The 56,992-nt window shown below is 73.5% G+C and carries 51 protein-coding genes and 1 pseudogene (1 of these 52 cut by a window edge); 21 read left to right on the top strand and 31 right to left on the bottom strand.

Features of this window, described 5'->3' with window-relative positions:
• The 4 genes from ilvD to WDV06_RS16210 all read right to left on the bottom strand — a co-directional run.
• Positions 1-466 carry the 5' portion of a dihydroxy-acid dehydratase gene (gene ilvD / locus WDV06_RS16225; protein WP_395510456.1) on the bottom strand. 1,385 nt of this gene lie to the left of the window's left edge, so only the first 466 of its 1,851 coding nucleotides appear in the window; the start codon lies at positions 464-466; its stop codon lies beyond the left edge, outside the window.
• 161 nt (positions 467-627) lie between these two features.
• Positions 628-1,245 (bottom strand): TetR/AcrR family transcriptional regulator, encoded by a 618-nt coding sequence (locus tag WDV06_RS16220; RefSeq protein ID WP_395510455.1) that lies wholly within the window; start codon positions 1,243-1,245, stop codon positions 628-630.
• Positions 1,242-2,060 (bottom strand): sugar phosphate isomerase/epimerase family protein, encoded by an 819-nt coding sequence (locus WDV06_RS16215; protein ID WP_395510454.1) that lies wholly within the window; start codon positions 2,058-2,060, stop codon positions 1,242-1,244. The genes WDV06_RS16220 and WDV06_RS16215 overlap by 4 nt, the downstream gene beginning before the upstream one ends.
• A 115-nt stretch (positions 2,061-2,175) precedes the next feature.
• Complete coding sequence (locus tag WDV06_RS16210; protein WP_395510453.1) at positions 2,176-3,102, bottom strand: Ppx/GppA family phosphatase; 927 nt, start codon at positions 3,100-3,102, stop codon at positions 2,176-2,178.
• A 62-nt stretch (positions 3,103-3,164) separates the two neighbouring features.
• Between WDV06_RS16210 and WDV06_RS16205 the strand changes: the two genes are divergently transcribed.
• Positions 3,165-3,965 carry a hypothetical protein gene (locus WDV06_RS16205; RefSeq protein WP_395510452.1) on the top strand — a complete coding sequence of 267 codons (801 nt, stop codon included), beginning with the start codon at positions 3,165-3,167 and terminating at the stop codon, positions 3,963-3,965.
• Positions 3,966-3,991: 26 nt separating this feature from the next.
• Here WDV06_RS16205 and WDV06_RS16200 read toward each other — a convergent pair whose 3' ends face one another.
• On the bottom strand, positions 3,992-5,800 hold the full coding sequence (locus WDV06_RS16200) for a BACON domain-containing protein (RefSeq protein WP_395510451.1): 1,809 nt from the start codon (positions 5,798-5,800) through the stop codon (positions 3,992-3,994).
• A gap of 168 nt (positions 5,801-5,968) precedes the next feature.
• Between WDV06_RS16200 and radA the strand changes: the two genes are divergently transcribed.
• Together radA and disA are read left to right on the top strand one after the other, a co-directional pair.
• Positions 5,969-7,393 carry a DNA repair protein RadA gene (radA, locus tag WDV06_RS16195; protein ID WP_395510450.1) on the top strand — a complete coding sequence of 475 codons (1,425 nt, stop codon included), beginning with the start codon at positions 5,969-5,971 and terminating at the stop codon, positions 7,391-7,393.
• Positions 7,394-7,589: 196 nt separating this feature from the next.
• A complete protein-coding gene (gene disA / locus WDV06_RS16190) occupies positions 7,590-8,714 on the top strand; it encodes a DNA integrity scanning diadenylate cyclase DisA (protein WP_395510449.1) in 1,125 nt (374 codons plus the stop codon).
• Between the two features lie 98 nt (positions 8,715-8,812).
• Here disA and WDV06_RS16185 read toward each other — a convergent pair whose 3' ends face one another.
• Positions 8,813-9,526: a hypothetical protein gene (locus WDV06_RS16185; protein WP_395510448.1), complete on the bottom strand. Its 714-nt coding sequence runs from the start codon at positions 9,524-9,526 to the stop codon at positions 8,813-8,815.
• 234 nt (positions 9,527-9,760) lie between these two features.
• Between WDV06_RS16185 and WDV06_RS16180 the strand changes: the two genes are divergently transcribed.
• The 7 genes from WDV06_RS16180 to WDV06_RS16150 all read left to right on the top strand — a co-directional run bounded on the left by WDV06_RS16180 (position 9,761) and on the right by WDV06_RS16150 (position 16,073).
• On the top strand, positions 9,761-10,375 hold the full coding sequence (locus WDV06_RS16180) for a phosphatase PAP2 family protein (RefSeq protein ID WP_395510447.1): 615 nt from the start codon (positions 9,761-9,763) through the stop codon (positions 10,373-10,375).
• A 22-nt stretch (positions 10,376-10,397) separates the two neighbouring features.
• On the top strand, positions 10,398-11,351 hold the full coding sequence (locus WDV06_RS16175; RefSeq protein WP_395510446.1) for an HhH-GPD family protein: 954 nt from the start codon (positions 10,398-10,400) through the stop codon (positions 11,349-11,351).
• Positions 11,352-11,570: 219 nt separating this feature from the next.
• Positions 11,571-12,131 carry a SigE family RNA polymerase sigma factor gene (locus WDV06_RS16170; RefSeq protein ID WP_389614532.1) on the top strand — a complete coding sequence of 187 codons (561 nt, stop codon included), beginning with the start codon at positions 11,571-11,573 and terminating at the stop codon, positions 12,129-12,131.
• Complete coding sequence (locus WDV06_RS16165) at positions 12,119-12,832, top strand: hypothetical protein (RefSeq protein ID WP_395510445.1); 714 nt, start codon at positions 12,119-12,121, stop codon at positions 12,830-12,832. The genes WDV06_RS16170 and WDV06_RS16165 overlap by 13 nt, the downstream gene beginning before the upstream one ends.
• A gap of 39 nt (positions 12,833-12,871) precedes the next feature.
• The gene (gene cseB, locus WDV06_RS16160; protein ID WP_395510444.1) at positions 12,872-13,585 is read left to right on the top strand and encodes a two-component system response regulator CseB; all 714 of its coding nucleotides are present in this window, start codon (positions 12,872-12,874) and stop codon (positions 13,583-13,585) included.
• A 10-nt stretch (positions 13,586-13,595) separates the two neighbouring features.
• Positions 13,596-14,909: a two-component system sensor histidine kinase CseC gene (gene cseC / locus WDV06_RS16155; RefSeq protein ID WP_395510443.1), complete on the top strand. Its 1,314-nt coding sequence runs from the start codon at positions 13,596-13,598 to the stop codon at positions 14,907-14,909.
• A 66-nt stretch (positions 14,910-14,975) separates the two neighbouring features.
• Positions 14,976-16,073: a LamG-like jellyroll fold domain-containing protein gene (locus WDV06_RS16150; protein ID WP_395510442.1), complete on the top strand. Its 1,098-nt coding sequence runs from the start codon at positions 14,976-14,978 to the stop codon at positions 16,071-16,073.
• 10 nt (positions 16,074-16,083) lie between these two features.
• Here WDV06_RS16150 and WDV06_RS16145 read toward each other — a convergent pair whose 3' ends face one another.
• Both WDV06_RS16145 and WDV06_RS16140 read right to left on the bottom strand, forming a co-directional pair.
• The gene (locus WDV06_RS16145; protein ID WP_395510441.1) at positions 16,084-16,701 is read right to left on the bottom strand and encodes a M23 family metallopeptidase; all 618 of its coding nucleotides are present in this window, start codon (positions 16,699-16,701) and stop codon (positions 16,084-16,086) included.
• Positions 16,702-17,090: 389 nt separating this feature from the next.
• Entirely contained in the window at positions 17,091-19,616 is a 2,526-nt protein-coding gene (locus WDV06_RS16140; RefSeq protein ID WP_045949250.1) for an ATP-dependent Clp protease ATP-binding subunit, read from the bottom strand.
• 580 nt (positions 19,617-20,196) lie between these two features.
• Between WDV06_RS16140 and WDV06_RS16135 the strand changes: the two genes are divergently transcribed.
• Entirely contained in the window at positions 20,197-20,682 is a 486-nt protein-coding gene (locus WDV06_RS16135) for an SCO3374 family protein (RefSeq protein ID WP_395510440.1), read from the top strand.
• Here WDV06_RS16135 and WDV06_RS16130 read toward each other — a convergent pair.
• From WDV06_RS16130 to WDV06_RS16075, 12 genes are all read right to left on the bottom strand, one after another.
• Complete coding sequence (locus tag WDV06_RS16130) at positions 20,661-20,999, bottom strand: histone-like nucleoid-structuring protein Lsr2 (protein ID WP_395510439.1); 339 nt, start codon at positions 20,997-20,999, stop codon at positions 20,661-20,663. The two genes, WDV06_RS16135 and WDV06_RS16130, sit on opposite strands and share 22 nt — an antisense overlap.
• Positions 21,000-21,163: 164 nt before the next feature.
• Positions 21,164-21,694 (bottom strand): amino-acid N-acetyltransferase, encoded by a 531-nt coding sequence (locus WDV06_RS16125; RefSeq protein ID WP_395510438.1) that lies wholly within the window; start codon positions 21,692-21,694, stop codon positions 21,164-21,166.
• A 10-nt stretch (positions 21,695-21,704) separates the two neighbouring features.
• On the bottom strand, positions 21,705-22,205 hold the full coding sequence (locus tag WDV06_RS16120) for a BlaI/MecI/CopY family transcriptional regulator (RefSeq protein ID WP_395510437.1): 501 nt from the start codon (positions 22,203-22,205) through the stop codon (positions 21,705-21,707).
• Between the two features lie 79 nt (positions 22,206-22,284).
• The gene (locus tag WDV06_RS16115; protein ID WP_167747589.1) at positions 22,285-22,449 is read right to left on the bottom strand and encodes a hypothetical protein; all 165 of its coding nucleotides are present in this window, start codon (positions 22,447-22,449) and stop codon (positions 22,285-22,287) included.
• A gap of 14 nt (positions 22,450-22,463) precedes the next feature.
• Entirely contained in the window at positions 22,464-23,108 is a 645-nt protein-coding gene (locus WDV06_RS16110; protein ID WP_395510436.1) for a hypothetical protein, read from the bottom strand.
• Between the two features lie 87 nt (positions 23,109-23,195).
• Positions 23,196-23,384: a DUF397 domain-containing protein gene (locus tag WDV06_RS16105; RefSeq protein ID WP_388943344.1), complete on the bottom strand. Its 189-nt coding sequence runs from the start codon at positions 23,382-23,384 to the stop codon at positions 23,196-23,198.
• Positions 23,385-23,513: 129 nt separating this feature from the next.
• Positions 23,514-24,266 (bottom strand): GntR family transcriptional regulator, encoded by a 753-nt coding sequence (locus tag WDV06_RS16100; protein ID WP_395510435.1) that lies wholly within the window; start codon positions 24,264-24,266, stop codon positions 23,514-23,516.
• A 202-nt stretch (positions 24,267-24,468) separates the two neighbouring features.
• Positions 24,469-25,278: a type III pantothenate kinase gene (locus WDV06_RS16095; protein WP_395510434.1), complete on the bottom strand. Its 810-nt coding sequence runs from the start codon at positions 25,276-25,278 to the stop codon at positions 24,469-24,471.
• A 3-nt stretch (positions 25,279-25,281) separates the two neighbouring features.
• Positions 25,282-26,250, bottom strand: a complete 969-nt coding sequence (gene nadC, locus WDV06_RS16090; RefSeq protein WP_395510433.1) for a carboxylating nicotinate-nucleotide diphosphorylase — start codon at positions 26,248-26,250, stop codon at positions 25,282-25,284.
• 36 nt (positions 26,251-26,286) lie between these two features.
• On the bottom strand, positions 26,287-28,032 hold the full coding sequence (locus WDV06_RS16085) for an L-aspartate oxidase (protein ID WP_395510432.1): 1,746 nt from the start codon (positions 28,030-28,032) through the stop codon (positions 26,287-26,289).
• Positions 28,029-29,036 (bottom strand): pantoate--beta-alanine ligase, encoded by a 1,008-nt coding sequence (panC, locus tag WDV06_RS16080; protein WP_395510431.1) that lies wholly within the window; start codon positions 29,034-29,036, stop codon positions 28,029-28,031. Before panC ends, WDV06_RS16085 begins: the two co-directional genes overlap by 4 nt.
• On the bottom strand, positions 29,033-29,953 hold the full coding sequence (locus tag WDV06_RS16075) for a Rossmann-like and DUF2520 domain-containing protein (protein WP_395510430.1): 921 nt from the start codon (positions 29,951-29,953) through the stop codon (positions 29,033-29,035). The genes panC and WDV06_RS16075 overlap by 4 nt, the downstream gene beginning before the upstream one ends.
• A gap of 154 nt (positions 29,954-30,107) precedes the next feature.
• On the opposite strand from WDV06_RS16075, the gene WDV06_RS16070 reads away from it, so the two are divergent.
• Positions 30,108-31,313 (top strand): threonine aldolase family protein, encoded by a 1,206-nt coding sequence (locus WDV06_RS16070; RefSeq protein WP_395510429.1) that lies wholly within the window; start codon positions 30,108-30,110, stop codon positions 31,311-31,313.
• A 44-nt stretch (positions 31,314-31,357) separates the two neighbouring features.
• Here the strand turns inward: WDV06_RS16070 and WDV06_RS16065 are convergent, their stop codons facing one another.
• Entirely contained in the window at positions 31,358-31,567 is a 210-nt protein-coding gene (locus tag WDV06_RS16065) for a hypothetical protein (RefSeq protein WP_395510428.1), read from the bottom strand.
• Positions 31,568-31,744: 177 nt separating this feature from the next.
• Between WDV06_RS16065 and WDV06_RS16060 the strand changes: the two genes are divergently transcribed.
• Together WDV06_RS16060 and WDV06_RS16055 are read left to right on the top strand one after the other, a co-directional pair.
• Entirely contained in the window at positions 31,745-32,869 is a 1,125-nt protein-coding gene (locus WDV06_RS16060) for a DUF5937 family protein (RefSeq protein ID WP_395510427.1), read from the top strand.
• Positions 32,870-33,085: 216 nt separating this feature from the next.
• Complete coding sequence (locus tag WDV06_RS16055; protein ID WP_395510426.1) at positions 33,086-34,636, top strand: M28 family metallopeptidase; 1,551 nt, start codon at positions 33,086-33,088, stop codon at positions 34,634-34,636.
• A gap of 91 nt (positions 34,637-34,727) precedes the next feature.
• Here WDV06_RS16055 and WDV06_RS16050 read toward each other — a convergent pair whose 3' ends face one another.
• Positions 34,728-35,630: a hypothetical protein gene (locus tag WDV06_RS16050; protein WP_395510425.1), complete on the bottom strand. Its 903-nt coding sequence runs from the start codon at positions 35,628-35,630 to the stop codon at positions 34,728-34,730.
• A 182-nt stretch (positions 35,631-35,812) separates the two neighbouring features.
• Between WDV06_RS16050 and WDV06_RS16045 the strand changes: the two genes are divergently transcribed.
• The 5 genes from WDV06_RS16045 (at position 35,813) to WDV06_RS16025 (ending at position 42,809) form a co-directional block, all read left to right on the top strand.
• Positions 35,813-37,069 (top strand): CapA family protein, encoded by a 1,257-nt coding sequence (locus WDV06_RS16045; protein WP_395510424.1) that lies wholly within the window; start codon positions 35,813-35,815, stop codon positions 37,067-37,069.
• Between the two features lie 147 nt (positions 37,070-37,216).
• Complete coding sequence (locus WDV06_RS16040) at positions 37,217-39,505, top strand: HAMP domain-containing protein (RefSeq protein WP_395510465.1); 2,289 nt, start codon at positions 37,217-37,219, stop codon at positions 39,503-39,505.
• Positions 39,506-39,511: 6 nt separating this feature from the next.
• A complete protein-coding gene (pgsB, locus tag WDV06_RS16035) occupies positions 39,512-41,212 on the top strand; it encodes a poly-gamma-glutamate synthase PgsB (RefSeq protein ID WP_395510423.1) in 1,701 nt (566 codons plus the stop codon).
• The gene (locus WDV06_RS16030) at positions 41,209-41,691 is read left to right on the top strand and encodes a poly-gamma-glutamate biosynthesis protein PgsC/CapC (RefSeq protein ID WP_045949225.1); all 483 of its coding nucleotides are present in this window, start codon (positions 41,209-41,211) and stop codon (positions 41,689-41,691) included. Before pgsB ends, WDV06_RS16030 begins: the two co-directional genes overlap by 4 nt.
• A gap of 32 nt (positions 41,692-41,723) precedes the next feature.
• Positions 41,724-42,809 carry an NlpC/P60 family protein gene (locus tag WDV06_RS16025; protein WP_395510422.1) on the top strand — a complete coding sequence of 362 codons (1,086 nt, stop codon included), beginning with the start codon at positions 41,724-41,726 and terminating at the stop codon, positions 42,807-42,809.
• Here WDV06_RS16025 and WDV06_RS16020 read toward each other — a convergent pair.
• Positions 42,806-43,816, bottom strand: coding sequence for an SAM-dependent methyltransferase (locus WDV06_RS16020; RefSeq protein WP_395510421.1), 1,011 nt, complete (start codon positions 43,814-43,816; stop codon positions 42,806-42,808). The genes WDV06_RS16025 and WDV06_RS16020 overlap by 4 nt on opposite strands.
• 107 nt (positions 43,817-43,923) lie before the next feature.
• Here WDV06_RS16020 and WDV06_RS16015 point away from each other — a divergent pair, with 107 nt between their 5' ends.
• Both WDV06_RS16015 and WDV06_RS16010 read left to right on the top strand, forming a co-directional pair.
• Positions 43,924-45,132 (top strand): sensor histidine kinase, encoded by a 1,209-nt coding sequence (locus WDV06_RS16015; protein ID WP_395510420.1) that lies wholly within the window; start codon positions 43,924-43,926, stop codon positions 45,130-45,132.
• Positions 45,132-45,809 (top strand): response regulator transcription factor, encoded by a 678-nt coding sequence (locus tag WDV06_RS16010; RefSeq protein ID WP_395510419.1) that lies wholly within the window; start codon positions 45,132-45,134, stop codon positions 45,807-45,809. Before WDV06_RS16015 ends, WDV06_RS16010 begins: the two co-directional genes overlap by 1 nt.
• A gap of 20 nt (positions 45,810-45,829) precedes the next feature.
• On the opposite strand, the gene WDV06_RS16005 is transcribed toward WDV06_RS16010, so the two are convergent.
• The 8 genes and pseudogenes from WDV06_RS16005 to WDV06_RS15970 form a co-directional block, all read right to left on the bottom strand.
• Complete coding sequence (locus WDV06_RS16005) at positions 45,830-46,444, bottom strand: hypothetical protein (RefSeq protein ID WP_395510418.1); 615 nt, start codon at positions 46,442-46,444, stop codon at positions 45,830-45,832.
• Between the two features lie 111 nt (positions 46,445-46,555).
• Positions 46,556-47,971 carry a DUF6177 family protein gene (locus tag WDV06_RS16000; protein ID WP_395510417.1) on the bottom strand — a complete coding sequence of 472 codons (1,416 nt, stop codon included), beginning with the start codon at positions 47,969-47,971 and terminating at the stop codon, positions 46,556-46,558.
• A gap of 4 nt (positions 47,972-47,975) precedes the next feature.
• A complete protein-coding gene (gene eccCb, locus WDV06_RS15995) occupies positions 47,976-52,028 on the bottom strand; it encodes a type VII secretion protein EccCb (protein WP_395510416.1) in 4,053 nt (1,350 codons plus the stop codon).
• Positions 52,025-53,335 carry a MinD/ParA family ATP-binding protein gene (locus tag WDV06_RS15990; protein WP_395510415.1) on the bottom strand — a complete coding sequence of 437 codons (1,311 nt, stop codon included), beginning with the start codon at positions 53,333-53,335 and terminating at the stop codon, positions 52,025-52,027. The genes eccCb and WDV06_RS15990 overlap by 4 nt, the downstream gene beginning before the upstream one ends.
• Positions 53,336-53,351: 16 nt before the next feature.
• Entirely contained in the window at positions 53,352-54,692 is a 1,341-nt protein-coding gene (eccD, locus tag WDV06_RS15985) for a type VII secretion integral membrane protein EccD (protein ID WP_395510464.1), read from the bottom strand.
• 22 nt (positions 54,693-54,714) lie between these two features.
• Positions 54,715-54,957 carry a hypothetical protein gene (locus WDV06_RS15980; RefSeq protein ID WP_395510414.1) on the bottom strand — a complete coding sequence of 81 codons (243 nt, stop codon included), beginning with the start codon at positions 54,955-54,957 and terminating at the stop codon, positions 54,715-54,717.
• On the bottom strand, positions 54,957-55,817 hold the full coding sequence (locus WDV06_RS15975; protein WP_395510413.1) for an immunity 49 family protein: 861 nt from the start codon (positions 55,815-55,817) through the stop codon (positions 54,957-54,959). The genes WDV06_RS15980 and WDV06_RS15975 overlap by 1 nt, the downstream gene beginning before the upstream one ends.
• A gap of 11 nt (positions 55,818-55,828) precedes the next feature.
• Positions 55,829-56,992: pseudogene (locus WDV06_RS15970) on the bottom strand (hypothetical protein); the annotation flags it as partial.

Below are 56,992 nucleotides of genomic sequence, written 5' to 3'. Positions count from 1 at the left end.
CGAGGGTGGCCTGGCCGGCCTCCATCGGGCCGCCGGAGACGAACACGACGGGGATGTTGAGGCGCATCGCGGCCATCAGCATGCCCGGGGTGATCTTGTCGCAGTTGGAGATGCAGATCAGCGCGTCGGCGCAGTGCGCCTCGACCATGTACTCGACGCTGTCCGCGATCAGGTCGCGGGAGGGCAGGGAGTACAGCATGCCCGCGTGGCCCATGGCGATGCCGTCGTCGACGGCGATCGTGTTGAACTCGCGCGGGATCGCGCCCGCGGCGCGGATCGCGTCGGAGACGATGCGGCCGACCGGGGCCAGGTGGGTGTGGCCGGGGACGAACTCGGTGAAGGAGTTGGCGACCGCGATGATCGGCTTGCCGATGTCCTCGCTCGCTACGCCCGACGCGCGCATCAGCGCACGAGCGCCTGCCATGTTGCGGCCGTGGGTGACGGTGCGGGACCTCAGCTCGGGCATGCGGTTTCACTCCCCATGAGTGCGGCTGCACGCGGTCAGCCGCGACTGCGGATATGGCTCGGTTACGAGGCTACGCCCAACGCCCGCGATCCGGACAGCCGGTCCGGATGCCGGGACGGAGGGGTCGCTCCTCGGTCACGGCCTCCGCGCCGCCCGGGGGCTCACGCCTCGGTGAGGTAGCGCTGGAGGGTCGGCGCGACCAGCGCCACGATCTCCTCCGGGTCCGCCGACGCGAGGGGCTCGATCCGCACCACGTACCGCACGAAGGCGATCCCGATCAGGTGCGAGGCCGCCAGCTCGGCCCGGAAGGTCGGCTCCGGGACGTCGAGGTCGGCGGCGACCCGCTCCAGGACCCGGCGCAGGATCAGCCCCCGGAGCACCTTCGCGGCCGCCTCGTGGGTGAGTGCGGAGCGGATCACGGCCAGCAGCGGGGCGCGCGTGGCCGGGTTCTCCCACACCCCCAGGAAGGAGCGGACCAACCGCTCCCCGATGCCGTCCGGGCCCTCGCCGACGACGGCCGGGACCACCAGGGCGGGCTCCATGGTGACCTCGATGGCGGCGGCGAACAGGTCGTCCTTGCTGCCGAAGTAGTGGTGCACCAGCGCCGGGTCCACCCCGGCCACCTTCGCGACGCCGCGCACGGACGTCTTGTCGTACCCGCGCTCCGCGAACACCTCGCGGGCGGCGAGGCGGATCCGCTCCTGGGTGCCGGGCCCCTCCTCCGCCTCGTCCTGCCGGGGCCGCCCGGGACCGCGCCGCCGCCGGACGGGCTCGGTCACGGCCGGCCCCCGGCCGGCGCGGCGAGGTGGCGGCGGGTGAAGGCCAGGGCCTCGGCGAGATCGGCCTCGCGCTCGGCGGAGGACATGGCGCGCCGCGTGTTGACCTCGATGACGATGTGCCCGTCGAAGCCGCTGCCGGCCAGCCCGGCCAGCAGCTCGGCGCAGGGCTGCGTACCGCGCCCGGGGACGAGGTGCTCGTCCTTCGCGCTTCCGTTGCCGTCGGCGAGGTGGACGTGGGCCAGCCGCTCGCCCATTCGGTCGATCATGGCGGAGGCGTCGGTGCGGGCGGTGGCGGTGTGCGACAGGTCGACGGTGAAGTGCCGGTAGTCGTCCTTGGTCACGTCCCACTCGGGCGCGTAGGCGAGCATCTCGCGGTCGCGGTAGCGCCAGGGGTACATGTTCTCGACGGCGAACCGGACGTCGGTCTCGTCCGCCATCCGCCAGATCCCGCTGACGAAGTCGCGCGCGTACTGGCGCTGCCAGCGGAACGGGGGGTGCACGACGACGGTGGACGCCCCGAGCTTCTCGGCGGCGGCCTGGGCCCGCTGGAGCTTGGTCCAGGGGTCGGTGGACCACACCCGCTGGGTGATCAGCAGGCACGGCGCGTGCACGGCGAGGACCGGTACCCGGTGGTGGTCCGACAGCCGCCGCAGGGCCTCGATGTCCTGGCTGACCGGGTCCGTCCAGACCATGACCTCGACACCGTCGTATCCGAGGCGGGCGGCGATCTCGAAGGCCGTCGCCGTGGACTCCGGGTAGACGGAGGCGGTGGACAGGGCGACTTTCGGGGCGCTGCTGCTCGGATTACGGACCACGGAGCCAGATTAAGGGCCCCCCGCCGTCGTCCCGGCACACAAACCGGGTCCCGTCATACTTTTCACATCGGCGCCGAGGAGGCCGTGTCCGCCGGGACGAGGGGGGCCGTACCCGCTACGGCAGGTGGTCCAGGCGGCGGAGGATGACGCCCTCGCGGAGGGCCCAGGGGCAGATCTCCAGCGTGTCCACGCCGAAGAGGTCCATCGCCGCCTCCGCCACCAGCGCACCCGCCAGCAGCTGGGAGGCCCGGCCGTCCGAGACGCCCGGGAGGGTGGAACGTTCCGCCGTCGTCATCGTCGCCAGACGCGGGACCCACTCCTCCAGGGACTTCCGCGTGAGGTCGCGCTGGACGTACAGGCCGTCCGCCTCGCGGGCCGCGCCGGCGATGCGGGCCAGCTGCTTGAAGGTCTTCGACGTGGCCACCACGTGGTCCGGGGCCCCGAAGCGGCTGAACTCGCCGACCGTGCGGGCGATCTGCGCCCGTACGTGCCGCCGCAGCGCCTTCACGTCCGCCGGGTCCGGCGGGTCGCCCGGCAGCCACGCCGAGGTGAGGCGGCCCGCGCCCAGGGGCAGGGAGACGGCGGCGTCGGGGTCCTCGTCGATGCCGTACGCGATCTCCAGCGAGCCCCCGCCGATGTCGAGGACCAGCAGCTTGCCGGCCGACCAGCCGAACCAGCGCCGGACGGCGAGGAAGGTCAGCCGGGCCTCGTCCTCGCCGCTGAGCACCGGCAGCTCGACGCCGGTCTCGGCCTTGACGCGGGCCAGGACCTCGTCGGCGTTGGGGGCCTCGCGCACGGCGCTGGTGGCGAAGGGCAGCACGTCCTCGCAGCCCTTGTCCTCGGCGGCCTGCACGGCCTCGCCGATGACCGAGACCAGGCGCTCGACGCCCTCCGGGGTGATCGCGCCGCGCTCGTCGAGCAGCTCGGCGAGCCGCAGCTGCTCCTTGTGGGAGTGCGCGGGCAGCGGGCGCGCGCCGGGGTGCGCGTCCACCACCAGCAGGTGGACCGTGTTCGAACCCACATCCAGGACACCGAGTCTCATACGGGAAACGCTACTGGGCGGGACACGGGCCGGTGGAGTAAGGGGCGCTTAGGCTGGTGGTTGTGCCAAATACGAAGAAGCCCGGCAAGAACCAGTCGAAGAAGAGCAGGGGCCGAGTGGCGGACGAGAAGGGGCTCGACTTCCCCCGGGCCTGGGTGGAGTTCCCCGATCCCGCCGACGACGAGCAGGTCTTCCGCTGCGACCTGACCTGGCTGACCTCCCGCTGGACGTGCATTTTCGGCAGCGGCTGCCAGGGCATCCAGGCGGGCCGGGCCTCGGACGGCTGCTGCACGCTGGGCGCGCACTTCTCCGACGAGGACGACGAGCAGCGGGTCGCCGAGCACGTGGCGCGGCTGACGCCGGAGCTGTGGCAGTTCCACGACGTGGGCAGCGAGAGCGGCTGGACGCAGTTCGACGACGACGGGGAGAAGCAGACCCGCCGCTGGGACGGGGCGTGCATCTTCCTGAACCGGCCCGGTTTCCCGGCCGGGGCGGGCTGCTCGCTGCACATCCTGGCGCTGAGGAGCGGGCAGGAGCCGCTGGAGACGAAGCCGGACGTGTGCTGGCAGCTGCCGATCCGGCGTACGTACGACTGGATCGACCGGCCGGACGACACGCGGGTGCTCCAGGTGTCGATCGGGGAGTACGACCGGCGCGGCTGGGGGCCGGGCGGGCACGACCTGCACTGGTGGTGCACGTCGGCGACGTCCGCGCACGGGGCCGGTGAGCCGGTGTACGTGTCGTACCGGGCGGAGCTGACGGAGCTGATGGGGGCCGAGGCGTACGCGGAGCTGGTGAAGCTGTGCGAGGCGCGGCTGGCATCGCTGCTTCCGATGGCGCCGCACCCCGCCGATCCGGCGTAGTCCGTCGCTGGTCCGGCGCCCCCGCCTTACGGCGCGGGGGGCGCCGGGTCGGGGGAAACCGTTCCTCCTGGGTCGGCCGGTGACGGCGCAGGGTCCGTGGGCCGCGTCGGGGTCGGGGTGGGCGTGGGCGTGGGGTCCGGGGTGGGCGTCGGACTCGGAGTCGGGGTCGGCGTGGGGGTCGGAGTCGGAGTCGGGGTCGGGGTGGGGTCCGGGCCGGGCGGGGTCGGGTCGGTGGCGGGCGCGGGGCGGCCGCGGCCCTGGATGGAGACGACCGCTCCGCCGGGGTCGATGCCGACGCGGGCCGACCAGGCGCCGACGGGCTGGGCCTCGGTGTCGACGGTGATCCGCAGGGTGACCGATTCTCCCGGGGCGAGGGTGCCCGCCGTCTGGCCGGCGCGCAGCCAGGGCGCGTCGGACCAGAGCCGCCAGTCGACGGGGCCGCCGCCGGAGGCGTGGAGGGTGAGCAGGGTGGTGCCGCCGCGGGTGGAGGCGGAGACGGTGAGCCGGCCGGGGGCTCCGGGGCCGGCGGCGTCGGGGGCGGCGCCGCTGCTGATGACCTCGACGGAGACGTCGGGGGCGGCGCTGCCGGAGGCGAAGCCGGGCTCGCCCGTGGTGCGGGCGGTGTTGCCGGTGTTCTCGTACGCGGTGAGCGGGCGGCCCCCGGCGAGCGGGGGCGGGATCTTCGACTCGCCGGCGGAGATGCGGGTGCCGTCGCCGACGGGCTCGCCGATGGTGGGGGCGCCGCGGTAGGCGGCCCACAGGGCGATGACGGGGGCGGCGACGACGGTGGCGACGACGGTGGTGGTCACGGCCCGGGCACGGAGCCGGTCGCGGCGGGCGGCGCGGTCCTTGGGGTCCATGGGGAAGCCGGTGCGGTGGAAGCGCGGGCCGGGGCGGCCGCCGCGGCGGCGGCCGGACCGCAGCATGGCCGCGCGGACGGCGCCGCGGGGGGCGGGGACGAGCGGGAGCGCGGCGTGCAGGCCGCCGGAGCCGGGCCAGGGCGCGGCGGCGCCGACGCGTTCGGCGACGCGGCGGCAGCGGGGGCAGTCGTCGACGTGGCGGACGAGTTCGGCGCGCAGGGTGCTGGAGAGCAGGACGTCGCGGTCGCCGTCCTCGCCGGTGAGGCGGGAGACGGCCGGGCAGTGGCCGGTCTCGACGACGGCGAGCGCTGCGCGGGTGCGTTCGACCTCGCAGGCGGCGGCGGACAGCAGCTCGCGGGCGGCGGCGGGGGCGGTGCCGAGGACGGAGGCGAGTTCGGTGAGGCCGAGGCGGTGGCGGACGGCGAGTTCGAGGGCCTCGCGCTGTTCGGGGGTGGTGCCGGCGGCCTCGGGCCAGGCGAGTCGGGCGAGTTCGGTGCGGCGGTAGGCGGTCACGTCGAGGGCGCGGTGGGGGCGGTGCTCCTGGGGCGCACGGTCGGGATCGGTGTGCTCCGGCGTGCGCCGGGCGGAATGCGCCCCCTGGCGGGCGCGCCGCTGCTCGGCCAGCCGGCGCAGGCAGGCCCAGCGGGCGAGGGCGTACAGCCAGGCCCGCCGGATGCCCTCGTCGGGGCACCGGCCGGGTTGGCGTTCCGCGACCGCGAGGACGTCGCCGAGCACGTCGGTGGCGGCGTCGTGGTCGCACAGGACGGAGAGGCAGTAGGTGAACAGTCCGTCGAGGTAGGGCTCGTACGGGGAAGGGGGCGGCTCGGTCCCGCCGGGCGCAGGGGCCGTCGCGTCCTCCCCGGGTGCGCACGGGGCGCCCGCCGTGTCCTCCGGCGCCGCCGGTCGGGGTGTGCGCCGGTGCGCCCGGTGTGCGCTGGTGCGTGATGCGGGGTCTCCCTGGTCGCTGCTGTTCACCTGGCGAAGGTAGGCGGCACGCCGCTGACGCTCCGGAAGCCTTCCCCACTTTTAGCCCTTACGGGTGAACAGATCGCCGTCCCGCTGACCGCGCCCCTGACGCCCGGCGAGCCGGGGGAGGCACCGCACCGCACCGCGTTGTCGGCGGCGCCGGTTACCGTGGGCGCCATGGCTGCCCGTACCTCTCGCTCATCCGCCAAGGACCGTCCGTCCTTCCGCTGCTCCGAGTGCGGCTGGACGACCGTCAAGTGGCTCGGCCGCTGCCCGGAATGCCAGGCGTGGGGGACGGTGGAGGAGATGGGCGCGCCCGCCGTGCGCACCACCGCGGCCGGCCGCGTCACCGCCGCCGCGCTGCCCATCGCGCAGGTCGACGGCAAGACGGCGACCGCCCGCAGCACCGGTGTGGACGAGCTGGACCGCGTCCTCGGCGGCGGTCTCGTCCCCGGCGCGGTGGTGCTCCTCGCGGGCGAGCCGGGCGTCGGCAAGTCCACGCTGCTGCTCGACGTCGCGGCGAAGGCGGCCACCGGCGACCACCGCACCCTCTACGTCACGGGCGAGGAGTCGGCGAGCCAGGTGCGGCTGCGGGCCGACCGGATCAACGCCCTGAACGACCACCTCTACCTCGCCGCCGAGACCGACCTCTCCGCCGTCCTCGGGCACCTCGACGCCGTGCGGCCCTCGCTGCTGGTGCTGGACTCCGTCCAGACCATCGCCTCCCCCGAGATCGACGGCGCACCGGGCGGCATGGCCCAGGTCCGGGAGGTCGCGGGGGCGCTGATCCGCGCCTCGAAGGAGCGGGGCATGGCCACCCTCCTCGTCGGCCACGTCACGAAGGACGGCGCCATCGCCGGCCCCCGCCTGCTGGAGCACCTGGTGGACGTGGTGCTGAGCTTCGAGGGCGACCGGCACGCCCGGCTGCGCCTGGTGCGCGGCGTGAAGAACCGGTACGGGGCGACGGACGAGGTGGGCTGCTTCGAACTGCACGACGAGGGCATCACCGGGCTCACCGACCCCAGCGGCCTGTTCCTGACCCGGCGCGCGGAGGCGGTGCCGGGGACGTGCCTGACCGTGACGCTGGAGGGCAAGCGCCCGCTGGTCGCGGAGGTGCAGGCGCTGACGGTGGACTCGCAGATCCCCTCCCCGCGCCGCACCACCTCCGGCCTGGAGACCTCGCGCGTCTCGATGATGCTGGCAGTGCTGGAGCAGCGCGGGCGGATCACCGCGCTCGGGAAGCGGGACATCTACAGTGCGACGGTGGGCGGGGTGAAGCTGACGGAGCCGGCCGCCGACCTGGCCATCGCGCTGGCGCTGGCCTCGGCCGCGAGCGACGTGCCGCTGCCGAAGAACCTGGTCGCCATCGGTGAGGTCGGGCTGGCCGGCGAGGTGCGGCGGGTGACCGGGGTGCAGCGGCGCCTCGCGGAGGCGCACCGGCTCGGGTTCACGCACGCGCTGGTGCCGGTGGACCCGGGGAAGGTCCCGCCGGGCATGAAGGTGACCGAGGTCGCGGACGTGGGCGACGCGCTACGGGTCCTGCCGCGCGGGCGCTCCCGTACGCCGGCCAGGGAGCGGGCCGGAGCCGGCTCGGCGGAATGAGCCGGGCCACCGCGGCGGAATAAGAGGCTCCGCCGGATGGGCCGAGGACGGGCCGGGGCGCGGGCCGACGGGGCCGTACGGGCTGCCGCCGGGGCGGTGCGGGCCAAGGCCCGGCGGGGGCGCAGGCGGCGCCGGTAGACTTTGTGCTGGTCCGCCCGGCCCTACAGGCGGCGCAACCCGCGACCGGAGGAGTGCAGTGGCAGCCAAGGACGGGGCAGCAGCATCCGGCAAGTCGGGCGCGAGCTCCAAGCACGAGGCGCTGATGCGCGCCTCCCTGAGCGCGGTCGCCCCCGGTCAGCCGCTGCGTGACGGTCTGGAGCGGATCGTCCGCGGCAACACGGGCGGGCTGATCGTCCTGGGCATGGACAAGACGGTCGAGGCCATGTGCACCGGCGGCTTCGTCCTGGACGTGGAGTTCACCGCGACCCGGCTGCGGGAGCTGTGCAAGCTCGACGGCGCGCTCATCCTGGACAAGGACCTGACAAAGATTCTGCGGGCCGGCGTCCAGCTGGTGCCGGACGCGTCGATCCCGACCGAGGAGACCGGCACGCGGCACCGCACGGCGGACCGGGTGTCGAAGCAGTGCGGGTTCCCGGTGGTGTCGGTGTCGCAGTCGATGCGGCTGATCGCCCTGTACGTGGACGGGGAGCGGCGCGTCCTGGAGGAGTCCGGGGCCATCCTGTCCCGCGCGAACCAGGCCCTCGCGACGCTGGAGCGCTACAAGCTGCGGCTGGACGAGGTCGCGGGGACGCTGTCGGCGCTGGAGATCGAGGACCTGGTCACCGTGCGCGACGTCACGGCGGTCGCCCAGCGGCTGGAAATGGTCCGCCGGATCGCCACCGAGATCGCCGAGTACGTGGTCGAACTGGGCACGGACGGGCGACTGCTGTCGCTCCAGCTGGACGAGCTGACGGTCGGCATCGAGCAGGAGCGGGAGCTGGTGATCCGGGACTACGTTCCGGAACCCACGGCGAAGCGTTCCCGCACGGTGGAGGAGGCGCTGCCCGCGCTCGACGCGCTGACGCATCCGGAACTGCTGGAGCTGGCGATCGTCGCGAAGGCGCTGGGGTACACGGGCTCGCCGGAGACCCTGGACTCGGCGGTGTCGCCCCGCGGCTACCGGCTGCTGGCGAAGGTGCCGCGGCTGCCGGGGGCCATCATCGAACGGCTGGTGGAGCATTTCGGGGGGCTGCAGAAGCTGCTCGCCGCCAGCGTGGACGACCTCCAGACCGTCGACGGTGTGGGCGAGGCCCGTGCGCGGAGCGTGCGCGAGGGGCTCTCGCGGCTCGCGGAGTCCTCGATCCTGGAGCGCTACGTCTAGCCGGCGCGTCACGTCCGGGGGAGTTGCGCGCAGCCGCCCCCGGCCCGCCCTCCCCCGGAGGACCGGGGCGAGCCCCTGAACCGCGCGGGCCCGATCCCTCAGTCCTGCTTCAGGACGAAGGACGTGCGGGCCACCGGGAGGCCCGGGCTGCGGACTTCGACCACGTAGGTGTCGGGGGCCGGGGTGCCCGCCGGAGGCGACTGGCACTGGTCCGCCGCGCTCGGCCTGCGGTCCCATTCCAGCGACTGCTTCGCCTCGCCCTGGGCCGGCAGGCGGAAGTAGGCGCTGCCCGGGCCGGTGGGGCAGTCGGCCGAGGACCAGACCTGCTTGGCGCCGGTGGTCTGATAGATGGTCACCACGGCCTGCTTCGGGCCGAGTCCGAACTTGCAGGTGCTGCCGGAGATGTTGCGGACGAGCAGTTCGAGGCGCGGCTTCTCGTTCGTCTCGTACTCGTTCTTCACGCTCTTGACCTCCCACTGCAGCGCGCTCGCCGCACAGGTGGGCAGGGGGGAGTCGGCCGGGAGGGCAGCCGGGGCGCCCGCGCCGCCGGACGCGGAGCCGGTGCCCGTGCCGCCGCCCTGGTCGGGGTTCTTGGCGGTGCCGGAGTCCGACCCGGGGGCGGAGCCCGTGCCGCTGCCCGACTCCGCGCGTCCGCCCGGCGCCTGACTGATCGCCGGGCCGGAGCCGGAGGGCCCCGGGGTGATCGTGCGGACCGGGCCGGAGCCGTTGCCGCCGCCCTTTCCGTTCGTACTCGTCCCGCTCCCGCCGGAACTGACGAACCATACGGCGAGCAGCGCGGCGAGCGCTGCCACGGACGCCAGAACAGCCCTCCGCCGCCAGTAAATGGAGGAGGGAAGCGGCCCGACCGGATTGCGCAGAGATCCCACGTACCGAACCTTACGAGAACTCGCGCCGCGATCAGTGCCCCACATGCCGCGCATACGGCGGGTTTTGCCGATGATCATCTTGCGGGAGGGCATCGGAACGATCAGTTCAGGCCAGGGCCTGACATGACCGTGACCAGGCGTTGAGTACGGTCGGTCACCATGGACACCTCCGCCCTCTACCGCGACATCACCGACTTCGCCCACGGCACGCCCCCCTGGGTGCAGTCCGCCTTCGAGGTCTGGACCGAATACGGGCTCCTGATCTTCGGACTGCTCTACATAACCGTCTGGTGGCGTGCGCGCGGTCAGGGCGACCCGTCGGCCGTGGCACGGGCCGTGCTCGCGCCGCTGGTCACCGCGCTCGTGTACGTCGCCTCCGAGCTGGTGAAGTCGACCATCGACGAGGAGCGGCCCTGCCGGGCGGTGGCCGGGGCGGCCGCCTCCCTGGTGCCGTGCCCCCCGTACGGGGACTGGTCCTTCCCCAGCAACCACTCCGCCATCGCGGGGGCGGCCGCCGTCGCGCTGGCGCTGGCGGTGCCGCGCCTGGCGCTGCTGACGCTGCCGATGGCCGTGCTCATGGCCTTCTCACGGGTGTTCGTGGGGGTGCACTACCCGCACGACGTGGGCATGGGCCTGCTGCTCGGCGCCTCGCTGGGCACGCTGGCCGTGGCGCTGCTGACCGGGCCGATGACCCGGGTGATCGCCGCCGTACAGGGGAGCGGGATCCGCGCGGCCGTCTGGTTCACCGGTCCGGGCCCCGCACGCCACCCGTAGAACGTGCCAGGATGCCCCTGACATGACTGCATCCGCCGAATCCACCGCATCCGCCGCGCCTTCCGCGTCCGCGGCCCCGTCCGCGTCCGCGGCAGCGCTGCACGAGTCCGTCATCGCCTGGTTCGACGAGCACGCCCGCGACCTGCCCTGGCGACGCCCCGAGGCCGGCCCGTGGGGGGTGATGGTCAGCGAGTTCATGCTCCAGCAGACCCCGGTCAGCCGGGTGCTGCCGGTGTACGAGCAGTGGCTCGCGCGCTGGCCCCGTCCCGCCGACCTGGCCGCCGAGGCACCGGGCGAGGCCGTACGGGCCTGGGGGCGGCTCGGCTACCCCCGGCGGGCCCTGCGCCTGCACGGTGCGGCCGCGGCGATAACCGAACGCCACGGCGGCGACGTACCGCGCGACCACGCGCAGCTGCTCGCGCTGCCCGGGATCGGCGAGTACACGGCCGCCGCGGTGGCCTCCTTCGCCTACGGGCAGCGGCACGCGGTGCTGGACACCAACGTCCGCCGGGTCCTCGCCCGCACCTCGACCGGCGTGGAGTACCCCCCGAACGCGACCACCGCCGCCGAGCGGCGCCTGGCCAGGGACCTGCTGCCCGAGGACGAGGCCACGGCGGCCCGCTGGGCGGCGGCCTCCATGGAGCTGGGGGCTCTGGTCTGCACCGCCAAGAGCCCGGACTGCGTCCGCTGCCCGGTGGCGGGGCTGTGCGCGTGGCGGCTGGCCGGGAAGCCCGCGCACGACGGGCCGCCGCGGCGCGGGCAGACGTACGCCGGAACGGACCGGCAGGTGCGCGGCCGGCTGCTGGCCGTGCTGCGCGAGGCGTCGGGGCCGGTGTCCCAGGCGCGGCTCGACGCGGTGTGGGACGAGCCGGTGCAGCGGGCCAGGGCGCTGGACGGGCTGGTGTCCGACGGGCTGGTGGAGCCGCTCGCACGGGGGATGTACGGGCTGCCGCAGGGCCGGCCCCGCAATCCGTAGCGGCCGGCCCGCGGAATCCGCACCCCGCCCAGGAGGTGCCCCGGCGGCCCGAAGCATTCCGCTCCGGGCCGGGAAAACCCGGCCCACCGGGGCTGTTACACAACCTACGGGTGTCCGTGCGCCCACCGCAGGCTGACCCGCACAGTGCCGTGACAACCCCTCCGTACCTTCGGATCCGTAAGGCAGCGGGTGACGGGGACGGCAGCGGAGGCGGTCTTGATGGCGCACGGAGATGTACTCGAATTCGAGGAGTACGTACGCACGCGGCAGGACGCCCTGCTGCGCAGCGCCCGGCGCCTGGTCCCGGACCCCACCGACGCGCAGGACCTCCTCCAGACCGCCCTCGTGCGCACCTACGGCCGCTGGGAGGGCATCGCCGACAAGTCACTGGCCGACGCCTACCTGCGCCGCGTCATGATCAATACGCGGACGGAGTGGTGGCGGGCCCGCAAGCTCGACGAGGTCCCGACCGAGCAGCTCCCGGACGCCTCCGTCGAGGACGGCTCCGACCAGCGCGCCGACCGCGCCCTGCTCATGGACATCCTCAAGGTGCTCGCGCCCAAGCAGCGCAGTGTCGTGGTGCTGCGACACTGGGAGCAGATGAGCACCGAGGAGACGGCCGCGGCGCTCGGAATGTCGGCGGGAACCGTGAAGAGCACACTGCACCGCGCACTGGCCCGGCTCCGCCAGGAGCTGGAGAGCCGGGACCTGGACATGCGTGCGCTCGAACGCGGTGACCACACCACGCGTGACGAGGGGCGGGAGCGGTGCGCGGCCTGAACGGCCAAAGCCTGGGCGGTAGAAGCTCGCTGGTACTGACGTCGGCGGGGACGGTCGTCCTCGTCGGCACAGTGCTGTTCGCCGCCGGCTGCTCCACCGGCGGCACGGGCCTGCGCGACGGCGGCCCCGCCCGTACGGAGTCGGTGGCCCGCAACACCCAGCCGAACCAGCCCACCGCCGCGCCCAGCGGGCCGGCGGCCATGGGCCACTCCCCCGCCGCGGGTACGGGCACCCCCCTCAAGAAGGTCGACCCGGTGGCCCTGCTGAAGGCGGACCCCAAGGTCAGCGCCGAGATCAAGCGGGACCTCAAGCCCTGCACGGGCAAGGAGTACCCGGTCGACGTCAGCTACGGGAAGATCACCGGCAGCGCCGTCGTCGACATCGTCGTCAACGTCCTGTCCTGCGCCGACGCCCTCGGCCGCGGCTCGTACGTGTACCGGGCGGAGGGCGGCACGTACGAGAATGTCTTCGCCGACGAGCAGCCGCCCGTCTACGCCGAGATCGACCGGGGCGACCTGGTCGTCAGCAAGCCGGTCTACGGCAAGAGCGACGCGCTCTCCTACCCCTCCGGCGAAGACGTGATCACCTACCGCTGGAACGGGGAGAAGTTCGCCGAGCAGGACCGGGTCCACTCGGAGTACAGCAACGTCGGCGACGGCGGGGCCCAGCCGGCTCCGGCCGTCACGCCCCCGAAGAACTGACCGAACAAGCAGACGGAAAAGACCGGAGTGAGGCTGGGCATGGCCGAGACCCACGTGCTGTTCGTGGAGGACGACGACGTCATCCGCGAGGCCACGACCCTGGCGCTGGAACGCGACGGGTTCATGGTCACCGCCATGCCCGACGGCCTGTCCGGCCTGGAGTCCTTCCGGGCGAACCGGCCGGACATCGCCCTGCTGGACGTGATGGTCCCCGGCATGGACGGCGTGAGCCTGTGCCGGCGCATCCGCGACGAGTCCACGGTCCCCGTCATCATGCTCTCGGCCCGCGCCGACTCCATCGACGTGGTCCTGGGCCTGGAGGCGGGGGCGGACGACTACGTCACCAAGCCCTTCGACGGCTCCGTCCTCGTCGCCCGCATCCGCGCGGTCCTGCGCCGCTTCGGCCACGCCGGCGGCGCCCACAACGGCGGCAACGGCGCGGCCGACGGGGACGGCTCCGACGAACGCGGCGTGCTGTCCTTCGGCGACCTGGAGGTCGACACCGAGGGCATGGAGGTCCGCCGGGCCGGTGCCCCCGTCGCCCTGACCCCCACCGAGATGCGGCTGCTGCTGGAGTTCTCCTCCGCGCCCGGCACCGTCCTGTCCCGCGACCGGCTCCTGGAGCGGGTGTGGGACTACGACTGGGGCGGCGACACCCGCGTCGTCGACGTCCACGTGCAGCGGCTGCGCACCAAGATCGGTCAGGACCGGATCGAGACGGTCCGCGGCTTCGGATACAAGCTCAAGCCATGAGAACCACAGCATGAGGCGTTTCACCCTGCGCACGGGGATCCGCTGGAAGATCACGCTCGCCATCGCCGCCGTCGGCGCCCTCACCGCGCTCGCCCTGAGCCTGGTGGTGCACAGCGCCGCCCGCGTGTCGATGCTGGAGAGCGCCCGCGACTCGGAACTGGAACGGGTCCAGTACATCGCCCGCACCCCCGACGCCGGCCGCAAGCCGATCTGGGGCGCCAAGGTCAACGACCCCGAGCTCCCCGCCGAACTGCGCGAGAAGGCCCGCTCGGGCCGGCGCGGCACCTACATCCAGGAGACCCCCAAGCGGGCCCCGGAGGTGTGGGCGGCCGTACCGCTCGGCAACGGGCAGGTGCTGTCCATGCACCACCAGTTCCGCGAGAGCGCCAACATGGTGCGCGACCTGGACCGGGCCCTGGTCATCGGCTCCCTCGCCGTCGTCATCGGCGGCTCGGCACTCGGCGTGCTCATCGGCGGGCAGATCTCCAGCCGGCTGCGCAAGGCCGCGGCCGCCGCCCAGCGGGTCGCGCACGGGGACCCCGAGGTCCGCGTACGGGACGCCGTGGGCGGCGTCGTACGCGACGAGACGGACGACCTCGCGCGGGCGGTCGACGCCATGGCCGACGCCCTCCAGCAGCGCCTGGAGGCCGAGCGGCGGGTCACCGCGGACATCGCGCACGAGCTGCGGACCCCGGTGACGGGCCTGCTCACCGCCGCGGAACTGCTGCCGCCGGGCCGGCCCACGGAGCTGGTGCGCGACCGTGCGCAGGCGATGCGGGCCCTGGTCGAGGACGTCCTGGAGGTGGCCCGGCTGGACGGCGCGTCCGAGCGGGCCGAACTCCAGGAGGTGGCGCTGGGCGAGTTCGTGACCCGCAGGGTGACGGCGCTGATGCCGGAGGCCTCCGTGCGGGTCGTCGCGGACGAGATCGTCAGCACCGACCCGCGCCGGCTGGAGCGGATCCTCGGCAACCTCCTGGCCAACGCCGCCCGGTACGGGCAGCCGCCGATCCAGGTGGACATCGAGGGCCGGGTCGTCCGCGTGCGGGACCACGGGCCGGGCTTCCCCGAAGCCCTGCTGAGGGAGGGCCCGAGCCGGTTCCGCACCGGCTCCACGGACCGGGCGGGCGTCGGGCACGGTCTCGGCCTGACCATCGCGGAGGGCCAGGCCCGCGTCCTGGGCGCCCGCCTCACCTTCCGCAACGTCGCGGCGCCGGGCGGCGCGGAGAACGAGGGCGCGGCGGCGGGAGCGGTGGCGGTCCTCTGGCTCCCGGAACACGCCCCGACGACGACGGGCAGCTTCCCCGTCATCCAGCTGCCGGGCTGACCCGTTCCGCCCGGCGCCGGGGCCGGGGGGCTCACGGCTCCGCGGTGATGTTCTAGCATCCGTGCCATGACTGACGGTACGGATCGCCCGAACAGCCCCCAGCCCGGCCCCGCCTCCGGCGGGTACGGCTATCCCCAGCCTGGGCAGTCCAACCCCTACCAGCCGGAGCCGGCCGCCGGGCAGCAGGGGCAGGGCTTCGGACCGCCGCCCGTGGCGGACGAAACGTTCCCGCCGCCGATACCCGACACGTTCAGCGCCACCCCCACACCGGACTGGCAGGCGATGGCCGACGCCTCCGAGGCCCAGCGGCGCAAGCGCCGGTTCCTGGCCATCGGGGGCGGGGCGCTGGCGGTGGTCCTGGTGGCGGCCGGCGCCACGTTCTTCCTGATGGGCGGCGACGACGACGGCAGCCCGGACGACAAGCCGACCACGGCCGCCTCGGGCTCCCCCAGCCCCTCGGGTTCCTCCCAGTCCCCGGACAAGAAGTCCGAGGACGACTCCCCCACCGTCCCCGGCGAGCCGAACCTCCTGCGCGACCGCAACGGCAAGATGGGCATCGCCCTGAGCCCGGGCGCCTCGCTCGGCGAGCTGGCGAACCGGACCGAGATCCGGTTCAAGGGCGCGGCGGACTCCTACGCGCAGGGCGCCGAGGCGGCCGTGGACGTGACGAAGAGCTTCACCGTCTCCACCCGCGCCTACAACGTCTCCGAGACCGGCCCGCGCATGGCCGTCAGCCAGGGCGACGGGGTCTCGTACTCCTTCGAGCTGGGCTTCGAGGTCGTCAACGGGAAGAAGGCCTGGGTGTTCCGGGTGCAGACCGGGGACAAGGGCCAGGCGGCGACGGCCCAGCAGGTGGTCGTGGACAACGTCGACACCACCCGTCAGTGGACGCTGCTCACCGGCACCTACGACGCGGAGAAGAAGACGATCGCCCTCTGGGTGGACGACAAGCAGGCCGGCCAGGCGCAGGTCTCCGGGATCTGGGCCGGCCCGGGACCGCTCCAGCTGGGGCGCGCCCGCCACCACGGGATCTGGAGCGCCTCGTGGATGGGCCCGCTGGACCACATCCGGATCTTCGACCAGGTGCTGGGCCAGGAGCAGATCACGGGTCTGAAGAACAACAAGCTCGGCAAGACCAGGCCGACCCACTCCTGGCTCGTGTGAGCCGCGGAGGTCAGACGGTGACGCCGACGCTGCGCAGGAAGACCACCGGGTTGATCGCGGAGCCGTAGTTCGGGGTGGTCCGGATCTCGAAGTGCAGGTGCGGACCGCTGGAGTTCCCCGTGTTGCCGGAGAGCGCGATCTTCTCGTCCACGGCGACCTTCTGGCCGACCTTGACGAGGATCTTCGACAGGTGGGCGTACTGGGAGTACGTGTTGTTCGCGTGCTTGACGACGATGGCGTTGCCGTAGGCCGGGCCGTCACCGCCGCCGTTGGGGCCGGCCTTGACGACGGTGCCGGCGGAGGCCGCGTGCACGGGGGTGCCGACGGGGACGGCGAAGTCCTGGCCGGAGTGCTTGTGGGCCCACATGGTGCCGCCCTTGCCGAAGGTCGCGGAGAGCGTGTAGCTCGCGACGGGCTTGTCCCACAGGGGGGCCTTCGCGGCGGCCTGGGCGGCCTGGGCCTTCGCCTGCGCCTGGAGGGCGGCCGTCTCGGCGGCGGCGGGCAGGGCTCCGGGGGCCTCGTCGGCGAAGGCGGCGGTCGTCCCGGCCCCGAGGGCCAGCGTCGCACCGAGGGCGGTGGCGGCGAGGGCGGTACGGGTACGACGGCTGGTGACGCGCTTCGCGGACATGCGGGGACCTCCGGGGCCGGGGACGGGGTACGGGCAAGAAAGATCCCGGCACCGCGGCCTTCCGCCGCCACTGCCGGGCTTGCCCCACCTTGGTAACCCGCGCCCCTGCTCTTCCCCAAACGCCCGTTTTACTACCCGGGCTCGTAGCGGCCCCGAGTCGCCCGGCCCCATTGACGGCACCCGTCCAGCCCCAATGTGGGGACAAAACGGACACGTAGTCCTACGGCGCCGCCTAGTAGGTCCGTTTTGTTCTGTGCGGCTTGTCACCGCCCCCGGGACCTCCGCCCCGCCCACGGCCCCTCGCGGGGAAGGCGACGGCCCGCGCAAAGGGGCGGCCCCCGGAACCCGCAGGTCCCAGGGGCCGCCCCTCCACAGCTACGCGTTCCGCGTCACGCGCCCTTCGACAGGTCCGGACCGGAGCCCGTGGCCTCGATCGGGGGAAGGTCCGGCAGGGCCGACTTCTCCTCGCCGCGGAAGGTGAACTTGGCTTCGTCGCCCTCACCCTCGACGCCCACCACCACGATGTGACCGGGGCGCAGCTCGCCGAAGAGGATCTTCTCCGACAGCAGGTCCTCGATCTCGCGCTGGATGGTCCGGCGCAGCGGGCGGGCACCCATGATCGGGTCGTAGCCACGCTTGGCGAGGAGCAGCTTCGCGTCACCGCTGAGCTCGATGCCCATGTCGCGGTCCTTGAGGCGCTCGTCCACCTTGGCGATCATCAGGTCGACGATCTGGATGATGTCTTCCTGGCTGAGCTGGTGGAAGACGACCGTGTCGTCGACGCGGTTGAGGAACTCGGGCCGGAAGTGCTGCTTGAGCTCTTCGTTGACCTTCGCCTTCATCCGGTCGTAACCGGTCTTGACGTCACCCTGCGCCGCGAAGCCCAGGTTGAAGCCCTTGGAGATGTCCCGCGTACCCAGGTTGGTCGTCATGATGATGACCGTGTTCTTGAAGTCGACCACTCGCCCCTGGGAGTCGGTCAGGCGACCGTCCTCCAGGATCTGGAGCAGCGAATTGAAGATATCCGGGTGCGCCTTCTCGACCTCGTCGAAGAGGACGACGGAGAACGGCTTCCGGCGGACCTTCTCGGTCAGCTGGCCGCCCTCTTCGTAGCCCACGTAGCCGGGGGGCGAACCGAAGAGACGCGAAACCGTGTGCTTCTCGCTGAACTCCGACATGTCGAGGGAGATCAGCGCGTCCTCGTCACCGAAGAGGAATTCGGCGAGGGTCTTCGACAGCTCGGTCTTACCGACACCGGACGGGCCGGCGAAGATGAACGAGCCACCGGGGCGCTTCGGGTCCTTCAGGCCGGCCCGCGTACGGCGGATCGCCTGCGAAAGCGCCTTGATGGCGTCCTTCTGCCCGATGACGCGCTTGTGGAGCTCGTCCTCCATGCGGAGCAGTCGCGAGGACTCCTCCTCGGTCAGCTTGAAGACGGGAATGCCGGTCGCGGTCGCGAGGACCTCGGCGATGAGCTCGCCGTCGACCTCGGCGACGACGTCCATGTCGCCGGCCTTCCATTCCTTCTCGCGCTTGGACTTCGCGGCGAGCAGCTGCTTCTCCGAATCACGGAGCGAAGCGGCCTTCTCGAAGTCCTGGGAGTCGATCGCCGACTCCTTGTCCCGGCGCACGGCCGCGATCTTCTCGTCGAACTCGCGGAGGTCCGGCGGCGCGGTCATCCGGCGGATGCGCATCCGGGAGCCGGCCTCGTCGATCAGGTCGATCGCCTTGTCCGGGAGGAAGCGGTCCGAGATGTACCGGTCGGCCAGGGTGGCGGCCTGCACCAGGGCCTCGTCCGTGATGGAGACGCGGTGGTGGGCCTCGTACCGGTCACGGAGGCCCTTGAGGATCTCGATGGTGTGCGGCAGCGAGGGCTCGGCCACCTGGATCGGCTGGAAGCGGCGCTCCAGCGCGGCGTCCTTCTCCAGGTGCTTGCGGTACTCGTCGAGCGTCGTGGCGCCGATGGTCTGGAGCTCACCACGGGCCAGCATGGGCTTCAGGATCGAAGCGGCGTCGATCGCGCCCTCCGCGGCACCCGCACCGACCAGCGTGTGGAGCTCGTCGATGAACAGGATGATGTCGCCGCGGGTGCGGATCTCCTTGAGGACCTTCTTCAGGCGCTCCTCGAAGTCACCGCGGTAACGGGAACCGGCGACCAGCGCACCCAGGTCCAGGGTGTACAGGTGCTTGTCCTTGAGGGTCTCGGGCACCTCGCCCTTGACGATGGCCTGGGCCAGCCCCTCGACGACGGCGGTCTTGCCGACGCCGGGCTCGCCGATGAGGACCGGGTTGTTCTTGGTCCGGCGGGACAGCACCTGCATGACCCGCTCGATCTCCTTCTCGCGCCCGATGACCGGGTCGAGCTTGGATTCGCGGGCAGCCTGGGTGAGGTTGCGGCCGAACTGGTCGAGGACCAGCGAGGTCGAGGGGGTGCCCTCGGCCGGACCGCCTGCGGTGGCCGACTCCTTGCCGCCCCCGGTGTAGCCGGAGAGCAGCTGGATGACCTGCTGCCGGACCCTGTTCAGATCGGCGCCCAGCTTCACGAGGACCTGGGCGGCGACGCCCTCGCCCTCGCGGATCAGGCCGAGCAGGATGTGCTCGGTGCCGATGTAGTTGTGGCCGAGCTGGAGGGCCTCTCGGAGCGAAAGCTCCAGGACCTTCTTCGCCCGCGGCGTGAAGGGGATGTGGCCGGACGGGGCCTGCTGGCCCTGACCGATGATCTCCTCAACCTGCTGGCGAACAGCCTCGAGCGAAATCCCGAGGCTCTCCAGGGCCTTAGCGGCGACACCCTCACCCTCGTGGATCAAGCCCAGGAGGATGTGCTCGGTGCCGATGTAGTTGTGGTTGAGCATCCGGGCTTCTTCCTGAGCCAGGACGACAACCCGCCGCGCGCGGTCGGTGAACCTCTCGAACATCGTTTATCGCTCCTCAGAGCGGTCGGGCAGTTCGGGGTCGGTCCCCGCCCTGTCCTTCCGCATGCTAGTCCCGCGGGACGGGACAGCTCATTCCAACTGCCGACATCCGTCCACGGCTCACCCCCACGTCGGTGAGGAAAACCGGCTGTAAGAGCCGACTACTGCTCCAACCCGATGGTGCGAGACGATGTTCCCGCAGGCCAGGCAGATACCCGTCACACGTGTACGCCGATGGCGAACGGAAGCCGCTCAAATCAGCGTGTCGCCCCGATCCACTAGGAATGTCTTACCCGTAAGGACTGACACTCCATGCCGGTCAGCACGGTTCCCTCCGCTACGGGCGAACACGCTTGTGTCCCGAATGTGGGACTCCGCTCCGCGGATGTTTACGTTCCGCATTGAACCGGCTGCACAGCGTAACCCGGCGGCGCCACTCGGAGTTCATCCGTTCATGGCCGTCGTCAACGTCGTGAACGCCGTTTCCCCGCCCCGTGTTCCGCCCTCTGTTCCGCCCCGTGTTCCGCCCTCTGTTCCGCCCCGTGTCCCCTCCGGGCCGGACACCCGTGCCTGGTACGAGCGGGTGCTCGGCTGGGCCGTGGCGGACGGGCCGCCCCTGCGGCTGGTGACCGGGGTCCGGTTCGACGTGCTGGAGCTTCCCGCGGACGCCGGGGCCGGCCTGCTGCGCCGTCCCGGCCTCCCCACCGGTCCGGTGGCGCTGGAGGGGCGCGGGATGTGCTTCCTGGTCGCCCCGGGGGCCGCCGACGAGCTGGAGGGGCTGCTCGACTGGCTGGAGTGGGGCGGGGTGGGGCTGGAGCTCGCCGCCCGGGGTGCGGGGGGCGGGATCACCGCCCCCGAGCCGCCCGGGCGCGTGCGGGCTGGAAACCCTCAGGGGGCCGCCGTCTGGCTGCGGCCCCCCGAGCCGGGGTGCGAGGCCTCGCTGCCTGCCCTGCCCGGTCCGGGGCGGGGCCGCGGGCCCGATCTCGTACGCCTGGTGGCCGCGGCGGCGACGGAGTGCCACCGCGCCCGCCTGTGGCGGCGTACGGGTCAGCCCTTGGCGTTCTCGTAGGCCTCGCGGATCTCGGCCGGGACACGGCCCCGGTCGTTGACGCTGAGCCCCTGGGCCTTGGCCCAGGCTCGGATCTCGGCGGTGTCCGGGCTGCCGGTGGAAGCCGCGGCGCGGCCCTTGGCGCGGCCGGCCGAGGCGCGTCCACCGGTACGGCGGCCGCTCTTGGTGTACGGGTCGAGCAGCCCGCGGAGCTTTTCAGCGTTGGCGGTGGTGAGGTCGATCTCGTAGGTCTTGCCATCCAGAGCGAACGTCACGGTCTCGTCCGCCTCGCCACCGTCGAGGTCGTCGACAAGAAGGACCTGAACCTTCTGTGCCACCGGATTTCCTTTCATCGAAAATGCAGTACGCGGAAAGGAAACCGCTTTTGCCTGGAAAACACAAACCCCCGGGGAGAGGTTCAGGCACTCTACAAGGCGGGAAACGTACGCGATTCGGACATAGGCCACAGGCGGTTGCGGCCTGGAATAGCCCTCGTGTCCGATCAGAGGTGCAGCAGCATCCGGCTGTTGCCCAAGGTGTTCGGCTTCACTCGTTCGAGACCGAGGAACTCGGCGACTCCCTCGTCATAGGAACGCAGGAGCTCGATGTAGACATCGGTCTCCACCGGGGTCTCGCCGATCTCGACGAACCCGTGCTTCGCGAAGAAGTCGACTTCGAAGGTCAGGCAGAATACCCGGCTCACCCCGAGCCGGCGGGCCGTCTCCAACAACTTGGCGAGCACCAGGTGCCCCACTCCTGCGCCCTTCAGGTCCCGGTCGACCGCGAGCGTGCGCACTTCCGCGAGGTCTTCCCACATGACGTGGAGAGCCCCGCAGCCCACCACCTGGCCGTCGGACTCGCGTTCCGCGACCCAGAACTCCTGGATGTCCTCGTAAAGGACGACCGGTGCTTTGTCGAGGAGGATCCGCTGCTGCACGTACTGGTCCAGCAGGCGGCGCAGGGCCGGAACATCTCCGGTGCGCGCGCGGCGGATGGTCACTGTTTTCGCGTCTGTGGTGGAAAGCTCTCCCATAGGCCGGACGCTATCGCCCCGGCTCGCTCCGGTGCGCGCCGGAGCCCCCTTCTTCCCCGGGCGCGGAGTCGGGTGCGCCCTGGCCGGCGGCCGGGGGCCCGGATGCGGGGGGCTCTGCCGCGGGGGCGGCGGGGGCCGGGGGCTCGGGCTCGTCGTGCTGGACGATCCGTACGGCGTCGCGCAGGGCCTCGCGCTGTTCCGGGGACATCATGCCGAAGAAGGCGACGAGGGCGGCCGCGGGGCTGTCACTCGTCGACCAGGCTTCGTTCATCAGTGCGGCCGAGTAGGCGGCGCGGGTGGAGACCGCCGTATATCGATAGGCGCGGCCTTCCGCTTCCCGGCGGACCCAGCCCTTCTGATGGAGATTGTCCATAACGGTCATGACCGTGGTGTACGCGATGGACCGTTCCTGCTGGAGGTCTTCCAGGACTTCGCGAACGGTGACCGGGCGGTTCCACTGCCACACCCGCGTCATGACCGCGTCTTCGAGTTCTCCCAAGGGGCGAGGCACAGCAGCACGATAGTGCGGAATGGGCGGAATTGCCCGACTATTCGTGGTGCAACGCGCGGCCTATACCCGGGCGGCGGGGCTACTTCTGCGGCTGGCCGGCTTCGGCGCGGGCGAGCACGGCGTCGACGGCAGCGTCTTCCTTGGCCTTGTTGGCGCCGCCCTGGCTCTTCACGATCGTCCTCACGAGGAAGATGAAGAACGTGGCCATCACGATGGGGGGCACGAGCGCGGAAACGTAGTCCATGCCCCCCAGCGTAGCTATACCGCCGCCAGGCCCGCGGCCGGGGGCGGGGCGGGCTTGCGCCGCGGCGGGAAGACCTCGCCGGGCGTGGGGACGGGCCGTCCGGGGCGCGGGGCCTGGGGGCGCGGGGGCTCCTTCGGGGCCGTCTCGGGGCCGGGCCGCCCGGGGCCCGGTTCCTCCGGGGCGCGGGCGGCGCCACGCGGTTCCCCGCGGCCGCCGGCCAGGGCCAGCAGGCGGGTCCGGGGCGCGGGTGCGGAGGCCGCGAGCCGTCGGCGCACGGAGCGCTCCGCGACGCCCTGGGCCCGTTCCAGCACGGCGGCGGCGACCGGGGTGGCCCGCAGGGCGCGCAGGGCCGCGAGGTCGTCCGGGTCCGGCTCGTACCCGGCGGCCAGCGCGTCCTGGAGCAGCTCCAGGTAGCCGGAGAGGCTCCCGGGGAGGGCTCCGCGGTAGCGCGCGAGGTCGTCGAGCAGGAAGGCTCTGAGCCGGCCCGCCTCCCGGACCGCTTCGTCCACCGACGCCGCGAGGCGCAGGCAGTCCTGGACCTCGGCGGCCGTCAGGGGGGCCGTGGAGGACTGGAGGGCGTGGGCGAGGCTACGCCTGAGCACGTGCAGCTCGGCGGCGCTGAAGGCCATGCCGCCGCGGGATCCGTAGGGCGTGGGCATGGCCCGAAGATACGCGCTAATCGGACAAAATCCCCCGATGCCGGGGAGGTGCGGCGCGGCGTGCGCGCGCCGCGGGCCCCGCCGGGATCAGCCGGTCTCCTTCACGGCCTCGACGAAGTCGGCCCAGGCGGCGTGGGTGGTGGCCATCACGAGGTGGGCCGGGTCGGCCCGGTCCGCCACCCGTACGAGGGTGCCGGGCGCGGCGGCCACGTAGACGCAGGCCTCTCCTTCGCCGCAGTACGACGATTTGCGCCACTCGGTCGGGGCGTTCGTCATGGTGTCTCCTCCATCGTGGACGAGGCCACGTTGCCTCTCCAGCGGGACGCTACCCCCGTCTGAGTCACACTCCGGCCACTTCCCGTAAAAAACGCGGCCGATAAATGTCACTCCGCCGTCACGCCGGCGTCACTCGACCGGAAACGCGTAGGCGATCTCGTAGCGGGAATCGGGGACGACGAGGTCCGCGGTCTCCACCGGGCGGCCGTCGACGTCCATGTAGGTCCGCTCGATCCGGGTGATCATCGAGCCGAGGCTGATCCCGAGCAGGTTGGCCTGGTCCTGGTTGGCGCGGGCGGGGCGCGGGACCTCCACCACGGAGGCGACGGTGATGCCGATGGAACGCATCCGCGCCACGACGCCCGCACCGCGCATCTCGCCGACCTCGGGCAGGACGATCGGGGTCCCGGAGGTGATGGCGAGGGGCTCCCAGGACTCGGAGAGCTCGGCGGGGCTGCCGTCCGCCATGAACTCGTAGCGGGTCATCACGCAGGGGGCGCCGGGTTCGATGGCCAGCCGGGCGGCGATCCGCTCGGGGGCGGGGACCTGGGGGTGGGTCCGCGAGTCCCAGGAGGCGGCGATGCCGTGCGCGGCGGCCTCGGAGCGGAAGGTGTTGCCGGACCCGGGGACGCGGCGGCGGGTGCGGAGCATCCGCATGCGGCGGCGCGGGGTGCGCACGTACGTGCCGGAGCCGGCGCGGCCCTCCAGGAAGCCCTCGATGATCAGCTGCTCCATCGCCCGCTGGGTGACGCCCTGGCCGACCTCGTACTCCTCGGCGAATCGGGCGCGGGAGGGGAGGCGGTCCCCGACCTTCCACTCACCCGCCTCGATCCGGGCCCGGAGGGACTCGACCACCTGCAAGTACGGTGATTTACGGGGCATTCGGGCCGTCCTCTACCGTCTCGACCGTGCCGCTCGGGAGCGCGTGCGTCCGACGCCGACAAGCTAACCGATCAGCTTGAAGCTGAGCATTCGGGGTGACGGTGGGTACGGGCGATTCCCTTGCGTGGAAGGGGTGTTGGGCCCAACGGAGCGCTCCGCCCGCCGCGTCCCGGGCGGGCGGGGCGGGCGGAGTGCCGTGTGCTCAGTCGAAGTTGGGCGCGTTGCGCTCGTACACCAGCCGCAGGCCGATCAGGGTCAGCCAGGGCTCGTGCTCGTCGACCACCGACGTCTCGCCGAGGACGATCGGGGCCAGTCCGCCGGTGGCGATGACGCGGACGTCGTCCGGGTCGCCGTCCGGGCCGACCAGGTCCCGGGCCATGCGGTGGACGATCCCGTCGACCTGCCCCGCGAACCCGTAGACCACGCCCGACTGCATGGCCTCGACCGTGGACTTGCCGATCACGTTGCGCGGCCGGGCGAGCTCGATCTTGCGCAGCTGGGCGCCGCGCATCCCGAGCGCCTCCATCGAGATCTCGATGCCGGGGGAGATCACCCCGCCCACGTACTCGCCGCGCGCGGAGATCGCGTCGAAGGTGGTCGCCGTCCCCATGTCGACGACGATCGCCGGACCCCCGTACAGCTCGACGGCGGCGACCGCGTTGACGATGCGGTCCGCGCCGACCTCCTTGGGGTTGTCCATCAGGATCGGCACGCCCGTCTTGACGCCGGGCTCCACCAGCACCGCCGGCACGTCGCCGTAGTAGCGGCGGGTGACCTCGCGCAGCTCGTGCAGGACGGACGGGACCGTCGCGCAGATCGCGATGCCGTGGATCCCGTCGCCCAGCTCGCTGCCGAGCATCGGGTGCATCCCCATCAGGCCCTGGAGCAGGACGGCCATCTCGTCGGCCGTACGGCGCGGGTCGGTCGAGACCCGCCAGTGCTCGACGATCTCCTCGCCGTCGAACAGGCCCATGACGGTGTGGGTGTTGCCCACGTCGATGGTGAGCAGCACGGACTACACCGCCTCGCGCAGGTCGAGCCCGATGTCCAGGATCGGCGAGGAGTGGGTGAGGGCGCCCACCGCCAGGTAGTCCACACCGGTCTCGGCGTAGGCGCGGGCGGTCTCCAGGGTGAGGCGGCCCGAGGACTCCAGGACGGCGCGGCCGGCCACGATGGTGACGGCCTCCTCGGTCTCCGGGACGGTGAAGTTGTCCAGCAGGATCAGGTCCGCGCCCGCGTCCACGACCTCGCGGACCTGGTGCATCGTGTCGACCTCGACCTCCACGGGGACGTCCGGGAAAGCCTCGCGGACGGCCTTGAAGGCCTGGGCGACGCCGCCGGCCGCGACCACGTGGTTGTCCTTGACCAGTGCCGCGTCCGACAGGGACATGCGGTGGTTGACGCCGCCGCCGCAGCGGACCGCGTACTTCTCCAGCGAGCGCAGGCCGGGGGTGGTCTTGCGGGTGTCGCGGACCTTGGCCTTGGTGCCCTCCAGGACGTCCGCCCAGCGGCGGGTGGCCGTGGCGATGCCGGAGAGGCGGCACAGGATGTTCAGGGCGCTGCGCTCGGCCGTCAGCAGGTCGCGGGTGCGGGAGCGGACGGACAGCAGCAGCTGGCCGGCCTCCACGCGGTCGCCGTCCTCGGCGTGCCGCTCGACCTCGAAGGCCTCCGTGCACACCACGGAGAACACCGCCTCGGCGATGCGCAGGCCGGCCACGACGCCGGCCTCGCGGGCCACGAAGTCGGCGACGGCCTCGGCGTCTTCGGGGACGGTGGCGGTGGTGGTGACGTCGACCCCGCCGTCGAGGTCCTCGGACAGCGCCATGTGCGCGATGTCCTCGACCTCGATCGGGTCGAGGCCCGCGTCCACGAGCAGCTGGGCGAGCGCCGGGTCGAGGCCGCTCTCCTCGCCGTCGCCGCAGCCGCAGTCGTCGCCGCAGCCGCCTTCGTTCTGCTCGATCAGGGGGAGTTCGGGGGTGCTCACGGTCAGTGCTCCTGGCTTGAGGGGTGTGGGGAACGTCTACGGGCGGGGGGCGCCCGAGGGGGCGTCCGCGTCCACGGGCGGGAAGTCCGCCGAGTCGGTGGGAGTGACGACCAGGGCGCGGCGCTCGGTCGCCGAGAGCCGCACCACCAGGTGGCGGCGCCAGGCGTCGTCGCGGTCGGGGTGGTCCTCGCGCCAGTGGCAGCCGCGGGTCTCGGCGCGCCGCTGGGCGGCGGCGACCAGGACGCGGGCCACGCACAGCAGGTTGGTCGCCTCCCAGGTGTCCACGCCCGGTTCGGCGGTCTTGCCGTGGGCCTCCAGCTCCCCCAGGGCCGTCGTGTACAGGGTCTCCAGGGCCTCGGCGGCCGTGCTCAGGGACTCGGCGGAGCGCAGCACGCCCGCGCCCAGGGTCATGATCCGCTGGATCTCGTAGCGGGCCGTGGCCGGCTGGAGCGGTCCGGTGGCCGGGACGGGTATGCCCGGGCCGCTGCCCCGGGGGGCGCGGGAGACGATGTCCTCGGCGATCCGCTCGGCGAAGACCAGGCCCTCCAGCAGGGAGTTGGAGGCCAGCCGGTTCGCGCCGTGCACGCCGGTGCAGGCGACCTCGCCGCAGGCGTACAGGCCCGGCACCGTGGTGCGGCCGTACAGGTCGGTGCGGACGCCGCCGGAGGCGTAGTGCGCGGCGGGCGCGACCGGGATGGGCTCGGTCACCGGGTCGATGCCGTGGGAGCGGCAGGCGGCGAGGATCGTGGGGAAGCGGTTCTCCCACATCTCGGCGCCGAAGTGCCGCGCGTCCAGGTACATGTGCAGGGCGCCCTGTTCCTGCATGCGGCGCGTGATGCCCTTGGCGACGATGTCGCGGGGGGCGAGCTCGGCGAGCTCGTGCTGCCCCACCATGAAGCGGACCCCGTCGGCGTCGACGAGGTGGGCGCCCTCGCCCCGTACGGCCTCCGAGACCAGGGGCTGCTGGCCCTCCGCGTCCGGGCCGAGGAACAGCACGGTCGGGTGGAACTGGACGAACTCCAGGTCGGAGACCTCGGCGCCGGCGCGCAGCGCCAGGGCGACGCCGTCGCCGGTGGAGACGGACGGGTTGGTCGTCGCGGAGAAGACCTGGCCCATCCCTCCGGTCGCGAGGATCACGGCGGGCGCGTGGACGGCGCCCACGCCGTCGTGCTGGCCCTCGCCCATCACGTGCAGGGTGACGCCGGCCGTGCGGCCCTCCGCGTCCTGGAGCAGGTCCAGGACCAGCGCGTTCTCGACCGTCTCGATGCCGGCGGCCTGGACGGCCTCGACGAGCGCGCGGGAGATCTCGGCGCCGGTGGCGTCGCCGCCCGCGTGCGCGATCCGGCGGCGGTGGTGGCCGCCCTCGCGGGTCAGCTCTATCTCGCCCGTCTCGGCGGAGGTGTCGAAGACGGCGCCGGTCGCGATGAGCCGCCGGACCGCGTCCGGGCCCTCCGTGACCAGGAGCCGTACGGCGTTCTCGTCGCACAGCCCGGCCCCGGCGACCAGGGTGTCGTCCAGGTGCTGCTCGGGGGTGTCGCCCTCACCGAGCGCGGCCGCGATGCCGCCCTGGGCCCAGCGCGTCGAGCCGTCGTCGAGCCGCGCCTTGGTGACCACGACCGTGCGGCGGCCCGCGGCGGCGCAGCGCAGCGCGGCGGTCAGGCCCGCGACGCCGGATCCGACGACCACGACGTCCGCGTCGACGGCCCAGCCGGGGGCGGGGGCGTGCAGCCGTATGCCGGTGCCGGCGGCGCCCGGGGTGCCTGGGTTGCCTGTGGTGCTCACGCGTGTGCTCCGAACTCCAATGGGATGTTGTCGATCAGCCGGGTCGTGCCGACCTTCGCCGCGACGGCCAGGACGGCCTGTCCGGTGAAGTCGGGGCCGACGTCGGTGAAGTCCTGCGGGTCGACCAGCGCCAGGTAGTCCAGGACCAGCGGCGGCTCCTGCCGGGCCGCCTCCTCCAGGACGTGCCGGGCCGCGGCCCGTACGGCGTCCGGCAGGCCGGCGGCGCCGGTGGCGGCCGCCGACACGGCGTGGGCGTCGGCGGAGGCGCGGATCTCGCCGAGCCGGGCCAGGGCGGTGGCCCGCTCGTCGCTGGCGGGCGAGGCCTCCGCGCGGGCGCGCAGCGCGGCCTGCGCGGCGAGCCGGTCGCGGCCGGCGAACAGGGCGTGGGAGAGGGCGAGGGCGGTGTGCCGCTCGGCCGGGGAGAGGTAGCGGTTGCGCGACGACAGGGCGAGCCCGTCGTCTTCGCGGACGGTGGGCACGCCGGCCACCTCGACCGGGAAGTTGAGGTCGGTCACCATGCGCCGGATCAGCGCCAGCTGCTGGGCGTCCTTCTGGCCGAAGAGGGCCAGGTCGGGGCGGGTGAGGTGGAGCAGTTTGGCGACCACGGTGAGCATGCCGTCGAAGTGGCCGGGGCGGGTGGCGCCCTCCAGCCGCTCGCCCATCGGCCCGGCGGTGATCCGCACCTGCGGGTCGCCGCCCGGGTACACCTCGTCGACGGAGGGCGCGAACACGGCGTCGGCGCCCGCCTCCTCGGCGACGGCCAGGTCGGAGTCGAGGGTGCGGGGATAGCGGTCGAGGTCCTCGTTCGCCCCGAACTGGAGCGGGTTGACGAAGACGGTGACGACGACCTGTCCGTCGGGGCCGGCCTGCTCGCGGGCGGTGCGCACGAGGGTGGCGTGGCCCTCGTGCAGGGCGCCCATCGTCATCACGACGGCCCGGCGGCCGGCGCGCGGCAGCTTGTGGAGCTCTTCGGCGGTGTTCAGCAGCTGGAGCGGGCCGGTCATCGCTCCCCACCCTTCGGATCGGAGTCTGCGGTGTCGGCGAGCACGCCGAGCAGGTCTTCGGCGAGCTCGGGCTTGAGCAGGCCGTGCGCGAGGGCCCGGTCGGCGGTGGTGCGGGCCATGGCGAGGTACCCGGCGACGGTGCCGGGGGCGTGCTTGCGCAGTTCGGAGACGTGCGCGGCGACGGTGCCGGCGTCCCCCCGGGCGACGGGGCCGGTCAGGGCGGCGTCGCCGGAGCGCAGGGCGTTGTCCAGGGCCGCGCCGAGGAGCGGGCCGAGCATCCGGTCGGGGTGGCCGACACCGGCGGTGCGCAGCAGCTCCATGGCCTGGGCGACCAGGGTGACCAGGTGGTTCGCACCCAGGGCGAGGGCCGCGTGGTAGAGCGGACGGCTCTCCTCCGCGATCCACTCGGGCTCCCCGCCCATCTCGATGACCAGGGCCTCGGCGGCGAGCCGCAGCTCTTCGGGGGCGGTCACCCCGAAGGAGCAGCCGGCCAGGCGCTGCACGTCCACCTCGGTGCCGGTGAAGGTCATCGCGGGGTGCAGGGCCAGCGGCAGGGCGCCCGCGCGGCGCGCGGGGTCGAGCACGGCGGTCCCGTACCGGCCGGAGGTGTGGACGAGGAGCTGCCCGGGGCGCACGGCCCCGGTCTCGGCGAGTCCCTCGACGAGCCCGGGCAGGGCGTCGTCCGGGACGGTCAGCAGCACCAGCTCGGCCCGCTCCAGCACCTGCGCGGGGCTGACCAGCGGGACGTCGGGCAGCATCCGCTCGGCCCGGCGCCGGGAGGCGTCGGAGACGCCGGAGACGGCGACGGGGCGGTGCCCGGCCTGCCGGAGGGCGCGGGCCAGCGCGGGTCCGACCCGGCCGGCGCCGACGACGCCGACGGAGAGCCGGGCGGGGCGCTCTTGCTGCGATGGGTTCACGCGGGGAATGCCTTCCGTTCCAGTCCGCGGGGGGTACCGGACGATACGTCGCCATGCTAGGCCCTCGGCCGGGGGCACCGCCGGTCAGGCCCGGGGCCCGGAGCGGCCGGGAAACCGTTCGGAGCGGCCGGGCGGGGCGGGCATCATCGGGGGCATGACTGGCGTGGCGGGCGGGACGGACGGTACGGGCGTGACGGATGCGGGTGCGGGCGACGAGGGGGACGTCGGGGGCATGGCGGACACGGCCGACGCGCCGACCGAGCGGGCCGTGGCGGCGTGGCGGGCGGCCTCCCGGACGCTGACCCCCAGCCGCCGGGGACAGACCCTCCGGGAGCTCCTGGCGGAGCTGGCCGACGCCCCGTACGACATGGACGCGCCCGGCGACCTGTACGGCGACGGGATCGTCGCCGAGCTGGAGCGGCGGGTCGCCGGCCTGCTGGGCACCGAGGACGCCGCCTTCTTCCCCACCGGGACGATGGCCCAGCAGATCGCGCTGCGCTGCTGGGCGGGCCGCACCGGCAACCCGGTGGTCGCGGTGCACCCGATGGGCCACCCCGAGCGGTGGGAGGGCGGCGCGCTGTCGACCGTGTCGGGGCTGCGCACCGTCCACCCGGTGCGCGAGCCGCGCCAGCCGACGCCGGAGGAGGTCCGCGACCACCCCGAGCCCTTCGGCACCCTGATGCTGGAGCTGCCGTTGCGCGAGGCCGGTTTCCTGCTGCCCTCGTGGGAGGAGCTGACGGAGCTCGTGGACGCCGCCCGGGAGCGGGACGCGGTGGTCCACTTCGACGGGGCCCGGCTGTGGGAGTCCACCGTGCACTTCGGCCGCCCCCTGGCGGAGATCGCCGGACTGGCCGACTCCGTGTACGTGTCCTTCTACAAGTCCCTGGGCGGGCTGAGCGGGGCCTGCCTGGCGGGGGACCGCGGCTTCGTGGAGGAGACCCGGGTGTGGCGCCACCGGTACGGGGGCCAGGTCTTCCGGCAGTTCCCCCAGGCCCTGTCGGCCCTGGCCGGGCTGGAGCGGGAGCTGCCCCGGCTCCCGGCGTACGTCGAGCAGGCCCGGATGGTGGCGCGGGCGCTGCGGGAGGGCTTCGAGGCCGCGGGGGTGCCGTGGTTCCGGATCAACCCGGAGGTACCGCACACGCACCAGTTCCAGGTGTGGCTCCCGTACGGGCCGGAGCGCCTGACCGAAGCGGGCACCCTGCAGGCGGAGGAGGAGGGCACGGCCCTGTTCGGCCGCTGGTCCGCCGAGGGGGTCGCACCGGGCCTGGCGATGACGGAGGTCACGGTGACGCAGCCGGGCCTGGCCTGGACCGCGGAGGAGGTCCGGGCGGCGGTGGGGGGTTTCCTGGGGCGGGTGTAGGCCCCGCCTTCGCCCCCGTGAGGGGGCGGGGAGGCCGGGCCCCCTCAGCAGGCCCGCGTCCGGTGGACGAAGCGGGTCAGGGCGTGGCGCCAGGGGTGGGTGGCGGGGGCGCCCGAGACGGCGGCCTCGAACTGGGCCGCGGTGCGGATCGAGCGCAGGGCGGCCAGGTCGTCGCGGCCCGGGGGCGGCGGCGGGGGCGTGCCGTGCTGGGACGCGCGCCAGGTGTCGATGAGGTACTGCTCCAAGGCGGTCATGCCTCCACCCTCACCCCGTCGGCCGCAGTCCGCCCGTCGATTGACGGGAGCCGTCAATCGACCCCTCCCACCTGCGGCGGAGCATCCGCCGGGCCCCTCGGACGGCTGCGCGCCGACCCCTCCGCCGACGCCCACCCCGGAGGTCCGGGCGGGGGCCGCGGCGGACAGAATGGGGCGATGAGCGTGACCATCGACATCGCCGGGCTCCCCGCGGAGCGGATCGCCTTCGCGACATCGCCGCTCGCCGAGCTCTGCATGACCCTGCACGCGCTCTCGCAGCCCGCCCACCACCCCGCGCTGCACTCCTGGACGAGGAGCACTACAGCCTCGCTCGACCCCTGCCTGGCCGAGCGCCTCCTGGAGGCCGACTTCATGTGGCGCAGTTCTTTCTCCGACATCTTCATGGCCTTCGCCGGCGTCCCCGGCGGCAGCGGCCGGCCCGGGGCGACGCTGGCCGAGGAGCTGGACGTCCTCGACCGGATGGACGACGAGCGGTTCGTGCTGGCCGCTCTGGAGCACTGCTGGCTGGCCCTCTACAACGAGGGCGGCGCGCCGTCCCCGCTCACCGACGCGGCCGCGCGGGCCAAGGCGCTGGAGACCGCGGCCGCGCGCGGTCCGGCGCGGCTGGAGTTCACGCGTCGGCTGCTGGACGACCCCTCGCCCGTGCGCGCCTGGCTGCGCCGGCTGCTGGAGGACTGCGACGAGGCCTTCTTCGCCGAGACCTGGCGGCGGATCGAGCCGCGGCAGAGCGCGGACGTCCGGCACAAGACCGAGGTGCTGCGCCACCGGGGACTGCCGGCGGTGCTGAAGGAGGTGTCGTCGGCGCTGAGCGTGGACGAGGCGCACACGGTGATCACGGCCGACAAGATGGTGAACGGGCAGGCCACCGCCACCGATCCGGCGGTCGGGCCGGGGCTGCTGTTCATACCGACCAACTTCGGCTGGCCGCACCTGCTCGTCCTGCACGCGCCCGGCTGGATGCCGGTGGTCCACTACCCCCTGGAGTCGCCGGAGCTGGCCTCCGAGCCGCCGTCGGTGGAGCAGGTGCAGCGCCGGATGGAGGCGCTGGCGCACCCCATGCGGATGATGCTGTGCCGCAGTCTGGCCCGGGCCCCGTACACGACCAGCGAACTGGCGCGGGTGTACCGGATATCCGCGCCGGAGGTGTCCCGGCACCTGGCCGTCCTGAAGCGGGCGGGGCTGATCCACACGCACCGTCAGGGGCGGTACGTGCAGCACCAGCTGGACCTGTCCGTGGTCGCCCGCATAGGGCCCGATCTCATCGAGGGCATCCTCCGCTGAAACGGCGCCGGACCGGGCCCCGGTCCGGCCTCCGGACGGTGGCCGGTTTTCGCCGTTCCCCGTCGGCGCGGACGTACCGATATCCGGATTTCACAAACCGGAAGCAGTGAAAACCCTGGCGACGGCGGCCGGTTGCTGCCTAACGTGCCCCCACCGCTCGCCCCTCAGTCGTCCCACAGTGGTCCCGTCGTCGCTCCATGCTGGGAAAGGATCTCCATGCCTTCTCGCCGTATAGCCGCAGCAACCGCCGCCGTGGCGGCCGCGGCCCTCGTCTCCCCGCTGCTCCTCGCCGGCCCGGCCGGCGCGTCGGGCCCGCAGAGCGACGCCGCCCGGGGGGACGCCCTGGCCCGGAAGCTGGTCAAGGAGGCGACCGGCAAGGGGGCCGACAACCACCTGAAGGTCTTCCAGTCGATCGCCGACTACAACAACGGCACCCGCGTGGCGGGTTCGAAGGGGCACGAGCAGTCCGCCAAGTACGTCGAGGGCGTGCTGAAGGCCGCCGGCTACGAGGTCTCGCGGCACGAGTTCGACTTCGTGTACGTCGAGACGATCGCCGAGACGCTGAAGGTGAACGGCGCCGCCGGACGCGACGTCCCGCTCAAGCTGATGACGTACACGGCGAGCGGCCCCGAGGGCGGGATCACCGCCCCGGTCGCGGTCGTACCGGTCGACGCGGACGGATCCAACGGCTGCGACGCCGCAGACTTCGCGGCCGGCGCCTTCACCGGCAAGATCGCCCTGGTCAAGCGCGGCGGCTGCACGTTCGCCGTGAAGCAGGCGAACGCGGCGGCGGCGGGCGCGGTCGGCGCCGTCATCTACAACAACACCGCGGGCGCCCTGAACGGCACCCTGGGCGACCCGGACGCGGGCAAGGTCCCGACCGGCGGCATCAGCCAGGCCGACGGCGAGAAGCTCGCCGCGGAGGCCGCCGCCGGGCCGGTGGAGGTGACCCTGGACGTCCGCCAGTTCCGTGAGAAGCGCAAGACCTTCAACGTGATCGCGGAGACCAGGGGCGGAGACGCCGCCAACACGGTCTTCCTCGGCGCGCACCTGGACTCGGTCGCCGCCGGCCCCGGCATCAACGACAACGGCTCCGGCTCGGCCGGCATCCTCCAGGTCGCGCAACGCCTCGCGGGCGAGCAGAAGAAGATCAAGAACAAGGTGAAGTTCGCCTGGTGGTCGGCGGAGGAGTTCGGCCTGCTCGGCTCGGAGGCGTACGTGGCCTCGCTGACGCCGGAGCAGAAGAAGCAGATCAGGCTCTACCTGAACTTCGACATGATCGCCTCGCCCAACGCCGCCTACTTCGTCTACGACGGCGACGACTCCGACAAGGTCGGCTCGGGTCCGGGCCCGGAGGGCTCGGCGCAGCTGGAGAAGCAGATCACCGACTTCCTCGACGCGCGGAAGATCCCGCACGAGGGCAGCGACTTCACCGGCCGCTCCGACTACGGCCCGTTCATCGAGGCGGGCATCCCGTCCGGCGGTACGGACACGGGCGCCGAGGGCATCAAGACCGCGGCGCAGGCCGCGAAGTTCGGCGGTCAGGCGGGTGTCGCCTACGACGTGAACTACCACGGCAAGGGTGACGACATCACCAACATCGACCAGAAGGCGCTCGACATCAACGTCGACGTGATCGCGAACGCGGTCGGCCACTACGCCTACGACCTGGCCCCGCTGTCGCAGCCGGTCGTCTCGCAGCCGACCACCGGCTCCGGCAACGGCGGCGGCCTGCGTCCGGGCCACGACCACGAGGCCGCCGAGTAGGGGACCGCGGAGCAGCACGCCGCGGGAGCGGTACGGAGGGGCCGGCTTTCCGGGGGGATGCCGGCCCCTCCGCCGTTCCCCCGGACCGGCACTACGCCCCCTGGGCCCCCGCCCACCCGGCCGTGACGTCCGCGATCGCGCGCGCCACCTCGTCGCGCCGGGCGGGGTCCGCCCGGACGGAACGGGCGAGCTCCAGGTGGAGGAAGCGGGTGCCGAGCTCGCCGGCCAGCCGGCCCTGGACGTTGCCCCGGCCCGACATCCGGCAGCTGCCGCTCCAGGCCCGGCAGGGGCGCACCCCCCGGGCGGCCAGCCCGGCGGCCAGCCGTGCGGCGTCGGCGGTGGCGGCGTCGCCCGCGCCGGTGGAGACGACGGCCCCGGCTCCGGGGACGGTGGAGTCGGCGAAGCCGTGCAGCTGGACGCCCGGCAGGCCCCGCCGGGTCAGCTCGGCGATGACGGCGTGGAAGACGGAGTCGGTGCGGTGCGCCACGTCGGCCTCCCCGGTACCGCCGCCACCCGAACCGGAGCCGTCCCCGGCCGCGTCGCCCTCCTCCGAGTCCGACTCCGAGTCCGACTCCGACCCGCCGCCGCCCGGGCCGCCGGCCGCCTTGCGGTGGGCGCCCGCCAGGACCATGACCCCGCCCGGGGCCCCGCGCAGGACCGCGACCCCGAGCCGCTCGGTGTCCTGGTCGGCGATCGGGTGCGGGACCTGGACCGACCAGCGCGCCGGGGCGCCGAGGTCGACGTAGACCCGGCCCCATCCGCGGGCGGCGGAGCCGGAGTCGGGCGCGGCGTCCGCGATCTCCGCGTAGCGGCGGCCGCCGGGGCCGTCGGTGAAGGTGTCGACGCGGTAGTCCACCGCCGCGAGCCGGGTCCGGGCCTCTTCGAGATTTCCGCCCAAAAGGCTGGAAACCCCCTCCACCACGACATCCCTCTCGGCCCGTGTCGGGGTGCGGTAACCGCCCCGCACCCCGAACGCGGAGGTGAATCGGGTCACCCGGTCGAGGAGATCGGTGGCCTGCGCCACAGGCGGCGGAGCAGATGACTCCGCCCTTTTGACCGAATTGTTCGGATGAAAAGCGACATAACCGATGATCGTCATGATCGTTGCGCAGATGATCACGGCGATCGTTATGTTTTTGGTCAACCCCGGCCTCGTCACTGGCCGAAAATAACCGAATGCATCTCCGTCCCACCCGACCGGTCTTCCCCAGGGCCCTCACCGCGCTGCTGTGCGCGCCGCTGAGCCTCGCCCTCGCGGGATGCGGCCTGCTCGGCGGGAGCGGCGGCGGCGACGCCGCCCCGGCGTCCGGCGGCGGGACCGGCCGGTCCTTCTCGGTCGCCGCGGCCGGAGACATCCTGGTCCACCCCCAGCTCACCGACCAGGCCGCCCGGGACGCACGTGCGGCCGGGCACACGGGGTACGACTTCGACCGGATCATGGCGGGCGTCAAGCCGGTCATCAGCAAGGCCGACCTCGCGATCTGCCACATGGAGCCGGTCCTCGGCGAGCCCGGCGGCCCCTTCCGGACGTACCCCGACTTCCTCGTCCCGCCGCAGATCGCCAAGACGGTCCGGAACATCGGCTACGACACCTGCTCCACGGCCTCCAACCACACCCTCGACCACGGCCCCGAGGGCGTCCAGCGCACCCTCGACACCCTGGACCGCGAGGGCCTCAGGCACACCGGCTCCGCCCGCAGCCAGCAGGAGGCGGACCGGCCGAACATCCTCGACGTCAAGGGCGTCAAGGTCGCCCAGCTCTCCTTCGCCTCCGGCTTCAACGGCCGCGAGGTCCCCGGGGACAAGCCCTGGCTGGCCAACCTCGTCAGCGTCAAGGCCGTCGCCGCCGCCGAGAAGCGGGCCCGCGCCGCCGGCGCCGAGGTGGTGATCCTCTCCGTCCACTGGGGCCGCGAGCACCAGCCCGACCCCAGCGGCCCCCAGCGGGAACTGGCCCGCGCCATCGCCCGGGACACCGGCGTCGACCTGGTCATCGGCCACCACGCGCACGTGGTCCAGCCGATGGAGAAGATCGACGGCACCTGGGTCGCGTACGGGCTCGGCAACCAGCTCGCCCGGCACGACGTGCCCAGCGGCCTCACCGAAGAGGGCGCCATCGGCTGGTTCGACTTCTCCGAGAAGAACGGGAAGTGGGAGGTGGCGGCCCGCTTCGTGCCGACCTACACCGACATCCCGCCCGACCCCGAGAGCACCCCCGGCACCGACCTGCCGGGCAGCGGGCCCGCCCCCGCGCGCGACCACCGGCTGGTCGACGTGGCCGCCGCCCTCGCCTCCGGGACGACGCCCGACGGGAAGGAACTGCTGCCCGAGCAGCGCGCCCGCTACCGCCTGGCCTTCGAACGCACCCGGGGCACCCTGCTCAACCGGGGCGCCGCCAAGGACGGCCTGCGCCCCCTGCGGGAACTCCCCGACTGACCCCGTACGCCCGCACGCCCGCCCGCCCCGCTCCCCCGCACCACCCGAGCCCGCCCCCGGCGCTCACGACCTCCCCCGCCAGGAAGGACCCCCGCTGTGGCCGCTTCGCCCGCCAAGCGACGGCGCAAGGCCCGCCGCAGGGCCGACATGTCCCTGCTCGGCGGCATCAGGCCCCCGATCACCGTCCTGTCGGTCCTGCTGCTCGCCCTGGCGGGGTTCACCGCGATGAGCCTGGGCAGCGTCCGCGAGGACCGGCTGCCCCAGGCCGTGCTCACCTCCCAGCAGCACTTCGCCGAGGACGGCGCCATCGCCCTGCGCGCCTCCCTGGACGAGAGCGTCACCGACCTCGACCGGGCCGCGGCCCTGTTCTCCGCCGGCAAGCCCGTCGCCCCCGACGCCGTGCTCGACCGGATCGGCAGCGTCTACCAGAAGTGGCGCGGCACCGCCGTCGTCGAGATCGGCTCGGGCCGGCTGCTCGCCGCACGCGGCGAGAACCTGCCGCTGACCGCCGTCGACCTGACCAAGCTCTCCGGCGAGGGCGGCCTCGCCCCCCGCATGGTCACCCTCGCCAACGGCGAGACCCGCCTGCTCACCCTGGCCCTGCTCACCTGGAAGGACCAGCCCCAGCAACTGCTGGTCGCCTCCAGCAGCCTGCGCTTCCCCGGCATCAGCCTCGGCAACCTCCGCAGCATCGCCGTCGTCGGCGCCGACGGCACCGTCCTGAGCACCGACGGCATACCCGAGCCCGAGATGCTCCTCAGCGACAACCGGCGCGCCGACGTCAAACGGGACACCAAGCAGCTCGCCTCCTTCGCCAGGACGGCCGCCAAAAAGACCCGGGCCAACCCGCTGACCGTCAAGGAACCCGGCTCCGGCGGCTTCCCCGGCGTCAGCGGCAGTCTGACCGGGGGGGTGACCAGCGGCGAACGCGCCGCCGCCGGGTACGCCCGGCTCTCGGGGCCCGAACCGGGCGTGGGCACCAGCGCCACCAGCCTGGACCTGACCGTCGTCGCGATGACCGACATCGCCCAGAACCCGTCCCGCACCACCGACGCCTTCGCCGGACTGGTCCTGGCCGGAGCACTGCTCCTGGTCGGCGCGCTCGTCATCGCCCTGCTCGTCGCCACCGTGCAGCGGCCCCTGATCACCCTGTTCCTGGAGAGCCGCCGGCTCACCCGCGGCGACCTCACCCGTCCCGTGACCATCCCCCGCGGCGGCGAGGCCGCGCGGATCGCCCTCGCGCTCGACCGGCTGCGCGGCCAGCTCCGCGACCTCGACCTCGACGGCGGCGGCGCCCCCGCCGCGCCCGGGGCCCGCGGCAGGGACAAGAGGCGTACCGGCGCCCGTACGCTCGTCGCGGTCTGCGCCGTGCTGCTCCTGGCCTGGTGCCTGCCGCTGGGCCTGCTCGTCAACCGGGCCGGCGACTCCGTCGTCGTGCCGCAGCAGCTCGTCAACGACCAGCGCGAGCGCACCGACACCCTCAACGACCGGGTCCGGCGCGCCCTCAACGAGGGCCAGGCCGACCTGGCGTCCGTGGGCGCGCTGATGGGCGCCGACGCCGGGCCCGACCGCATGGCCGACGTCCTGGAGCACACCCTGCGCGAGCACACGCGCTACGCCTCCCTGTACGTCATCGACGGCTCCGGCAAGACCCTCGCCCAGGCGGGCGGCCACCCCCGGGCCCCCCTCGGCAAGGGCCCCCGCAAGGAGCCCGTCGCCCTCTACGACGGCGCCAAGGAACCCGTCATCATCGCCACGGCCGAGATCCCCGGACGGACCCGCACGGCCGTCGTCGGCGAGTTCCGCATCGACTTCCTCAACGCCCTCCTCAAGCGGCCCGGCCTCGGCGAGATCCGGGTCGTGGACGCCAAGCACCGGACCATCGGCTCCAACAGCGGCTACCGGGCCTTCCAGGGCCTCGGCGACGACCGCCTCGACGCCCTCGTCCAGGGCTCCTCCCTCAAGGTGGGCGCCGCCCCCAAGCCCGGCGGCGTCCTCTACCGCAGCGGCGGCGACCACGTCATCGCGGCGGCCGCGCCCTTCTCGGGCGGCGGCGCGGCCGGCGACCTGAAGTGGAGCGTGGTCAGCTGGCAGTCCGCCAAGGGCCTGGCCATCGGCGAGTACAGCCTCCAGAACCGCACCGTCCTCGCCGGGCTCCTCGGCTTCGCCGTCGGCGCGGCCTGCCTGGGCTGGCTCCAGATCATCGTGGTCGCCCCGCTGCGCGAACTCGCCCGCCGCGCCGAGGCCCTCGCCGACGGCGACCGCCGCACCGTGCTCTACCCGCGCCACCACGACGAGGTCGGCGCCGTGACCCGCAGCCTGGAGATCATCCGCCAGCAGCTCCAGCAGGGCGGCCGGCGGCGCGGACGGCAGCGGACGACGAACGACACAGGGGGAGCGGGAGCCCCCTCCGCCACCACGGCCGGAAGGAACTGATCCCCCGTGCTCTTCCTCTACTGCGTGCTGCTCGTCAGCTGCCTGGTCATGCTGGTCGCCGGCATCGTCGAGCAGCGCCGGCACTTCGCCAACCTGGAGCGGATACCCAACCGTGTGCTGGTCAACGGCATCCGCGGCAAGAGCTCCATCACCCGGCTGTGCGCGGGCGCGCTGCGCGGCGGCGGCCTGACGACGGTCGCCAAGACCACCGGCACCGCGGCCCGGTTCATCCACCCGGACGCCACCGAGGAGCCGGTCTACCGCAAGTTCGGCATCGCCAACGTCGTCGAGCAGATCGGCATCGTGCGGCGCGCGGCCGCCTACCGCCCGGACGCCCTGGTCATGGAGTGCATGGCCGTCATGCCGGCGCTCCAGGAGATCAACCAGTCCAAGCTGATCCAGTCGACCATCGGCGTCCTGTGCAACGTCCGCGAGGACCACGTCGCCGAGATGGGCCCGACCCTGGACGACATCGCCCGCTCGCTGTCGCGGTCGATGCCGTACGGGGGGATCTGCGTGACCGCCGAGAAGGAGCGCTTCGACGTGCTCCAGGAGGAAGCGGACGCGCGGGACTGCAGGCTCGTCTACGCCGACCCGGAGACGGTCTCGGACGAGGAGCTGCGCGGCTTCGGCTGGTTCACGTTCAAGGAGAACGTGGCCATCGCGCTGACCGTCGCCGAACTGCTGGGCGTGGACCGGGCCACGGCCCTGAAGGGCATGTACGAGGCCCCGCCGGACCCGGGCGTGCTGTCGGTGGAGCGGTACCTGGCGCCGGGCGGCAAGCGGCTGCGGTTCGCGAACGTCTTCGCGGCGAACGACCCGGAGTCCACGCTGATGAACATCAACCAGCTGCTGGACCTGGGCGCGGTGGACCGCCCCCTGAACGTGGTGATCAACTGCCGGCCGGACCGGGTCGAGCGCAACGGGCAGATGGGCGCGATCGTTCCCGATCTGCGGCCGGACAAGGTGTTCGTGATCGGACACCCGGCGAAGAGCGCCATCGACGCCATCCCCGCCGAGTGGCGCGACCGCGCGGTGGACCTGGGCGGCGAGCAGCGCGACGGCGAGGAGTTCGTGCACGAGCTGCTCGCGCACCTGGGCGAGCACTCCTCCCTGGTGGCCATCGGCAACATCCACGGGCAGGGCGAGGTGCTGCTGGAGCACCTCGCGGAGCTGCCGCCCGACGAGGCGGAGGACGCCCCGTCGCCGGCGCCGGCCGCCGAGGAGCCGGCGGCCCCCTCGTTCGCCCGTCCCTTCGACCCGTACGCCGACGACCCGCACGGACCGGACCCGTACGGCACGGACCCGTACGCGGACTTCCCGGACGGGGACCAGGCGTACGCGGGCACGCCGTACGGCGTGCCCGCGCAGACGCAGGCCCCGCACGGCCAGACCCCGCACGGCCACACCCCGTACGACCCGACCCCGCACGGCCAGGCCCCGTACGGACCGCAGCCCGGGCGGGACCGGCAACCCCACCCGCAGACCGCACACCCGCAGCCGCAGCCGCAGCAGGGCGCGCAGGCGTCGCAGCCCTCCCCCGGGCCCTGGCCCGGGGAGCAGCCGTACGGCGGGGGCGGGCCGCAGCGCCCGCAGCGGCCGGCCGACCCGTACGGGATCGCCGCCGCCACCCCCGTTCCGGCCTGGCCACAGCCCCAGCCGCAGCCGCAGCCGCAGTACCCGTACATCCCAGGAGAGCCCCGTTGATCCCCGCCGTCCTCACCCCGGAGATCGCCGCGATCGGCATCGCCCTGGGCCTGCTGTTCTCCCTGCTCTGCTACCTCACCACCAACCTCTCTCCCGGCGGCATGATCACCCCCGGCTGGCTGGCGCTCACCCTCGTCGAGGACCTCCAGCGCGCGGCACTGGTCCTCGGCATCACCGTGCTGACGTACCTGCTGACCCTGCTCACGCAGCGGTTCGTGATCCTCTACGGCAAGCGCCTGTTCGCCGCCGTCGTCCTGATCGGCGTACTGCTCCAGGCCTCCGTGGTGATCGTGCTCCAGCTGGAGTTCCCGCTCCTCTACGCCAACCAGACCCTCGGCTTCATCGTCCCCGGCCTGATCGCCTACCAGCTGGTCCGCCAGCCCAAGGGCGCCACCCTGCTCGCCACCGGCAGCGCCACGCTCATGACGTACGTCGTCCTGACCGCCGGGATCCTGCTCGGCGTCATGCCCGCCGCCTGACCCCGCACCACCCCCACCCCCGGAGCCCCCGAATGACCGCCAAGCCGAAGAGCCGCCGCCGCACCCGTCCGGTGCTGCACGCGGTCACCGTGCTCGCGCTGCTGGCCGCCAGCGCGTACTTCACCTACGCGCTGCGCGTGCAGGAGCAGGCCAAGGCGCCCTCCGTGCAGATGGTGCAGGACAAGAACGTCACCGCGGCCCTCAAGGGCGGCGACGCCGGCGGCCAGAAGTGGGAACGGGTCCAGAGCCCGAACCGGTCGGTGCTGCGCGACGCCACCGGGCAGGTGCTGGCCACCTTCACCGACGGCGCCCGCACCGCCACCCTCACCGGCCCCAGCCGCACCTTCACCGAGCCCGCCAACACCACCACCCGGGTCGTCACCGAGAACTGGGTGCGGCTGATGCCCGAGCCGTGGAAGCAGGGCGCCGAGAGCACGCCCTGGTTCAAGGAGTGGTTCAAGAAGTACTTCGGGAGCCAGGAGGACGACATCTTCGCCTTCGCCTTCCAGTACGGCGACCAGGCCCCCGTCAAGAAGGACGCGCAGGGCGTCTCGTACGCGGGCGACGCCTCCTTCGGCCCGCTCAACCCCACCGGCTCCGAGGGCAACGACCTGCGCCTGGAGCAGTCGGACTTCTACGACTACCTCGGCACCCCGTACACCTTCCGCAACGGGGTGAAGAAGCAGCCGCAGAGCGCCCGCTACCGGTCGATGGACTGCTCGGGCTTCGTCCGCACCGTCTTCGGCTACCGGGCCCGCTACCCCCTGATGCCCGACGACGCCCCCGGCCCCGGCCTGCCGCGCACCGCGAACGGCATGGCCCGCTCCTCGCTGGGCACCGACGTCATCCCGCTCAAGGGGGTGGGGGCGCAGTTCCGGCCCGCGTCGATCGACGTGATCCAGCCGGGCGACCTGGTGTTCTTCAAGCTCGACGCCCGGACGAAGGACCGCCTGGACCACACGGGCATCTACCTGGGCACCGACACCGACGGCCACCAGATCTTCATCTCCAGCCGCGAGGAGGCCAACGGCCCCACCATCGGGGACAAGGGCGGCACCTCTCGCCTCGACGGCAACGGCTACTACGCGGCCACCCTGCGCAGCGTCAAGCGGCTCTAGCCCAGGAGCGTCCCGCCGGTGATGCCGACCGGCTGGATCAGCCAGCCGAAGTCGCCCAGGCCGCCGCGGGCGGTGAGCTCCGCCGCCTCACCCGCCGAGGCCAGAGCCCGGACGTAGGCCGCCGGGTCGGTGGAGGCCAGGGACAGCGGCGGCCGGCCGCCGGAGACGCCGAGGGCGGTCAGGGCCTCGCGCTGGGTGAGCAGGACGGCGCCCGGGCCGGCGCAGGAGTCGAGGGCCACGTGCGCCGTGACGTCGCAGCCGCCGTCCGGGACGGGAGCGACCTCGCGGCCCGCGCGGAAGCCGGTGAGGGTGCCGTACGGGGGGCGGGCCCCGCGGGTGTGGGCGTAGTCCACGGCCACCGCCAGGCCCCGGTCCACGGTGGCGACGGCCGCCGCCCAGGCCTCGTCGCGGGCCCGGCCGATCTCCGCCCGCCCCTCCCGCTGCGCGCCGGGCCACCACCGCTCCAGCCAGGCGCGGTCGGCGGCCTCCAGCGGGCCGCCCGGGGTCTCCGTCCCGTCGGGTGCGACCAGGACGTACCGTCCGTCCTCGGCGATCTCCAGCGGTACGTTGTCCAGCCACTCGTTCGCGAACAGCAGGCCCGTGATCCCCGCGGGCGGCGCGTCCACCCAGCGGACGCGGGGGTCGAGCCCCTCCGGGGCGGCCGCGCGCTCGACGGCGTACGGGACCACCCGCTCCGCCGTCGCCTCCGGCAGGGCGGCGAGGACGCCGGCCAGCAGCTCGCCCCGCCCGGCCCCGACGTCCACCAGGTCGAGCCGCTGCGGATGCCCGAGTTCGGCGTCCACCGAGACCAGCAGCCGGGCCACCGCCCCCGCGTACAGCCGCGAGGCGTGCACGGAGGTCCGGAAGTGCCCGGCCGGCCCGGGGCCCCCGGGCCGCACGTAGAAACCGCCGGGCCCGTACAGCGCGGCCTCCATGGCCACCCGCCACCGAACCGGCTCCCCGACGGGTCCCCCGGCCTGCTCCCCGACACCACCCTGAGCGCTCATCCCGCCCAGGTTAAGGTCACCCTCCACCTTGGGGAGTACTCCCCCGTCACAGGGATCGCACCTGTGGTTGACTCCAGCACCTATCCGCTTTCCCTACGCTGGGTTACGTGCAGCGCCTCTACGACTTCATCCGCAGACACCCGACGGGCGTCGACAGCTTCTGGGCTGTCCTCTTCTTCGGGTTCTCGATGCTGAACGTCGCCGACCTCGGCGGGGCGAGCACGCTGCTGCGGGTGGCGACCGTGCCCGTCGTGGCCGCGCTGACCGCCGTCATCGCGCTGCGCCGCAAGTGGACGCAGCAGATGTTCTGGCTGACGGTGGGAGCGGGCCTCTACCAGCTGGTGATCGGGGCGCAGGCACAGTTCTGCGACATCGCCATGCTGGTGATCCTCTTCACCGTCGCGGCCTCGGGCGACGTCCCGCGCTGGGTCTCGCGCGCCGCGCTGGTCTCCGGGCTGCTGGCCTCCCCGCTCTACTCGCTGCGGTTCGGCGTCGACAAGAGCGCGAGCGCGCCGCAGGAGGCCCTGTTCGTCGCCTTCATGGTGGTGCCCTTCGCCCTGGCGTGGGTGATGGGCGACTCGCTGCGCACCCGCCGCGCCTACTACGCCCAGCTCGTGGAGCGCAACCAGCGGCTGGAGAAGGAGCGGGAGGCCCAGGCCAAGGTGGCGGTGGCCGCCGAACGGGCCCGGATCGCCCGCGAACTGCACGACGTCGTCGCGCACAACGTGTCGGTGATGGTGGTCCAGGCCGACGGGGCCGCCTACGTCATGGACGTGGCGCCCGAGCAGGCCAAGGAGGCCCTCCAGACCATCTCCGGGACGGGCCGGCAGGCCCTCGCCGAGATGCGCCGGCTGCTGGGCGTCCTGCGCACGGGCGAGCCGCAGGAGTCCGAGGACTACGTGCCCCAGCCGGACGTCGAGCAGATCGAGGTGCTGGTCGAGCAGGTCCGGGCCGCCGGGCTGACGGTGGACTTCGAGGTGGAGGGCACCCCGCGCAAGCTGCCCAGCGGGGTGGAGCTGACCGCGTACCGGATCGTGCAGGAGGCGCTGACGAACACGCGCAAGCACGGCGGCCCGGACGCGCGGGCCAGCGTACGGCTGGTCTACTTCGACGACGGGCTGGGCCTGCTCGTCGAGGACGACGGGCGGGGCGCCGCACACGAGTTGTACGAGGACGGCGGCGCGGACGGCGCCGGACACGGTCTGATCGGCATGCGGGAACGCATCGGTATGGTCGGAGGCACCCTGGACGCGGGCCCGCGTCCCGGCGGCGGCTTCCGGATCAGTGCGCTGCTCCCGCTGAAGAAAGGTAATTGATGTCCATCCGAGTGATGCTGGTCGACGATCAGGTGCTGCTGCGCACGGGCTTCCGGATGGTGCTCGCCGCCCAGCCGGACATGGAGGTCGTCGCGGAGGCGGGGGACGGGCTGGAGGCGCTGGAGGTGCTGCGGGCCACGAAGGTGGACGTGGTGCTGATGGACGTGCGCATGCCCCGGCTGGACGGGGTGGAGGCGACCCGGCGGATCTGTGAGCCGGCGGAGCACCCGAAGGTCATCATCCTGACCACCTTCGACCTGGACGAGTACGCGTTCTCGGGGCTGAAGGCGGGCGCGAGCGGCTTCATGCTGAAGGACGTGCCGCCGGCGGAGCTGCTCGCGGCGATCCGGTCGGTGCACAGCGGGGACGCGGTGGTGGCGCCGTCGACGACGCGGCGGCTGCTGGACCGGTTCGCGCCCATGCTGCCGACGACCGCGCAGGAGCCGGAGAACAAGGAGATCGAGCGGCTGACCGAGCGGGAGCGGGAGGTCATGCTGCTGGTGGCGCAGGGCCTGTCGAACGGGGAGATCGCGGGACGGCTGGTGCTGTCGGAGGCGACGGTCAAGACGCACGTGGGCCGGATCCTGACGAAGCTGGGGCTGCGCGACCGGGTGCAGGTCGTGGTGCTGGCGTACGAGACGGGCCTGGTGCGGGCCGGGGGCGGCCCGCAGCTGTAGCCCGGCGGGACGGCACGGCCTCAGCCGCGCTGGACGTACTCGCAGGTGTGCGGGACGAGGTGGTCCAGGGTGGCCGCGTCGGCCAGGAGGATGTCGAGGTCGGCGAGGCTCTCCCCGCAGTCGATCCTGTCGTAGCCGCCGTTGCGGCTGACGATCGTGTCGTTGCCGCCACGCCCCTCGAAGGTGTCGGAGCCGGGTGCGGCGTTCCAGCCGTCGGAGTCGATGAGCCGGTCGGGGCCGCTGCCGCCGATGAGCCTGTCGTCGCCCGACCCGCCGGTCAGGTCGCTCGGGATGGACGTCTCGTTGCGGACCACGTCGTCCCGGTCGCCCAGGGAGGCCTGGAGGCGGGTGACGGCGGCCGAGTGTCCGCAGCGGATGACGTGCGGGTCGTTGTTGAACCGGGAGCAGCCCGGGCCCGGGACCATCCTGCTGGTGCTGTCCACCACTTGGAGCCAGCCGCCGGGGGTGCTGAACGTGACGGTGTTGGTCTCGCCGGGCTGCGCGGTGAAGACCACCTGGTTGTTGTCGCGCGAGACGACCGCGGGGGCGGCGGAGGCCGGTGCGGCGAGGGCCGTGGTGAGGGCGAGCGCGGCCAGGGCGGGGGCGGCGAGGCGGCCCGTGCGGGGGAGGTGCATGGGTGCTGTCCTTCGGTTGCGGGGCGGACCGGATCGAGGGTCCGTCCCGTCCGGCCCTACCCGGAGCAACCGTCGGATTCATTGGTTTATCGCAGAGTTGACCCGTCCGGCCTACGTCAGCGGGGGCACGGCCGTGCGCAGGTGGGTCAGCAGGGTGGAGAGCGTCTCCCACGCGGCGGGGTCGGCGCCGTCGCCCAGCGGGTAGTGCAGGCCGGGCCTGCGCTGCGGGCCCACCTGGACCGGCTTCAGCGCCAGCGGGGGCCGCCGGGCCTGCGTCAGGGTGACCTCGGTGACGCCCGGGGCGCCGAGGGTGAAGGACACCGGTACGGCGGGGGCCGCGAAGCGGGGGGCCAGGCTCAGGTCGCGCCGCCCGGGGCCCAGCGAGACCAGCATGCTGACCAGGCCGTGCCCGGAGACGAGGGCCTGCGCGAGCTCCTCCAGTGCGGCGAGCGGCACCTCCTCGGACGGCCCGTAGCCCAGCGACAGGGTGGCGTCCTCCTCGACCCCGGTCGCGGTGCGGGTGACGCGGACGGTGGCCAGCGCGGGCCGGTCGGGGTGTCCGACGGCGGTGACCAGGGTGGGCTCGGGCATCCGGCTCCGCGCGAGGTCGGTGAACTGGCGCGGTGACCAGGGCAGGTTGACGGGTTCGGCGGTGCCCCAGCCGGCGGGACCGGCGCCGGTGAGCGCGTGCCAGGCGGTCTCCAGCGCGCCGCCGAGCAGGGTGTCCGCCTCGGCGGGGTGCTCCGTGCGCAGCTGTACGGTCAGCCGCCGCTCCCCGGCCCCGGCGGCGGGCCTCTTGAACGCGTCGGCGGGCCGCGCCCGGCCGTCGGCGTCGCGGGCGGGTGCGAAGGTGCCGTCCTGCCAGGCCAGTACGGCACCGGACAGGCCGTCGTAGTAGCCGCAGGACGGGTCCTGGACCACCCACCGGTTCGGCGCCCCGGTGAGCACGGTGCGCAGCGGCAGGCTGAGCCGGCAGTGGGCGGGGGTGACGATGTGCAGGGCCGCGCCGAAGGAGGCCGTGGTGCGCAGGACGTCCGACAGCCAGGCCGTCAGCGGGACCACCGGCCGGTCGGCCAGGACGACGGCGGTGGACTCGGTGACCACGTCGACGGTGGGCAGGGCGCCGACGGGCGCGGGCGCCGCGGAGGCCTCGGAGCCCACCGGGACGGTCGTGACCCGGCCGGCGCCCTCGGGCCAGACGGCCCCGCCGAGGACCTCGGCGAGCCGTCCGGCGACGGCACCCGCGAGCTCCGCCGCCTCGGGCACGGCGGTGGAGGCGCGGGTCTCGGTCCACCAGAGGGGGGTGGCGGACGGGGTGCCGAGGAGCCGCTCGGCCTCGCCGGGCACCTGGACCAGCACGGGTGCCTCCACCGAGACCAGGGGCCGCCCGCCCGCGCCGAGCAGCTGGACGACGGCCCCGTCGCCGGCGCTCGCGGCGTCGAGGTCGGCGCCGCCCGCCGCGAGGGCCACGAGCAGGGCGGCGGCGTCGGGCATCTTCGGGGTGAGGGCGATGACGTCCTTGGTCACGGTGTCAGGGCGCTTCCTGGGTCGGCGGGGCGGCGAGGGCGGTCTGGACGACCTGGTGCGGGCGGCCTCGCCGGACGAACGTGCCCCGGCCGGGCGGCTGGGCGCTCGCGTACAGCTGCGGGAACAGCTGGCCCTCGGAGCGCTCGCCGTTCATGACGAGCGCGGTGGTGCCCGATTCGCGCAGGGTGGTCAGCAGCGGCTCGTACAGGGCGCGGGAGGAGCCGGCGACGCGCCGGGCGATGACGAAGTGCAGCCCGATGTCCTGGGCGGACGGCAGGTAGGGCACGAACGCCTGGAGCGGCTGCTGTCCCGCGGTGGTGAGGATGTCGTAGTCGTCGACGAGGACCACGATGCGCGGTCCGGCGAAGCCGGGGCCCTCACCGGGTTCGGCGTCGGGGTCGAGGCCGTCCTCGGGGAGCCGCTTGTCGAGTTCCTTGGCGATCCCGGCCGACAGCGCGGCGGCGATCTTCGCGTTGTGCGCGTAGCCGCCCCGGTAGGGCTCGGGGACCACGCCGCGCAGGCCGCGCCGGGGGTCGTAGACGGCGAAGACCAGTTCGTCCTCGCTGTAGCGGGCGATGAGCTGGCGGGCGACCAGGGCGAGGAGGTTGGTCTTGCCGCACTCGTTGTCGCCGAGGACGAGCAGGTGCTGGTCCTGGCCGAACAGGTCGAGGAGGACGGGCGCGAGAACGTCCTGGTCCACGCCGACGGGGATGCGGTGGGGTTCCTCGTCGGCGGTGGGCAGCCGGTCGGCGGGCAGCCGCGAGGGCAGGACCCGGACGGGGGAGGCGAGTTCGCCGTGCCAGGTGGCGCTGACGGTGCCGGCGGCCTCCTCCAGGGCGGCGGCCAGGTCGGTGGTGCCGGCCTGGGAGTCGATGCGCGGCAGCGCGGTCTGGGCGAAGAGCTTGGCGTCGGTGAGGACGCGGCCCGGGGTGTCCGGGGAGATGGTCTCGGAGAGCTTGCGGTCGATGGCCGAGTCGGAGGGGTCGCCCAGGCGCAGTTCGACGCGGCCGCCGAAGAGGGACTGGTTGGCGATGCGGACGTCGTTCCAGCGCAGCATGCCGGCGACGACGTGGATGCCGTAGCCGCCGCCGCGCTTGAGCAGGTCGGTGACGGCGTCGTCGAGGGCGTCGAACTCCTCGCGCAGGGCCCCGTACCCGTCGACGAGGAGGACGATGTCGGTCGAGCGGAGCTCGGGGAGCAGGCCCTTGGCGCGCATCGCCCGCAGCTGGTCGACGGAGTCGATGGAGTGCTCGCGGAACAGCTGCTCGCGGACGGCGAGCATGGCCCGTACCTCCGCGACGGTGCGGGCGGCCCGTTCGCGGTCGGCCCGGCCGGCGATGCCGCCGACGTGCGGGAGCCCGGCGAGGGCGGCGAGGCCGCCGCCGGCCAGGTCGAGGCCGTATATCGCCACTTCCTGGGGGGTGTGGGTCAGGGCCAGGGAGAGGGCGAGGGTGCGCAGGAGGGTGGTCTTGCCGGACTGGGGGCCGCCGGTGACGGCGGTGTGCCCGCCGGCGACGGTCAGGTCGAGCTCCCAGGGGCCGCGCCACTGCCGGGCCGGGTCGTCGAGCACGCCGAGCGGTACCCGCAGGGGGGCGCGGCGCGGCTTGGCGAGGGGGTCGGTGCCCGCGGCGGCGAGGCGGAGCCCGTGCTCGGTGACGGACAGGGGTCCTGCGGCTGCGTCGAGGGGGATGGCGTCGGGGAGCGGGGGCAGCCAGATGCGGCGGACGGGCGGGGCGGCGTCGGCGAGCTGGTCGACGATGACGGAGAGCACGCTGGGCCCGGTCTCGCGGGCGGTGGCGGTGGGCTTCTCCTCGGCGGGCTCGGCGGGACCGGTCTCGTCCTGGAGGGTGTTGAAGGTGGGGTAGGCCAGGGCGAGGGGGCCCTCTTCGGCGTCGCCGGGTCCGGCGGCGGGACCCCGGTAGCGCCCGGAGACGTAGCCGGCCTTGAAGCGGGTGTAGGTGGAGGTGTCCACCTTGAGGTAGCCGAAGCCGGGCAGCGGCGGCAGCAGGAAGGCGTCGGTGGTGTCGAGGACGGTGCGGGACTCGTCGGCCGAGAAGGTGCGCAGGCCGAGCCGGTAGGAGAGGTAGGTGTCCAGGCCCTTGAGCTTGCCGCCCTCGATGCGCTGGCTGGAGAGCAGCAGGTGCACGCCGATGGAGCGGCCGATGCGGCCGATGGACAGGAACAGGTCGATGAAGTCGGGTTTGGCGGTGAGCAGTTCGCCGAACTCGTCGATCACGACGAACAGGTGCGGCAGCGGCTCCAGTTCGGGCTTCTCGGCGCGCAGGACGGCGTAGTGGCCGATGTCGGCGACGTTCCCGGCGTCCTTGAGGACCTGCTGGCGGCGCTTGACCTCGCCGGCGAGGCTGGTGTGGACGCGTTCGACGAGCCCGGCCTGGTTCTCCAGGTTGGTGATGACGCCGGCGACGTGCGGGAGCCTCTCGAAGGGGGCGAAGGTGGCGCCGCCCTTGTAGTCGACGAGGACCATGGCGAGGTCCTCGGGGGCGTGGGTGGTGACCAGGGCGAGGACGAGCGTGCGCAGCAGCTCGCTCTTGCCGGAGCCGGTCGCGCCGACGCACAGGCCGTGGGGGCCCATGCCGAGCTGCGAGGACTCCTTGAGGTCGAGGAGGACGGGGCCGTGGCGGTCGTCGACGCCGATGGGGACGCGCAGGAAGTCCCGCTCGCTGCGGGGCGCCCACAGCCGGTCCACGTCGAGGCGGGCCGGGTCGGTGATGCCGAGCAGGCCCATGAAGTCGACCGGGCCGGAGACGGGGGTGCCCTCGGCGACGGACTCGGCGGACAGCCGCAGCGGGGCGAGCATCCGGGCCAGGCCCTCGGCGGTGGCGGGGCCGAGGACGTCGGTGAGGCCCTCGGCGGCGGGGGCCTGCGGGGTGCGCAGGTCCTGGACGGTGATGTGGCAGCCGTCGGGGCCGCCGGAGCCGGTGACGGTTATCCGTATCGCCACCTCGTCGGGCTCGTGGACCTGTGCGGCGAGGAGGTGCAGGACGGTGGTGTTCATGTCGGCCAGGCCCACCGCGGTGTCGGGGCGGGGCAGTTCGACGGCGTTCTCCCCGTACTCGTCGCTGACGACGAGCAGCCGGCCGGCGAGCCGCAGCGCTCCCCGGTCGGACAGGCCGCGGCGCACCTCGGCCGCGTACGAGGCCCTGCGGCGCAGGTCGGGGGCGAGGACCCCGGCGGCGAGCTGGGGCAGGCTCGGGGCGATCCGGCGGGCGGCGACGGGCCCGTCCTGTTCCTGCTGGTCGAGGACGTGGGGCAGCCACTTGGCCCACTCCCAGTCGTCGAGCCGCTCCCCGGGCACGCCGAGGGCGATGGCCACGTCGTCGGGGGCGTGCAGGACGGCGGTGTGCGCGAGGAGGGCGCGGGCGACGCCCAGGACGCCCTCGCGGTCGCCGATGATGCTGACGTTCCCGGCCCGGTCGAGGGGGACGGTCAGCGGGAAGTCGCTGGAGCGGGCGAAGCGGGCCATGAGGGCGCCCGCCTCGTTCAGCATGAACCGGTCGGGCGGCGTGAGGACGTTCCCGGCGCCGGCGGCGAGGGCGATCTCCTGGACGGCCACGGCTCCGGTACCCAGGCGGGGGCGCAGGAAGTCGGGGTCGGTGCGGCGGCGTTCCCACAGCCGCGCGGGGTCCCGTACGAGGTCGTAGAGGGCCTCCGGGGGCGGGTTGAGGCGGCGGGCCTCGTCGCGCAGCGCCTTCTCGCGGGCGCCGAGCTCCTCGCGCTGCTCCTCCAGGTACTCCAGGTAGCGCTCGCGCTGGGCGCGGCGGGTGCGCTGGGCCTTGCCGCGCTGGGACCAGAACAGGGCGATGGCGCCGATCAGGGCGAAGACCAGGACGATCGCGCCGACGGCGGCGAACTGGCTGTTGCGGATGACGGTCATCATCACGACCGAGCCCATGACGCCGGCCATGGGCAGCAGGGCGGTGGCCGGGCTGCCGATCTTCCCCTCGGGGAGGTTCGGCGGGGCCTCGACGGTGCGGGGCTCGGCGGGGGCGGGGGGCAGGGTGCCGCGGGCCGGGCGGTGGACGAGCTGCTGGGTCACCGGGCGCCGCCGGCCGCCGGGAGGGCCACGGCCCGCTGGAGGACCTCGGCGGCGAGCCGGACAGTGGCCTCCCGGGTTCCCTCGCCGAGCAGTTCGGTACGGACGGCGCCGCCGGAGGCGAGGTGGCGGTCGTAGGGCAGGACGACCACCCCGGCGCCGGTCGCGGCCAGTTTCTCGGCGGCCTTGCCGAGGTCGATGGCCGGATGCGGGGACTGCACGGTGAGCACGACGACCGTGCGGGGCAGGACGGGCACCGGCAGGGAGGCGAGCCAGTCGAGGACGGCGAGGGTGGAGACCAGGCCCTCGGCGGTGGCGGGGGTGGTGAGGACGCGGGCGTGCGCGGTGTCGAGGGCGGTACGGGCGACCTCGCCGGGGAGGGTCTCGCAGTCGACGACGGTGACCCCGAAGTAGCGGCGCAACGCGACCATGACGGTCCGGTAGGTGGCGACGTCGACCTGGGCGCCGATCCGGCCCTGGCTGCCGGGCAGCAGCCAGCCGCCGTCGGGGAGCGGGACGAGGTAGCCGGTGATGTCGGTGAGCTGCATGGAGGGGCGGACGATCTGGGCGAGGTCGCCGCAGGTCCAGCGCAGGGACTCGACGCCGAGCCGGACGGGCAGGGTGCCGAGGGCGGCGTCGGCCTCCAGGGTGAGCACCGGGTCGTGGCGGAAGTGGTTGTAGGTGCGGCTGAGGAGGGCGGTGACGGTGGTCTTGCCGGATCCGCCGCGGATGCTGGTGACGACGATGTGGCGCCCGGTGGTGACGGGCTGCTGCACCTGCGCGGCGAGCCCGGTCTCGGCGGCGACGGCCTTGGCGGCGGAGGCCCCGAGGGCCCCGCGCAGGCCGCGCAGGGTGCGCCGCAGCAGCGGGTCACCGTGCCGCGGCCGCCCGCCCGGCACCTCGGCCCCGCGCACGGGCACGGTCTCGGGAGCGGCCTGGGCCCGCGCGGGCCGCGGGTGCGGCTGGCCGGGCCGGCCCTGCGCGTACGGACGCCCGGGCTCCTGTCCGGCGTCGGCCGGCCACTGGCCCTGGTCCGGGCCGGCGTACGGGGCGTGCCCGCCGGGCGCCGGGTACGCCTGACCGCCGGCTGCGTGGGCGGGGTCGGCCGGCCAGTCGGCAGGGGCGGGGCCCTGGTGCGGGAGTGCGGAAGCGGCGCGCCCCTGCCACTGGCCGGGACCGGCGGAGGGAGCCGCGTGCGCCCCGCCGGGGGCGCCGCCCGCCTGGGGCGCCGGGGTGGCGGCCGAGGGCGTGCCGGTCAGCTCGCCGAGGACCCCGGCCTGCCAGTCGTCCTGGCGGTTCGTGTCTGACATGTCTGAGTCGCAACCCCTACGCGAAGGTGCCGAGCAGCCGCCCGTACACACCGAACACCCCGATGAGCAGCGGGAACAGCACGATGACGCCGAAGGACTCGGCGGCGTCCCCGAAGCGGCGCAGCCGGACCCGTACGTGCTCGGGCGGCTGGACGGCCAGCACCCCGAGCGCCGCCAGGGCCAGCGCCAGCAGGACGGCCAGCGGCCCGGCCGCCCCGGCCCGGCCGGCCCACACCAGCAGGGCGGCCACGGTCACGGCGGCCCCGGCCAGCAGCAGCGCGACCACCTCCGCGACCAGCGGGAAGGCCCGGGCGCGCAGCCACAGCACGGCGGCGACCGCCGAGGCGAGGCAGACCGTCCAGACGTCGGGCTCCGTCAGCGCGACCACCCCGGCCGCGCCCGCCGACACGGCGGTGGCGAGGGTGGCCAGGGCCATGCCCCGGTGGGTGGCGCCCAGGGCGGTGGCGACCTTGTACCGGCTGACCGAAACGCCCCGCGCCCGCTGGTCGTCGAGCCCGGTGAGCCCGGCCGCGGCCAGCGCGAGCCGCGGCAGCAGCCCCAGCAGGACGACGGAGACCACGGCCAGGACGGCCCCGGTCCGGGCCCCCGCGTGCCCCTGGGCGAGGGCCACGCCCTCCCAGATCGCGGTCAGCCCGGCCACGGCGGCGGCGCCGACGAACCCGCCCCGCCCGAGCGGCGTGAACCACCCCAGCAGCGTGAGCGCCACGGCCAGCGCACCCGCCACGGCGGCGAGCCGGCCCATGGCGTGCCAGTGCTGCGCGTCGCCCAGGGTCCACGCCCCGAGCACACCCACCGCACCGGCGGTCGCCAGCAGCGCGGCGGCGAGCCCGGACCCCTTCAGCCGGCCCGCGACGGCCCCGACGACCCCGCACACGGCGGCGGCCGCCAGCAGCACACCGGCGACGGCCCCCGGCGCGAACGCCGACCGGGCGAACCATCCGGCCACCAGCGCCCACAGCACCAGCCCGGCCCCGGCGGTCACCCGCCGCGCGGCCGGCCGCCAGCGCCAGGCCCGGACGTCGAGGTCCTCGGCGGCCTCGTCGGTGACGTCGTGCACCACGGGCGCGGACGGCACGTCCTGCACCCGGACGAGCCGCAGCACGGCCCCGTCGACGACGCCCGCGTCCTCCAGCGAGACCCCGTGCTCCAGCACGGAACCGTCCGCCGTGACGAGGTGGCGGAGCATCGGCTGCGCGGCCACCCGGTCGTCCAGCATCCGTATGACGTCGGGCAGCAGCCGCCCGACGGGCTCCCGGGAGGGGAGGACGAGATCCATCCGCCGCCGCTGACCGACCAGGGTCACCCGGCTCAGCGCCGTTCCGCTTCCCGCCCCCATGTTCACCACGCGTTCGAACCTATCACCGAGTTCTGACCTGACCTGGCGTCCCGACCTTGCCGATCAGCCGGTGCGAGATGAACGACCAGCCGACGCATCCGGCGCACAGCACGGCAGCGATCACCAGCCCGGCGACGGCCTTCCCGATCCGCTCGTCGGCGACCCGCCGGCCCCGCTGCGCTCCGAACAGCACGGCGTCGCGCAGCCGGCGCCGCCGCACCGCGACGGATTCCAGGAGCTGGCTGTCGTAGTCCTCGGCGGCCATCAGACCTCGAACTCGCCGACCCAGGAGCGCTTCAGCAGGTGCTCGGGCAGGTAGGGGGACTCGACGTCGACCGGGATGCCGCCGTCGTAGGCGAGGCAGGTCACGGCGAGGACGCCGAGCGGTACGAGGCCGTCGATGTCGTCGGCGCGTTCGGGAGTGGCGGTCCAGTACCGCTTGTGGAGTTCCAGGGCCTCCAGCAGCGTGGTGTGGAAGCCCTCTTCGTCCTTCTTGAGGAACTTGTAGAAGAGGTTGATCGGCGGGTAGGCCACCTGCTGGATGTAGTCGCGTCCGGCGATGACGGCGACGTCGGGGTGGGAGCGCTGGAACGTCAGCGTCAGCTCCGGTACCAGTTCGGGACGCTTGAGCCAGTACGCCTGGAGGGTGGCGACCCAGTGGTAGAGGTAGTCGTCGTGGTCGGCGCCCGAGGCGCGCAGGACGTCGATGGGGAGCTCGCACAGCTCGGTCATCCTCGGCTGGTCGCGCGTGATGACCGCGTACCAGAACGCCTCGATCCACGCCTCCGCGTTCGCGTCCCAGGAGGGCCCGGCCGCCGGCAGGGTGCGCATCGCGTGGTGGATGCGCACCTCGGTGGTCCCCTCGGTCATCCCCGCCGTACGGAACAGCGCGGCTCCCAGCTGCGCCGCCGTGACCACGGCCTCCCACGTCCCCAGCTCGGCGGCCCGTGGGTCCACCCCGAACCGGGCGTTGACGTTGAAGGTGGCGTCCTTCCACGCCGACCTGAGCTTCCGGGGCGACGAGGAGAGAGCGTCGAGGTCCTCGACCAGATCCTCGGTGAGACCCTCGACCCAGGCCGCGCTGGTCGGCCGCGGCTCCGAATGGCCGGGCACGAAGACCGTCATCGCTTCTCCTGTCATTTGCTGAGGTCGAAACGGCGGATAGTGTATCCGGCATAAGTTCCGGTGTTATCCGCTCCCTTGACGACGACGTAATCGATCCGCGGGGGATCCGCGTCCAGCGCCGCCTTGAGGGCTTCGTACAGCTGCTTTTCGCTGTCGATGTCCCTTCCGCGCTTCTTCATTTGCTTGAGGATGTCCTCGAAGTACTCGCGGGTTCCCTGCGAGACGCGCTTACCACCGATGCGGCGTTCGCCCAGGTCCGTGGTGACATGGCTCTTCGCCTCGACCACGACGTACCGGTCGCCGTGCTTGTACACCTGGTCGAACTGGTCGTTTCCGTTGTCGGGGCCGTGCAGCTTCTCTTCCTTGGCCCCGGGGAACTCCTTCGGTATCGCGTGTTCCCTGGCTATGGCCTCGCCGTACGCCTCGCTCTTCTTGGAAAGGGCCTCGTGGAGCGGGGCGTGCTTCGCCCTGGCCGCGTCGAGCGCCGCCTCGGTTTCCGGGGTGTTGAGGAGCTTGTGCGCCTTTTTGGCCTCGCCATAGGCGTCGTGCGGACCCTTGTCGGCCGTGATGGCGTCGTGACGCTCCTTCGCGGCCTGGTCGAGGGAGTCCCGCATTTCCTGGGTGACGGAGAGGTCCTTGTGGCTGACCGAGTCGGCCTTGCCCAGGTAGTCCGGCGGGACCGGCGGCGGAATGTCGGACTTCGGCACCCAGACGTCGGGGGCGGTCTCCACGAGCTGCGGCGGCACCAGGCCGGTGTGGTCGGGCACGTCGGCCCGCAGGCGGTAGCCGAGCTTGTTGTAGTACTGCTTGAAGTAGGGGTCCGCCGGGTCGTTCGCCCGGTGGACCTGGTACTCCATGATCTGCCGCTTCTCGGCGTCCGTGTACTGGTGCGCGTTCTCCCGGTGGGGCGGCAGCTCGGGCCGGTCGCCGTGGCCGGGCACCGCCGGAGTGGCTCCGTCGCCGTGGCCGAGGCCGTCGGGGATGCCGCCCCCGTTGCCGTGGCCCAGGTTGTCCGGGATGCCGCCGCCGCCCTGGTGCGGGATGCCCCCGCCGCCGTGGCCGCCGCCGCCCGTGGACGGGGTGTCCGGGTGGTGGGCACCGCCGGTGGTGGGGGTGGTGTCGGTGCCGCCGTGGCCGGGGGTGGTGCCGGTGTTGCCGGGTTCGGTGTGGCTGTT

Source organism: Streptomyces racemochromogenes (assembly GCF_044129415.1).
Taxonomy (GTDB): domain Bacteria; phylum Actinomycetota; class Actinomycetes; order Streptomycetales; family Streptomycetaceae; genus Streptomyces; species Streptomyces racemochromogenes_A.
The sequence above is the reverse complement of the archived record's forward strand: the minus strand, read 5'-3'. Positions and strand labels throughout refer to the sequence as shown.

Bases quoted from the DNA above. Each gene is read 5' to 3' on its own strand.
- WDV06_RS16020 (WP_395510421.1), bottom strand. From the start codon at position 43,816: ATGAGCGCTCAGGGTGGTGTCGGGGAGCAGGCCGGGGGACCCGTCGGG.
- WDV06_RS16100 (WP_395510435.1), bottom strand. From the start codon at position 24,266: ATGCCCCGTAAATCACCGTACTTGCAGGTGGTCGAGTCCCTCCGGGCC.
- WDV06_RS16065 (WP_395510428.1), bottom strand. From the start codon at position 31,567: ATGACCGCCTTGGAGCAGTACCTCATCGACACCTGGCGCGCGTCCCAG.
- WDV06_RS16045 (WP_395510424.1), top strand. From the start codon at position 35,813: ATGCATCTCCGTCCCACCCGACCGGTCTTCCCCAGGGCCCTCACCGCG.
- cseB (WP_395510444.1), top strand. From the start codon at position 12,872: ATGGCCGAGACCCACGTGCTGTTCGTGGAGGACGACGACGTCATCCGC.
- WDV06_RS16040 (WP_395510465.1), top strand. From the start codon at position 37,217: ATGTCCCTGCTCGGCGGCATCAGGCCCCCGATCACCGTCCTGTCGGTC.
- WDV06_RS16140 (WP_045949250.1), bottom strand. From the start codon at position 19,616: ATGTTCGAGAGGTTCACCGACCGCGCGCGGCGGGTTGTCGTCCTGGCT.
- WDV06_RS15990 (WP_395510415.1), bottom strand. From the start codon at position 53,335: ATGTCAGACACGAACCGCCAGGACGACTGGCAGGCCGGGGTCCTCGGC.
- WDV06_RS16180 (WP_395510447.1), top strand. From the start codon at position 9,761: ATGGACACCTCCGCCCTCTACCGCGACATCACCGACTTCGCCCACGGC.
- WDV06_RS16025 (WP_395510422.1), top strand. From the start codon at position 41,724: ATGACCGCCAAGCCGAAGAGCCGCCGCCGCACCCGTCCGGTGCTGCAC.
- WDV06_RS16105 (WP_388943344.1), bottom strand. From the start codon at position 23,384: ATGACGAACGCCCCGACCGAGTGGCGCAAATCGTCGTACTGCGGCGAA.
- WDV06_RS16110 (WP_395510436.1), bottom strand. From the start codon at position 23,108: ATGCCCACGCCCTACGGATCCCGCGGCGGCATGGCCTTCAGCGCCGCC.
- radA (WP_395510450.1), top strand. From the start codon at position 5,969: ATGGCTGCCCGTACCTCTCGCTCATCCGCCAAGGACCGTCCGTCCTTC.
- WDV06_RS16070 (WP_395510429.1), top strand. From the start codon at position 30,108: ATGACTGGCGTGGCGGGCGGGACGGACGGTACGGGCGTGACGGATGCG.
- WDV06_RS16125 (WP_395510438.1), bottom strand. From the start codon at position 21,694: ATGGGAGAGCTTTCCACCACAGACGCGAAAACAGTGACCATCCGCCGC.
- WDV06_RS15975 (WP_395510413.1), bottom strand. From the start codon at position 55,817: ATGACGGTCTTCGTGCCCGGCCATTCGGAGCCGCGGCCGACCAGCGCG.
- WDV06_RS15980 (WP_395510414.1), bottom strand. From the start codon at position 54,957: ATGGCCGCCGAGGACTACGACAGCCAGCTCCTGGAATCCGTCGCGGTG.
- WDV06_RS16175 (WP_395510446.1), top strand. From the start codon at position 10,398: ATGACTGCATCCGCCGAATCCACCGCATCCGCCGCGCCTTCCGCGTCC.
- eccD (WP_395510464.1), bottom strand. From the start codon at position 54,692: ATGGGGGCGGGAAGCGGAACGGCGCTGAGCCGGGTGACCCTGGTCGGT.
- cseC (WP_395510443.1), top strand. From the start codon at position 13,596: ATGAGGCGTTTCACCCTGCGCACGGGGATCCGCTGGAAGATCACGCTC.
- WDV06_RS16010 (WP_395510419.1), top strand. From the start codon at position 45,132: ATGTCCATCCGAGTGATGCTGGTCGACGATCAGGTGCTGCTGCGCACG.
- WDV06_RS16145 (WP_395510441.1), bottom strand. From the start codon at position 16,701: ATGTCCGCGAAGCGCGTCACCAGCCGTCGTACCCGTACCGCCCTCGCC.
- WDV06_RS16150 (WP_395510442.1), top strand. From the start codon at position 14,976: ATGACTGACGGTACGGATCGCCCGAACAGCCCCCAGCCCGGCCCCGCC.
- WDV06_RS16170 (WP_389614532.1), top strand. From the start codon at position 11,571: ATGGCGCACGGAGATGTACTCGAATTCGAGGAGTACGTACGCACGCGG.
- WDV06_RS16210 (WP_395510453.1), bottom strand. From the start codon at position 3,102: ATGAGACTCGGTGTCCTGGATGTGGGTTCGAACACGGTCCACCTGCTG.
- WDV06_RS16060 (WP_395510427.1), top strand. From the start codon at position 31,745: ATGAGCGTGACCATCGACATCGCCGGGCTCCCCGCGGAGCGGATCGCC.
- WDV06_RS16115 (WP_167747589.1), bottom strand. From the start codon at position 22,449: ATGGACTACGTTTCCGCGCTCGTGCCCCCCATCGTGATGGCCACGTTC.
- WDV06_RS16005 (WP_395510418.1), bottom strand. From the start codon at position 46,444: ATGCACCTCCCCCGCACGGGCCGCCTCGCCGCCCCCGCCCTGGCCGCG.
- panC (WP_395510431.1), bottom strand. From the start codon at position 29,036: ATGACCGGCCCGCTCCAGCTGCTGAACACCGCCGAAGAGCTCCACAAG.
- WDV06_RS16055 (WP_395510426.1), top strand. From the start codon at position 33,086: ATGCCTTCTCGCCGTATAGCCGCAGCAACCGCCGCCGTGGCGGCCGCG.